The following is a 55,983-nucleotide window of genomic DNA, read 5'->3' on the forward strand; positions in this document are numbered from 1 at the left end:
TCAGACGGTTCGCCGACCTCGGCCTCGGTCACGTTGTTGCTGGTCATCGATGCATCTTCCATGATCGGGAGTTACACCGAACGTTTTACAGTCCCGTTACAGAGTGCCTTTTTTGCCCGCAGGCATCGCCCGCCACACCAACCCCGCCTGTGCCGCACTCCAAGAATTGCCCGATAGGCGGGCGGATCGGGCGAGAGAGACCTCTCGGGGCCATATGCGCGTGCTGCACGAGTCCGCCCACGGTCACGCCGGACTGCGATGTCGGCACGACCGCATCGCCCTCCGAGGGAGGCGGCGCCCGCAGGCTCCGGGCACGGCGGCCGGTCCGTGAGACGGCCGGCGGCATCCCTTCCCGGCCGCCGTGTTCACGCCCCCCGGCTCGTCTCAGCGGAGTGAGCGAAAGGTCGTCCGGATCTCATCAGTGAGGACCGCGGGCTGCTCGAGGGCTGCGAAATGCCCGCCGTGGTCCAGTTGGCGGTAGTGGAGGACGTTGGTGTACCGCCGTTCGATCCACCGCTGGGAAGCCTGGATGGCCTCACCGGGGAAAATGCTGAATCCGGCCGGCACCTGGTTCGGCTCGGACGGGGTGGGCGCCTCTTGCCGTGCTTCCCAGTACAGGCGTGCCGAGGATGCACCGGCATTGGGCAGCCAATACATCATGATGTCGTCCAGAATGTCGTCGCGGTCGATGACCGATTCGGGATCGGCGTCGCTGTCCGTGACGTCCTGGAAGAGCGTGTAGATCCATGCGGCCAGCCCGGCAGGCGAGTCGGCGAGCGAGTAGCCGATGGTCTGCGGCCGGGTGGACTGCTCCTTGAAGTAGCCGTCGAGCAGTGTCCGGTAGTTCCGCGCTGCGGCCAGCATGCGCTGCTCGTCCGGTGTCGCCTCGCTGATCTCCTGGGCGGTGGGGAAGACCATCGGCAAGTTGACATGCATGCCGAGGAAACCCTCGGGTGCCTTGCGGCTGATCGCTTCCACGACGGCCGACCCCCAGTCGCCCCCCTGTGCGACCCACTCGCCGTAGCCGAGACGGTCCATGAGCGTGACCCAGGCGTCGGCGATTCGGGGGACTCCCCAGCCAGGCGCGGTGGGCTTGTCGGAGAAGCCGAAGCCGGGCATCGAGGGAATGACGACATGGAAGGCGTCCTCGGCCCGGCCGCCGTGCGCGACGGGATTGGTCAGCGGCCCGATCAGGTGGCGGAATTCGAGGATCGAGCCAGGCCAGCCATGGCAGAGCAGGAGCGGGAGCGCCGAGGGTTCGGGCGAGCGCGCGTGCAGAAAGTGCACGCCCACGCCGTCGAGGCAGGTACGGAACGACCCGACGTCGTTGATCTCCTTCTCGCAACGCCGCCAGTCATAGTCGGTGGCCCAGTGGTCGCACAGCGCGCGGATCTGCTCCAGCCGCGGGCCCTGGCCCGGGCCGGTTTCCCGGTCCGGCCAGCGCGTATCGGCGAGGCGGCGGACAAGACGGTCGAGTTCCCGGGCGTCCACTGCAACGCGGAAGGGCTCGACACTCGCGGGCTGGGGTGACATGCGGCATCTCCTTGGATGGGGGCGGACACCACCGTAACGCCTAAGTGGAATTCGGATTCAACTTGAGAAGAGTTTTTCCACTTGTTACGGTGTGCACATGGCAGAACGTCCCCTGCGCCGCGACGCGGAGCGCAACCGCCGGCTCCTGCTGGAAACAGCGCACGCCCTGATGGTGCGTGACGGACTGGAGGTGTCGTACGAGGAGATCGCCACCGCGGCCGGCACCGGCATGGGCACCGTCTACCGTCGGTTCCCCGATCGGCAGGAGCTCGTGGACATCTTGTTCGCCGAGCACATCGAGGCCGTCGTCGAGCTTGCCCGGCAGGCGTGTCAGTCCGACGACCCCTGGACCGGACTCACCTGGTTCATGGAGCGGCAGCTCGAACTGGAGGCAGGCAACCGTGGCCTCGGCCAGCTGTTGCGCGGCGGTCATCAGTCGTCCGAACTCGTGAGCCGGGGGCGTGCCCAGATCACGCCACTCGCGGCAGATCTGCTCGAGCGGGCGATCCGGGCCGGCCGGCTACCGGCCACGGTCACGCCCGCCGACTTGGTCACGGTCCACCTCATGGTCGGTTCGGTGATGGATACCGCCCGAGGCATCGACCCGGATCTGTGGCGACGCGCCCTGACCGTGGCACTCGCCGGGCTCCAGCACGCCGAGCTGCCCGCCAGGCAACCGGACGAAGAACTCATCGATCGCCTTTACGGCGTCCCCGCCACACCGCGAGAGAAGAAGGTCGCCGATGAACCTGCCGAATGACCTGGTCGATGTCCTGCACACACCGGCCCTCTGCTTCCTGACCACCCTCATGCCCGACGGATCCCCGCAGATCACCCAGACGCGGGTCGACACCGATGACGACGACATCCTCATCAACACGGTGACCACACACCAGAAGACGAAGAACATCGCCCGCGACCCGCGCGTCGCCGTCGCCATCGCCGACCCGGCCGCGCCGGCCCGCTACTGGGCGGCCCGTGGCACCGTCGCATCGGCCACGACGCAGGACGCCGAGGAGCACATCGACAAACTGGCGCACAAGTATCTGGGCCGCCCCTACCCGCAGTTCGGCGCCCAGCAGCAGGAACGCGTGCTGCTGACGATCAGCGTCGACACGTTGCACACCCCTCGCCGCTGACCAGCGGCACGGCGCCCGACCCCAGAGCTCCCACCTGGCTCTCATGGTCGCGCAAGGGCCCCTCAAGCCTGTCGACCGGACGCCGCCGACGCTGGGGGGCTTTGCCTTCACCGGAGGAACCTCTCCAGTCTCCCGAACTACGAACTGCACACGCTTCTCGGGACGCAGGTCCTCCGCTACCCCTACCGCTCAAACTGAGCGCCTGGGAGAGGTCACCGGGACCGGGTAGGCAGGTAGGCGCATGTAGGGCGGAGAACGCCTGGGTTGCGGCTCGGCCACGGACCGTTCGAAAGTATCGGTTCCAGGCGATCGTCAAGCCATGCCCGAACTCACCGACCATCAGTCCTCCGGCGCGGAGCGTGCCCTCACCGCAGGTTGTCTCCTGCTTCTCGTGCTGATCGCGGACGTGGCGGCCGCGCTGTTGGTGGTCATCGTGCTCGCCGTCCGCGGGCTGGGCCGGGTGGATGCCGGCGCCGGACAGGCAACGGCCGGCGTGCCGCCCCCGGGTTGGGAGCCGGTGCTGGGCTTCGGTGGTCTGGCCCTGGCGGTCGGCGTGACGGCCGTCGTGTTGCTGTGGATCGGCAACCGGGTCGTGGGGGCGGTGCAGTTGATGCTCTGCGTTTTCCTGGCGGTCTACACGCTGGGGTGCTGGCTCTGACCCAACCTGACCGTATCGTACGTGCGTTGTTGCCGCGGCGGCCCGGGATCCGGGCCGGGGATCGTGGTCGGGCAGTGTCGTCGGTCCTGTGGGTCCTGTGGGTCCTGAGGGTGCTGCGGGTCATGCGGCCCGGCGGCCGGCGGCCCGCAGCGGCGTGTGACACGTCGGCGGTCGCAGCCCGGCGCCCTTGCGCTTGCGTACGGTGTGTGCATGCGCGGCGCCCCCGTCGGGTTCCGCGAGTTTTCGCACGGACCCTTCGATTCGCCGGGCGACCCGGTGTCCGGCCCCGTACGGGGCCGGGTCCGGCCGACGTGGCCGGTGTGGCTGACCTCGGGTTTCCCGCGGTGGGGTGGTGAGCCGGCCGGGGGTGCGGAACGTTGGACCGGGGGCCTTGCGAAGGTGTCATTTCGGAGGGCGGACCGGCCTGTCGCGATTGCCACGCGCAGAGCCGGGCTGAGACGCTAGGCCGGACTGGCCGGTCAACTCCATTGCTGTGGACGCGGGTTGCGGGCCGAGGCGGCCCCTTGAGGCGGCCTCTGGCCCGGTTCCGTGGAGCCGGTCATGCTGGAGCCGATGGGGGCGCCCAGCGCCGTAACCTTTCTGCTTGTGACGAACGGAGTGCAGCTGTGCATCCTGACCTGGCGGCGGATCTGGCGCGTCTCCCCTCGCTTCTGCAGTCCGTGAGAGAGCATGCGACAGCCTTCCTCGACGGGGTGGAGGAGCGGGAGGTCGTTCCGCCGTTCGAGGGTTCGCGGGCGGCCGGTCTTCCTGAGCGGGGGAGTGGTCTGCGCGCCGCGCTCGGGGACTTCGCGGAGCGCTGGGAGCCCGGCCTGTCGGCGAGCGCGGGTCCGCGGTACTGGGGTTTCGTCACCGGCGGTGTGACTCCCGCCGCCCTCGCGGGGGACTGGCTGACGGCCGCGGCGGACCAGAACTCCTTCTCCTCGCTCGACGGCGCCGGGCAGGAACTGGAACGCGAGACGGTCGCCTGGCTCCGCGATCTGTTCGGGCTGTCCCGCGAGCAGGAAGGGACCTTGGTCAGCGGGGCGACGATGTCCAACATGGTCGGTCTCGCCGTGGCCCGGGAATGGCTGGGGGAGCGGCTCGGCGTCTCTCCCGCCGAAGAGGGGGCGGCCGCGCTGGGAGCGGTGCGGGTGCTGTCCGGAAGCCCTCATTCGAGTGTGCCCAAGAGCCTGTCGATGCTGGGCCTGGGCAGGAGGTCGCTGGTCCTCGTCCCCACCCTGGCCGGGAGGGAGGCGGTGGACCCCGTCGCGCTGGAGGCGGCCCTCGAACAGGCCGACGGCCCGTGTGTCGTCGTGGCGAACGCGGGTACGGTCAACTCGGGCGACTTCGACGACCTCCGCGCCATCGTGCGGCTGCGCGACCGCTACGACTTCTGGCTCCACGTGGACGCCGCTTTCGGAGGGTTCGCCGCGCTCTCCCCCGCGTCGGCGTACCTGGTGGACGGCATGGACGAGGCCGACTCGGTCTGCGTGGACCTCCACAAGTGGCTGAACGTGCCCTACGACAGCGCGGTGCAGTTCACCCGCCGTCAGGATTTGCAGATCCGTGTCTTCCGCAATGCCGCGGTCTACCTCGGTCCCGATGCGGCCGCTCGCCCCGATGCCGCGGGGGGCGGGGTCGACCGTGTGCACCGGACGCCGGAGAATTCCCAGCGGCTGCGTGCGCTGGCGGCGTGGTTCACGCTCCGTGCCTACGGGCGGGAGGGGCACCGGGAGATCGTCGAACGGTGCATGGCGTGCGCCCGCTCCCTGGCCGCGTCCATCGACGCCGCTCCGGGTCTGCGGATGCTGGCTCCGGTGCGGCTCAACGTCGTGTGCTTCACTCTTGCCGAGAACCCCACCCCCGCGCGGCTGGCCGCACTCTCCGGGAAAGCGGCCGGTCGGGTGTTTCTCACCCCGACCGTGTACGCGGGTGTTCCGGCGCTGCGCGCGGCGTTCGGCAATTGGCGGACCACCGAAGCCGATGTCCGTATCGCATTCGAAACTTTGTGCGAGAGCGTACCTCCGGATTCCCTGGAGTCCCCGGGGGCGTGACGCGCGCCGTGTGCCGGGGCCTTGGGTGACGCGGCAGGTCACCCGGCCTCCGGCCGGACGTGACGCTCCCCATGGCACCGCGTTTTCCGCTGTCGTGGGAGCACCCTCGACCGAACGCTGTTCACAACCGCTACGATATTCGAACGGTACTTTTCCAGGAGTGCGCACAACTAGAGTCATGTGTGAACGAGGTTCATGATCTGGCTAGGCGTGTTCGGCTGTGACTTCCAAGGGGAAAATCCATGGTTCAAGCGGTGCACCGAGCGGTCCAGGTACTCAAGGAATTGGCGACGGGGACCCAACGGCTCGGAGTCAGTGAGCTGGCGATACGGCTCAACGTGGCCAAGCCCACCGCCCATGCCTTGCTGCGCACACTGGAGTCGGAGGGTCTGGTCACGCAGGACGTGGAGACCAGCAAGTACCAGCTGGGGCCCGGGCTCGTCACGCTGGGCAACGCCTACCTGGACTCCCACAAGCTGCGGATCAGGGCCGTCACCTGGGCGGACATCCTCGCCACCCGCACGGGATCCGCGGTCTGGGTGGGGGTCATGGTGGACCGGCAGGTCCTCGTGATCCACCACGCTCCCCGCCCCGGCGCCACGGTGCAGACACTGGATACCGGAGCCAGCCTCCCATGGAACACCTGCGCCTTGGGCAAGGCGATCGTGGCGTTCCTGCCGCCCGGGCAGCGCACCGCACTGCTGGGCACGGAGCTGACCCGGGTGACCGGCGCCAGCATCGACGACCCGAAGGTCCTGGACGAGCAACTGCGAGGCGTACGCGAGATCGGGTACGCGCTGGACAACCAGGAGTCCACGCTCGGAGACGCCTCGGTCGCGGCGCCCGTCTTCGACCACACCGGACAGGTGGCCGGCGCCGTCGCGCTGGTCGGTCCGGTCGAGCGCTTCCTGGACGAGTCCGCACACCACGAAGGGGCCATCGCGACGCGGGAGATCGCCCGCAGCCTCTCTCGGGACCTCGGCGCTCCCCGCAACGCCGGACTGAGCGCCGAACGTCTCCTCACACCGTGATCCGCCCGGTGGCGGCGGCGGGACCCTTCGCCGACGCCGCGGTGGAGGAGGCGGAGTTATGGCTGCTGGAGCCGCACACGGCGAGCGGACCCGACCTCGATCCCACCCTCCTGGGCGAGGAGGAACGCCGGAACCTGCGTCGGATCGGCGACCCCGGAACCGGCGTGCGGTACGCCGCGGCACACATCTGGCTGCGCCGGCTGCTGGGGGAGCGGCTCGGCGTCCCGGCGGCGGACGTCCGGTTCGCCCGCGAACCCCGCCCGGGAGGGAGTGGGTCGCAGGAGGGCCGGCCGGTCGTCCTCGACCCGGCCGGGCGGACCCACTTCTCCCTCTCGTACGGCGGCGACTCGGTGCTCATCGGGATCGCCGCCCGGCCCCTGGGAGTGGACATCGAGCCCGTGCCCGAGGCCGCCAGAGCGCGGGCCCTCGCCCGTGTGCTGCATCCGGCGGAGGCGGCGGAGGTCGCCGCCGACCATGACGCGGCACTGACGTTCGCCCGCATCTGGACGCGGAAGGAGGCGTACCTCAAGGGCATCGGCACGGGGCTCGGCCGCGCGCTGGACGCCGACTACCTCGGCCTGCGGGACCGCACGGCCTCGCCGCGGGGCTGGGCCCTGGCCAACGTGGAAGTGGCCCGGGGCCACGCGGCGGCCGTCGCCGTCCGGACGGAGCGTCAGGCGTCCGTGCCGCCCATCCGGTGTCTGCCCGGAGTGTGGCCGTAGGCGTGGCGGAAGACATCGATGAAGGCACTGGCGGAGGACCAGCCGCACCGGTGCGCCACCGTGGTCACCGGGACGCCCTCGGCCAGCAGCACCAACGCCTGGTAGAGGCGTAGCTGGGTGCGCCACTGAGGGAACGTCATGCCGAGGTCGGAGGTGAACAGGCGGGACAGCGTACGGGTGCTGACGCCGGCCTCCTTGCTGAGCGCCGCCAGCGTGCGCTGTTCACCGGGGTTCGCCCGCAGGATGTCGCAGATCTCCTTGAGGCGGCTGTCGGTGGGGGTCGGGAGGTGCAGCGCCTGCTGCGCGGACGCCGCCAGCCGGTCCAGCAGCACGGCCCGCAATCGGCGCCGCTCGGCACTGTCGTCGTCCGGATCGCGGGTGTAGGCGAGGATCAGCTCCCGCAGGAGGGGCTTGACCGTCAGCACGGTCGGCGCGTCCAGCCCCAGCGGGTTGTCCGTCGCGGGCAGTCCGACCAGACGCAGGTCGAGCGCCCCATGGGCGTGGTGCGCGTGGACGGTGCCCGCCGGCACCCAGATCGCCCGGGTCGCGGGCGCGATCCACGTCCCTATGTCCGTCGTGATGGCCAGGACGCCGCGCGCGGCGTAGATGATCTGGTGGTCGTCATGGCGATGGGCATCGATGTCCGTCCCCGCCGCCAGCCACTGGGTGCGCGTCGGAGCGATCGACTCATGGCGGATATCCTTCATTACTTGTCCTTTTATCGGAAGCGCGCCCGTGAGTCCAGGGCGACGATGGTCCGGTGGCAAAGAACCGAGCAATCACCCTGCTGTCCGTCGGACACGCCTGCGTCGATGTCTACCAGGGCGCCGTGGCCGCCCTGGTCCCGTACTTCGTGGCCGAGCGCGCATACACCTATGCGGCGGCCTCGGGCATCGTGCTCGCCGCATCGCTTCTCTCCTCGGTGGCGCAGCCCCTGTTCGGTGTGCTCACCGACCGGCGTGCGATGCCGTGGCTGCTCCCCGTGAGCACGATCGTCGGGGGGCTGGGCATCGCGCTGAGCGGACTGAGCGGTTCCTACGCCCTGACCCTCGTGTTCGTCGCCGTGGGCGGCGTCGGTGTCGCCGCCTACCATCCGGAATCGGCCCGCGTGGCGCGCATCGCGAGCAAGGGCAGCAACACGGCCATGGGCTGGTTCTCCCTGGGCGGCAACCTGGGCTTCGCGTTCGCCCCGGTCCTGATCGCCGTGGTCGTGGGAACCGGCGGCCTGCGGCTTTCGCCGCTGCTCATCTTCCCCGCCCTGATCGGCAGCGCCCTGTGCCTTCCCGTGCTGCGCGGGATCGAGCGCACGGCCGCCGGGTCCAGCGCCCCGGCGCAGGCCCCCGCCCGGCGCGACGACTGGCCGTCCTTCACGAAACTGGCTCTCGCGGTGATCTGCCGGTCGATCGTCTTCATCGGCCTGAGCACCTTCGTCGCGTTCTACGTACGGGCGCGCACCGGCGGCGGCATGGCGGCCGGGACGGCCGCACTCGTCGTGCTCTATCTCGGCGGCGCGGTCGGCACCGTCCTCGGCGGCAAACTGGCGGACCGCTGGGACCGCGTCACCGTGGTGCGTCAGTCGTACCTCCTGACCGTCCTCGCCGTGGCGGGACTCGTGTTCGTACCGGGCCCCGCCGTCTACCTGTTCGTGGCGCTGACCTCGGCCGGGCTCTACATCCCCTTCTCGCTCCAGGTCACGCTCGGCCAGGACTACCTGCCCAACCGCGTCGGCACCGCCAGCGGCATCACGCTCGGGCTGACGATCAGCATCGGCGGCCTGTTCAGCCCCCTGATCGGACGCCTGGCCGACGTCACGTCCCTGCAGACCGCCCTCATGCCCCTGATCGCCCTCCCGGCGCTGGCCTGGCTGCTGTGCTGGACCCTCGTCGAGCCGGCCGTGCCCGGCCGGCCGGCCGCGACGACCGACTCTCCTACCCCTGAGGAGGTGAAGAGCTGATGTCTTCCTCGCGCTCTTCCGCAAGAGATCTCGCACCGGCACGGAAGCCCCCGTACACAGACCGCGACGCGAGCCCGGCGCGGGAGGTGTGCCCGCTGCGCAACCGGGGGTGCGCGGCCACGCTGACCCAGCCCTGCTGGCGGCTGGAGTCCACCCACCTGACCTCGCAGGGCGAGATCGAGTACTGCCGGTGCTCCTGCGGGGCGAGGGTCATCCTCCACAACGGCGAGTTATCGGCGTTCATCGGCAAGGAGGGGGAGTCGTGAAGGGGCGGGCAACGCCTCGCGGAACTGCTCCACCACCTCCGCGAGCCCCTGGGAGCTCGGCGGCAGGATGCGCAGTGTTCCGCTGCTGACATCCAGGTGCGTGTCCAGCAGGAAGAAGCTCTGCACCACATGGCGGGCCCCCAACGAGTGGGCCACCGGCCGCAGTGCGTAATCGAGAGCCAGCACGTGTGCCGCACTGCCGCCGGTGGCCAGGGGCAGTACCGCCTTTCCCGAGAAGCCGAACTGCGGGAGCAGGTCCAGAAAGGTCTTCAACAGGCCGGAGAAGCTGGCCTTGTACGTGGGAGTGGCCAGGACGATCCCGTCCGCCTGGGCCACCTGGTCCACCGCGGCGGAAACCGCCGGGTGCGCGACGTCCGCGCTGAGCAGGGGTGCGGCCGGCAGGGTGCGCACCTTCAGGTGTTCGGTATGCCACGCGTACGTGTTCAGTTGTTCCGCCACGAGTTCACCGAGGCGTTCCGTCCTGGAGGTGGACGAGGGGCTTGCGGAGATCACCAGAATCTTGGTCACAGTCAGTCCTTCGATGTCAGGGGGCCAGTAGTTCTGGCACCGGGTCACGGTGGTCGTCCCGCCGCGAAGAGGCCGGGGAGGCGTGGTCCACGGGAGGGTCCTGCTCGTCGCCGCTCCTCGCGGCGTCCGCGTCGGGCTGTTCGTGCTTCGCGCGGAGCCACCGGCAGATCTCCTTCACCGGGCTGCGGCACCCTCCGCAGCCCGTGGTGGCCCGAGTGGCTTCGGCGAGTTCGGACTCCTCGCGCGCACCCCGCAGCCAGGCGGTGGCGAGATCGTTCTTGGTGACGTTGCTGCAACGGCAGATGACCGTCTGCCCGGGCAGGGACCCCGGGTCCTGCGCGGGGCCGGCCACGGCCCGGCCCATCAGCAGGGAAAGACGGTCGTTGGGCGCCGCCTCCTCGGAGTCGTAGAGCTGGCTCACGGCCGCGACGGAGTCCGGGAGTCCCAGGAGTACGGCCCCGACGACGCGCGTGTCCAGCACCGACAACCGGGCGTACTGACCGCGCGCGGGATCCGTGAGGACGACCGTCTCGGCACCGGCGACTTCGCTCTCGCCCGCGCCGATGACGGCCAGGTCCACGCCACGCGCCTTGAGCCGGGTGATCGTACGGGTGCCGGCATACGGGCGCGGTTCACCGGCGAGCACCCCCGCGAGCACGTCCGCCTGCTCCCAGGCGGGGGCGATGAGCCCGCTGACCTCGCCGTGGGCCTCCGCGCAGTCGCCCAGGGCGTGGATACGGGGGTCGCTGGTGCGGAGGTACTCGTCCACGACGACACCGCGTTCGACCCGCAGCCCGGCATCGCGGGCCAGGGACGTCTCCGGCACGACACCCGCGCAGACGATCAGCAGCCCGGCCGCGACCGAGGAGCCGTCGCGCAGGGTGAGCCGGTCACCGGTCCAGGCGGTGGCCATGCGTCCGGCCAGGACGCGGACCGAAAGGCCGTCGAGGGCCGTCGCCAGCAGATCTCCTGCCGCGGGCCCCAGCTGACGGTCCATCGCATGCGGTCCGCCGTGCACGACATCGACGTCGTACCCCCGCTCGCTCAGGGCACGCGCCACCTCCAGGCCCAGCACTCCGCCACCCAGGACGGCGACGCTGCCCCGCACCGGCAACCGGTCCTCGACGAGCCGGCAGTCGGCCAGGGTACGCAGAGCGACCACGCCCTTGGCGGGCCGCCCGTCCTCCTCCGTCAGCCCTTGCACCGGAGGCAGGAAGCACGCCGCGCCGGTCGCCAGAACCAGGTCGTCGTAGGGGAGGACCATGCCCTCGCCGGTACGCACCTCCTGCCTGCGCCGGTCGATGGACTCCACCCGCACCCCGGTGAGGACGCGGACGCTGCCTTCGGGATGCCGTGCGAGGTAGGTCGCCTCCGCGGCCAGCCGGCCCGCCAGGACCGAGGCCAACAGCACCCGGTTGTAAGCCGGTTCGCTCTCCGCGCCCAGAATGGTGACGTCGGTGCCGGGAGCGCGCGCACAGAGCAGTTCGGCCAGACGGTGTCCGGCCGGCCCGTTTCCGATGATGACGACGCGGCGGCTCACAGCTGACCGCCCACCGCGACGCCGGGTTCCTCGTCCACGGGCTCCAGACGCGCTGCGCACACCTTGAACTCCGGCATCCCCGACGTGGGGTCCAGGGCCGGGTTGGTGATCGAGTTGGCTCGTCCGGCGTCGGGAAAGTGAAAGGGCAGGAAAACCGTGTCGGTGCGCAGGGAGGCCACCGTGCGTACCCGGGCGACGGTCGCACCCCGGCGGGAGACGACGCGGGCGAGGTGACCGTCGTGGACCTTGGCCCGCAGCGCGGTCTCCGGATGGACCTCGACGAAGGCATCGCCCGCGGCGGCCACCAGTTCGGGAACGCGCCGGGTCTGGGCGCCGCTCTGGTAGTGCGCCAGCACCCTGCCGGTGGTGGCGTGCAGGGGGTACGCGGCGTCCGGGAGCTCCGCGGCGTCACGATGTGTCACCGCGACGAACCGGGCACGCCCGTCGTCGTGGGCGAAGCGGTCCAGGAACAGCCGCGGGGTGGACTCGCCCTCGCTGCGGCTGGGCCAGTGCACGGGAGCGTCGAGGCCGTCGAAGTCGATGCCGCTGTAGTCCGCGACACCGCCGGCCGACGCGCGCCTCAGCTCGGCGAAGACCTCGCGGGGCTCGGCGGGGAACCGCTCGGGGGGCTGCCCCAGGCGGACGGCGAGTTCGCGCAGCACCCACAGGTCGCTGCGGACCTCGGCCGGCGGGTCGAGAGCACGGCGCCGGCGGAGCACCCGCCCCTCCAGGTTGGTCATCGTGCCGTCCTCCTCGGCCCACTGCGTGACCGGCAGCACGGCATCCGCCATCCGGGCTGTTTCCGACGGGACGAAGTCGGCCACCACCAGCAGGTCCAGGGCGGCCAGGCGCGCGGTGATCCGCCGAGCGTCGGGAGCGGAGACGACCGGGTTCGAACCGAACACCAGCAGGGCCCGGGGCCCGCCGGGGCGGCCGAGGGAGTCCAGCAGCTCGTAACCGCTGGGACCCGCACCCGGAAGCTCGTCCGGATCCACGCCCCACACCCCGGCCACGTGAGCGCGGGCCGCCGGGTCCGTGATCTTGCGGTATCCGGGCAGCTGATCCGCCTTCTGCCCGTGCTCCCGCCCGCCCTGCCCGTTGCCCTGCCCCGTGAGGCAGCCGTAGCCGGAGCCTTCCCGGCCCGGCATCCCCAGGGCCAGCGCCAGGTTGATGTAGGCCGCTACGGTGTCCGTTCCCTTGGAGTGCTGTTCCGCACCCCTTCCGGTGAGTACGTAGCGGCGTCCGGCCGCGGCGAGCATCCTCACGGCGACGTACTGGTCCGCCACGGGAACGCCCGTGACCCGCTCGACCCGCTCCGGCCACCACTCGGCGGCCCGGCGCCACGCTTCCTCGAAACCGGTCGTGCGGCGGGCGACGTAGGAGCGGTCCACGTGGCCGTCCGTCACGGCGGCGTGCAGAAGTCCCAGTGCCAGAGCCAGATCGGTGCCCGGCATCGGACGCAGATGCAGGGCCGCGCGCTCGGCCGTGGCCGAGCACCGGGGGTCTATCACGATGAGATCGGCCCGCTCCAGATGCTGCATCAGCGGCGGCATCGTCTCGGCCACGTTGGCACCGGCGAGCAGGACCACGTCCGCCGCCGCCAGATCGGTGACCGGGAAGGGCAGACCTCGGTCCGTGCCGAAGGCGGCGGTGCCGGCCGCGGCGGCCGAGGACATGCAGAAGCGGCCGTTGTAGTCGATCTGCGACGTGCCCAGTGCGACTCTGGCGAACTTGCCCAGCAGGTAGGCTTTCTCGTTGGTCAGCCCGCCGCCGCCGAAGACGGCGACCGCATCCGGCCCCGACTCGTCGATGATCCGGCGCAGCCGGGTGGCGGTGTCGTCCAGCGCGGTCGGCCACGAGACCCGCCGATGGGCGGCCCGCGAGCCGTCGCGCAGCAGGGGCGAGGTCAACCGGTCGGACGCGGAGAGCAGTTGAGGGGCCGTCCAGCCCTTGGCGCACAGACGGCCCGCGTTGACCGGGAAGTCCTCGTCCGGCTGGACCGTGACCCCCTCACGGGACGAGACCTCGATTGTGGTCCCGCACTGGAGGGCGCAGTAGGGGCAGTGTGTCCTGACCATCCTCAGTTTCCTCACAATGGTGGTCAGCCCCGGCCGGCGTGCCGGCCGGGGCGGAGGGCACGGGCGGGGGGGGGGGGGGGGCGCGGGCCCCCCCCCCCCCCCCCACGGGGGGGCCCCCCCCCGCCGGGGGGGGGGGGGGGGGGGGGGGCCGGGGGGGGGGGGGCGGCGTGCCCGCGCGCCCCCCCCCCGCCCACTTGCTAGGCCGGCCAGCCGAAGGCGCTGATGGTGTCGCGGGCACGGCGGGGCTCCGGGTCGTTGAAGACGAAGCACCGGGTGTTGTTGACGCTGCCGCCCTCGGCCTGCGCCGTGGAGAAGATCAGGACCGGTCGCGGAGCACCGTCCTTCGTCACGAAGTTCGCGCGGAAGTTGATGATCGGCGAATCCTCGTCCCAGCGAGACAGGAAGTCCTCGACCAGGCCCTGGTCCTCGTAGATCTTGCGGATGTGCTGCCCGACGTACTCGTCGGGGGTGTCGGTGTACTCCACCAGGGCGACGTCGGCCGGGTTGGCGTGCATGACCCCGCCGTTGACGCCGATCAGGTGGATCGCGACCGGCGCCACCTCGTAGAACTCGCGCATGACCGCGGCCTTGTCGGCGGTGGGAGCGAGCGCCGGGTGCTCGGCGTCGTCGACGGAGCGGATCCAGGCGGCGGCGTCGGACGCGGCCGTGTTCTCCGCGGCCGTGTTCGACACCGGGAGGCGCTCGCCCAGCTCCGGCCGGCTCACCCAGTGGATGCGGACCTGGCCGCCGGACTCCACCCGCACGGCGTTGACCCGGGCGGAACGCTCCTGGCCGTCCGTGCTGCGGTAGACGACCGCGACGTTCTCCAGCCGGCGCTCCTTCTTGAGCGTGGCCAGCAGGTCCTTGAGACCGTCGGTCGCGCCGGCGACCTTGATCCGCTCGCCGAGGTGACTCGCCTCCCCGCCCATCAGCAGGGACAGCGCCTTGTTGTGCAGGATGACGGACCCGTCCCCGTCGGTCACCGCGATCGCGACCGAACTGTTGCCGATGACGTCGATGAGCTGGTCGGTGGCAGGCATCTTGGTGATGGTCATTTTTCACTCCTGAGTTGTTTGGGGCTCTGATTCATGTGATCCACGAGTTCTTTTATCGTGGAAGCCAGAAGGTCTTTCCCGGCGAGATAGTAATCGTGTCCACCGTCGAATGTGGACGTTCCGAAGAAAGGGCCTGTGACGAATTTTTTCCATTCGGCCATATCTTCGGCGCGGACGAATTTGTCATCTCTGCCGCACAGCAGCGCCAGGGGAGCGTCAACCGTTTTCCGTGCGACCTGGTATTCCCGCCGCATCCGGAGGTCGGTCGTCAGGTGAACGCCTTCCGCGTCCCCCTTCTCGTCCGTGAGGCGGCGTTCTGCCCGCACGGCGGAGAAGGCGGTGGCGATCAGGTCCCGGGGCACGTGCCCCGGCTCCCGGGCGCCGGATATCAGGAGGCCGGCGACCTCGCACACCGGGTCCTCCTCGAACCGGCCCGCCATTTCGTAGGCGAACAGTGTTCCCAGGCTGTGGCCGAACAGATAGAGGCGACGTCCCGCCAGGTCGCGGGAGAGGTCCGCGGTCCACCGGTCCACTGCCTGCCGCACCGTGCCGGCCGGCTGCTCGTCGGCCAGTCGTCCGCGGCCCGGTATCTCGCAGTGCACCGCGAGGAGATCGGGGGGCAGCCGCCCGCCCACGGGCAGGTACGGAGAGGTGACGCTGCCCGCCGGGGGCAGGAAGACCACCGCGTCCCCGGCCCGTTCCACGTCGCCCTGCAGGACGATGGATCTCTCGTGCGTCATGTCGAACCCGCTCCTTCCGCTGCCGCTACGGACGGAGAAAGTTCTCCTCGATGCCCTTCAGGGTGCGGAAGGCGTCGAGGTCGATCTCGGCCGATTCGAGCATGGCTCCGCGCAGTTCCTCGACGTGCAGAACCAGCTCCACGAACTGCAGGGAGTTGATGATGCGGGTGTCGATGATGTCGGTCTCGGCGCTCAGTTCGGTGACGTCGGGATTGCGGCTGAGGACCCACTCGCGCACGTCCTTCCAGGTGGCAGTCATGACCACTCCCTCATGCCGTGGCGGTTCACCGGCTCGCGCCGGCGGGCAGCTGAGAGGCGAAGGCGTTGAAGGCGGCCACCCTGTCGGCCACTTCCGACACCAGGGCGAGGTCGCCCGGCCCCACCGGGCCGCGGCGGTGTGCCGGGCCCCGCACGATGACGAGGCGCCCGCCCGGGACCCCGCGGAACTCCAGCGCGAGAGCGACGGCGGAACCGATCCCCCACTCCCGCAGCCGCTCCAGCAGCGCCGGATCGGTCTGTGCGGCGAATCCCTCGTGATCGCTGACCACGAGCTGGGGCCGGCCCTCGGCCTCCGCCAGCGCGCGGACCTCCGAGAGGGCCGCGGCGAACTCGTCCGGCGCCTGGACGACGGGCTCGTCGTGCACGGCCGGCGCCTCCAGCGATATGGCGGAGGCGAAGAACGGCACACACGCCTTGGCCGCGGCCGGCACGACGTCCGCCGGTGCGACGGTGCTGCGGATCGTGGAACTGATGTGGGCGAGGAATCCCAGCGATTCCTCGGCGGTCTTGCGTCCCGAGATATACCGCAGGGCGGTGGTCCAGTTCTCGGCAGGCTTTTCCTGGCTCTTTTCGGGCATGGTTGTCCCTTGAGTGGAATGAGAAAGGTGATTGCAGGAGGCCGAATTGCGGCGGTGCGGCGAATTCGGCGGCCGTGCGAAATAGCGGGAGATGAGGACTCCGGCCGATTAATTCGACCCTAACAGTGAAGCGATATTCGCACAACGGTATGGAGAAGGTCAGCCGAAATTGACCTCGGGGTCGAGCAGGCAGAGCTGACCATCGGCCATGTGCAGCCTGTCGTTGCTGTAGTTCAGGGCCGCCGAACGCAGATCGCGCAGCGCCTTTTCCAGGCCGGTCGGCGAGTCCTTGAGATAGCCGTGACGCAGGCCGACGGCATCGATCAGATCGTTCACCGCGGCATAGCATTCCTCGGCGGCCGTGATCTTCAGGGAATTCAGCAGCAGCTGGCTGCGGGGCGCGGACAGGTCCGCCTCCGTCCGGACCAGGTGCTGCGTGCGCCGCAGGAGGGCGTGGACGGTGTCCAGCCGCTGCCGGGCCCGCGACAGCCTGGTCAGCAGCAGCTCCGAGCCGAGGTCGAACCGATTGCGGCCGGCCGGGTCGCGCATCATGCGCACCACCCTGGAGAGTGCGCCCGCCGCGGTACCCAGCCACGCCGCGGACCAGCCCAGATGGGCCAGCGGCCCGAACACCGACTGGGCGATCCGGTGGAAGCCGCCGTGCTCACCGAGCACCTGGTGAGCGGGGATCGTTCCCGTCAGCCTCAGCGGCAGACTGTGGCTCGAACGCATGCCCATCGGGTTCCACTCGCCCGACGCCCGCACCTCCAGCTGATCACGGTGCGCGTACACGAGCGAGACATGATGGTCGGCCGTGGCGGACGGGCTGAGCATGGTGATCAGGAAACCGTCCGCCTGGGTTCCGCCCGTCACGATCGGCGCGGTCCTGTCGATCTCCAGCGTCCCGCCGACGGCCGGCATCTGGGCGTAGGACTTGAAGAGGTGACCGCCCTTCCCGGGCTCGGTCGTCACCGACGCCAGGTACAGCTCGCCGGCGCCGAGCTTGGGCAGCAGCTCCTCACGCAGCGGCGACCGGGCGTGCGCCACGATCGCCTGCGACTGCTGACAGTGCATCGCGAAGATCATGGCCATCGACATGTCGGTACGGCCGAGAGCGAGAGTGACGTCGACCAGATCGGCGACGCTCCCGCCGAGCCCTCCCTCCGCTCGGGGCACGAGCAGCCCGAGCAGTCCCGTACGGCGCATCTGCGCCAGCGCCTCCTCGGGGAAGGCCGCCTCGCGTTCGGTGCGGGGCAGGTGCTCCTCGGCGGCCAGCGCCACGGCGGCGACCCGCTCCTGAAGGCTCATGCCCGCCGCGGGCGGAGCCTGAGGGGTCTCGGGTCCGGCGTGCGTGGCCTCGGTCGTCCGTCCGGTCATGATGTCTCTTCCCCGGAAGTCGTACCGGCTGCCCTGAGCGCCCGGTGATCGATCTTCCCGTTCTGGGTGAGGGGCAGGGCATCCCACCTGTGCCAGCGCCGAGGCACCATGGCAGGGGGCAGGACCGCGTCGAGGGACTTCTGGAGCTCCTCGGGTGAGACCGGTGTGCGTACGGAGTAGTGGCCGACGAGTTCACTGTGGTCGCCGTCTCCCGAGACGACCACCGCGCACCGTTCGACACCGGGATGCCGGCTGAGTACGGCTTCGATCTCGTCGAGTTCCATACGCACGCCGGCGACCTTGACCTGACGGTCGCTCCGGCCGGAGTAGTGGACGAGACCGGCGTCGAAGCTGGCGAGGTCGCCGGTTCGGTAGAGCCTGCCGGTCGGCGACAGCGGGTCGAACGGATCGCGGAAGAACGCCCGCCCGGTGACCTCGGGGTCGTTGAGATAACCGAGACCCACACAGACGCCGCCGACGAACAGCTCACCCGTCTCACCGGGCCCGGCCGCCCGCCAGGAGGAGTCCTGCTCCTGCACGAGCAGATACAGAGAGGCGTTGTCCACGGGCGAGCCGACGGGAATCCGGCCCCGCGCGAGATCGGCCTGTGTCACCACGTGGTGGGTGATGTCGTCGGAGCACTCCGTGGGGCCGTACGCGTTGACGACCATGACACCGGGGAGCGCGTCCAGGACGCGGGCGGCGAGCCCGGGGTGCAGTTCCTCACCGGTGGACAGGAGCCTGCGCAGCGACCCGAGCGTAGCTCCACCGGTTCGCTTGACCTCGTCGACCAGCCAGCCCACCACGGTCGGAACCAGTTCCACGACACTGACCTCGGCGGCGTCCAGCGCACCGATGAGCCAGCGCGGCAGGCGCAGGGCGGAGTCCCTGATCACCACGGTGCGCCCGCCGATCAGGAGCGGGCACAGCATCTGCCAGATCGAGATGTCGAACACCAGCGGCGCCGTGAAGGCCACCGCGTCGTCCGGGCTCAGGGACAGGTCGTGCACCTTGGCCCAGAGGTGGTTGAGCATGCCCTGGTGCTCGACGGTCGCTCCCTTGGGATGCCCAGTGGTCCCCGAGGTGAAGATCGTGTAGCGCGTCTCGTACGAGCGGTCGGACCCGCTCCGCTCGGGTAAGGCGTGGCCATGGCGCTCGGTCGGCAGCACCAGGAGCCCGACGTTCTCCGCCGCCGCGGCCGAACGGGCCGCGTTGGCCGCCTCCTCGGCTCCCGTGTAGTCGAGCAGCAGCCGTGCCGCGGCCCGGCCGAGGACGTCGCGCACACGAACCGCAGGCCACGCGGGGTCGACGGGAAGGTACGAGGCGCCGATGCTCTCCAGGGCCAGGAAGACCACGGGGGTCTCCAGGCTCCGTGTGCCGACCGCTGCCACGACGTCGCCGGCCCCGACCCCGCGGGCGAGCAGCAGGCCGCGGACCGCCCCCACGTCCTCGACCAGGGTGCGGTAGGTGAGGGCGCGCTCGCCGTCGACCACGGCGGTGCGTCCCGGGTCCGTCTCGGCGTGGCGGATGACGTGATCGAGGAGCGCCGTGCCGGTGTCCAGGGAGCGGGAGCGGCGCAGCGCCAGGCTGTTGGCCCGGTCCACCGTGCCGGCCGCCAGGGGAAGGTCGGCCCACACCCGCCCCGGCGCGGCGGAGCCCTGTGCCGCGGTCACCGGGCACCGCCCTCGGTGCGGGGGGCGGCATGGCGGGCCAGGTCGTGGAAGAAGCCGTCGACGGCCGTGACCTCACCGGCTTCCCCGGCACGACGGAACACGTGCTCCCCGACGGCCATGTCCAGCACGCCCAGGCCGAACGGGGAGAAGACCACGGTGCGGTCCGCCGGAACGGCGAGCCGTCCTGTGAGTACGTCGAAGAGGGTGCCGGCGAGGAAGTCCCGGCCGCCGGTGCTCTGTTCGGCCAGGTGGACCGAGGTGCCGGCCTTGAGCACGTGCTCGACGTCGTCCACGACGTTGAAGCTGTCGAGGATGACCTCGGTGCTCAGGTCGCGCAGCGAGACGTGCAGTACGAGCGGATGGTGATCGAACCAGGCCGGGTCCGTCACGTGCGGTTCCGCCGCCGTGGTGGCGAGGACGACCACGTCGCTGGCCCGGATGAGCTCCTCGGAACTTCCGTACACCCGGACCGACGCGTCCCCGGGGGACTCCCGCAGATGCCCGGCGAAGTCCAGCGCGTACCGCTCGGACAGGTCGTACACGCCGAGTTCCTCGGGCTTCCAGCCGAGCGTGGACAGGTACTGGTGCAGATAGCGGGCGATCAGCCCGGTACCGAGGAACCCGATCCGTCGCGGTCGCGGACGGTCCGCGAGCAGCGCGCGAGCAGCCACCGCGGCGGACGCGGCCGTGCGCACCGCGCTGATGATGGAGCTCTCCAGGCACGCGTAGGGGTACCCGGTGGCCGGATCGTTGAGGATCAGTACGGCGGAGGCCCGCGGAATGCCCCGCTCCAGGTTGGAGGGGAAGCTGGAGATCCACTTGATGCCGTCCACCGGCCGCTCGCCGCCGACCGACGCCGGCAGCGCGATGATGCGGGCGGAGGGGCGGTCGGGGAAGCGCAGGAAATAGGAGGGCGGATTGACGGTCTGCGCCTCACCGTGCAGGCGGTACGCCTGCTCGACCAGGTCGATGATCTCGGGCTGGCGCCCGTCGAGCACCCGGTGCACGGCTATGCCCGGCACCACGCCGAACCGGGGGATGCCCACTTGCTCGTTCATATGCTCTCCAGAAGTTCGCGGATGTCGACCTGGCCGTAGTGGTCACTGACCCAGGCGTCGTTGTAGATGGTGTTGATGTAGCGCTCGCCCAGGTCGGGGGCGATCGCGACGGCACTGCCGGCGGGGTACTGGGCGAGCCACTGGGAGGCGGCGGAGACCACGGTTCCCGAGGAGCCGCCGAGCAGGATGCCCCGGGCCGCCAGCTGCCGGCAGGTGTGGATCGTGTCGATCTCGTGGACCCGCATCACCTCGTCGATCAGGCCCTCCGTGAGCGACGGATCGATCAGCGGCATGGGCGCGCCCGCGCCGAGCCCGGGGATGTGGCGTGGTCCCGGTGTTCCGGCGAAGCTGACGGAACCGACGCTGTCGACGGCGATGATGCGCACGTGGGGCCGGTGGACACGGAAGTACCGCGCGCAGCCCATGAGCGTGCCCCCGGTGCCCGCGCCGACGAACAGGGTGTCGAGATCGGGGAAGTCCTTGGCGATCAGCGCGGCGGTCGTCTCGTAGTGGGACATCCAGTTGGCCGGGTTCTCGTACTGGTTGAGCCACAGGTAGCCCGGGTCCTCGGCGCACCGTTGCCGTACGTAGGACCGTCGTGCCGCCAGGAACCCGCCCGAGGCGTCGGGCTCGTCGAGGACCACGACCTCGGTCCCCAGAGCCCGCATGAGAGCGACGGTCGCCGGATTGCAGTTGATGTCGGTCACACAGACGAACTTCAGCGCCTTCGACGCGGCTATCACCGACAGGGCCACGCCGAGGTTCCCGGAGGAGGACTCGATGAGCGTGGAGTCCGGCCCCAGTGTGCCGTTGTGCTGTGCGGCCTCGACCATCCAGGCGGCCGGCTGCATCTTGATCGATCCGGCGAAGTTGAAGCCCTCGCACTTGAGGACGAGCGGGATGCCGAGACTGGTGCGCAGATCGAGGTACACGTCACTGTCCAGCAGGTCGTGGGCTGCTGAGATAACAGGCATGCGTCCAGTTCACTTCCTTTCATGTGATGAAAACCGATCGGTGTGCGGGGCTCAGCGGACGCGTGACGGATGCTTCGGCAGGGCGTCCAGCTCCTGCGGTCGCCGGCGCTCGCCGCGCATGAACGCGGTTCGGACGACGACCATGCACAGCGCGTAGTAGGCGAGGAAGGCGACGAAGGCGGGAGTGCCGCTGCTGTCCGGGCCGCTGTACGAGGCGCGGAAGACGAGGTTGATCGCGACTCCGCCCAGGGCTCCCACCGCTCCGGCGATGCCGAGCACGGCGCCGCTCAGCCTCCTGGAGCGTTCGAACTCGACCCGTGCGTCGTGGCCCGCGGCGACCGCCTCTTCGGCGTTCTTGGCGAACAGGGCCGGGATCAGCTTGAAGGTGGACCCGCTGCCGATGCCGCTGAGCACGAACAGGGCGGTGAATCCCGCGACGAACAGGGAGAACGTCTTCGTGTACGAGGCGAGGATCAGGAGCACCGTCCCCCCGGCCATCCCCATGAAGGTCACCAGTGTGATCCGGGCGCCGCCCCACCGGTCGGCCATCCGGCCTCCCAGGGGCCGGGCCACCGAACCCAGCAGGGGACCGAGGAAGGTGAAGGACGCCGCTTCGAGGGGCGTGGAGCCGAACTGGCTCTGCAGCACCAGGCCGAAGGCGAAGCCGTACCCGATGAACGACCCGAACGTCCCGACGTAGAGCAGTGAGATCCACCAGGTGCCGCGGTGACGGACGGCCTCCAGCTGTGTGCCCGGCGCGGCGCGTACCGCGTCGACGTTGTCCATGAGCAGGGCAGCCAGAAGGGAGACCAGCGCGATCAGGGGGAGGTAGGCGGCGGCGACGTAGGAGGGGTGGGTGTCGCCGGCGGTGGCGATGACCAGCAGCCCCAGCAGCTGGATGACGGCGACGCCCAGGTTGCCGCCCCCGGCGTTGAGGCCCAGGGCCCAGCCCTGGTGCCGCTGCGGGAAGAAGGTGGTGATGTTGGTCATGGAGGAGGCGAAGTTGCCGCCCCCCACCCCTGCCGAGGCGGCGATGACCACGAACACCCACAGGGGGGTGCCGGGCTGCTGGACGAAGTGGACGGCGGACCCCGTCGGCACGAGGAGGAGCAGTGAGGCGAACACGGTCCAGTTGCGTCCGCCGAAGCGGGTCACGGCGTAGCTGTAGGGCAGCCGTAACAGGGCGCCGACGAGGGTGGGCGTGATCACCAGCAGGAACTTCTCACCGGGCGCGAAGCCGAGCCCGATGTCCGGTGACATGAACAACACCAGGACCGACCACATGCTCCAGACCGAGAAGCCGATGTGCTCGGTCAGGACGGACAGCCACAGGTTGCGGCGGGCGATGCGTCTGCCGGAACGGTCCCAGAAGTCCTCGTCCTCGGGGTTCCAGCCTTCGATCCACCGGCCCCGGGCGGACTGTCTGCGCGACATGAGTCTTCTCTTTCTGGTCTTGGAGAGACGGCCGGTTGGCTGTGCGGAAATCTGCTGACGTGCAGGCGAGGCGGTGCTTTCTGGCCAAGCTCACGTCGGAGGACCGGGAAGCGGCGACGCGCACGGTCCGTGGGCCCTCCCGAGGCGGTCGGAGCGAACCGTCCGGAGGGGCGAGAGGTTCTTTCGGGGCAACGCGGAAGACCTGGCTTCGCGACGCCGACTGGTCATGGCGGGGCTCTCCTTGTGCTGGAACAGGACTGCGGCGGAGGTGGTCGTCGCTTCGGGGCCCGGCTGTGGGGCGGAAGCGGCTCGCCGGGCGGGAGCTGACCCGTGCGGTGGCTGAGACACGGTCGGTCAGCGGGAGAGGGCCTGTGCCTGTGGCATGTGGCCCATGAAGAATGTGGCGCCGGCGACTTGGCTTCCGCAGCGTAAGACAACCGAACACTGTTCAGCAATAGGAAATGGTAGATCGAATCAAGTCAGGCGCTGGCCCACCAAGGTCGTCCTTGACGCCATGCTGTGCGTACGTTTTGATGAACACCGTTCACCACTACCGAACTTACGCCACCTTTGTTCGAGAGCCTCTCGTCCCCAGTGACCCCCAGCTCAGCGCGCTACGACGGCCCACGAGGAGAGAACAGCCAGTGAACGTCACACTCGCCCGGGAGTGGATGAGCAGTGCCAACAAGCTCATCAGCCGGCAACGCGACCACCTGACGGAGCTGGACGCCGCCATCGGGGACGCGGACCACGGCGTCAACCTCAGCCGCGGCTTCGCCCGAGCCCACACCGTCATCAGGCAGGGGCTGCACCTCAGTGGCACGCCCGCCAGCATCCTTTCCTCAACAGGCCGACTGTTCATGTCGGAGATAGGGGGTGCCGCAGGCCCTCTCTACGGCAGCGCCCTGTTCGCCACAGGCTCAGCATTACCAGACACCGACACGGTGAACCCCGATGAGTTCGCTGCCGCGCTGCAAGCGGGGCTCGACCGCATCCAGGTACTGGGCGCCGCCACGCCGGGGGACAAGACCATGGTCGACGCCTACGCACCGGCCGTGGCCGCCTTCCGCCACGCCGCCGCCGCCGGCTTCGGCCCGGCCAGCCAGGCCGCCGCGAGCGCGGCCGAGGCGGGCATGCGCGCCACCGTCCCCCTCCAGGCAGCCAAGGGCCGCGCTTCCTATCTCGGGCTGCGAAGCATCGGCCACCAGGACCCGGGCGCCACCTCGACCGCCCTCGTCTTCCGGGCGCTGGCCGACACCTTTCGAGCGGCAGAACAGTCCTGGTCCGTCCGACTGCTCCAAGCCGTGCCCCATCTGGCCGGCGCACAGGAGGTGAGCTGAATGACATCCCTCTCCGGCACCGCCCGGCGCACCGTCGGGGACCCGGCCCGCGGACCGGGCGAAAGGCAGGGCCTGCGACTGTCCCCGCTGCGCGGCCTTCGCTACGTCCCGGACGCGGTCGGCGACCTGGCGGCCGTGACCTCACCGCCCTACGACGTCGTCACACGGCCGGACGGCCTGCGACACCTGGAGTCGGCGGACCCGAACAACATCGTGCGGCTCATCCTTCCGCAGGCCGAAAGCCCCGCCGAGCGCCACGAACTGGCCGCCGAGACCCTGCGCGACTGGCTCGCCGCCGGCGTCCTCGCCCCCGACCCGCGGCCGGCGCTCTACGTGTACGAGCAATCCTCCGGAGACCTCCTCCAGCGCGGCGTCATCGGCGCGCTCGCGCTCTCCGGCCCGGCCGAAGGCGTGGTGCTGCCCCACGAAGAGGTCATGCCGCACGTCGTCGAGGACCGCGCCGCCCTGATGCGCGCCACGGCCGCCAACCTGGAACCCCTGCTCCTCACCTACCGCGGCACCACGGGGACGGCGGGCGCCGCGGCCGTGATCGAGCGCACGGCCGCGACACGCCCCCTCCTGGCCACCACCACGGAAGACGGCTTCCACCACCGGCTGTGGGCGATCACCGACCCCGGCGAACTCGCCGAAGTCATCGACGATCTGGCGGGCCACCAGGCCCTCATAGCGGACGGCCACCACCGCTGGGCCACCTACCTGCGCCTCCAGCAGGAGCACGCCGCCCCCGGCCCGTGGGACCACGGACTCGTGCTCCTGGTGGACACGGCACGTCACCCGCTCAAGGTCCGCGCCATCCACCGCCTCCTGCACCGGATGCCGGTCTCCGTCGCACTGACGAAGGCAAGCCCCTTCTTCCGCGTGCGGCGCCTCCGGACCTCCCTGACCGGCGCCCTTCAGGCACTCGGCGAGGCGAAGACCGCCGGAAACGCCTTCCTCCTCGCCGGTGACGGGGACTTCCACCTTCTCGACAGACCCGATCCGGCGCTCCTGTCCCGCACGGTCAGGCGGGACCGCCCCGAAACGTGGCGCACTCTGGACGCCGCGGTCCTGCACGAGACCCTCCTCGCCCACGTATGGGGAATCCCGGACACCCCGCGGGACACCGCGTACGTGCACGACACGGAAGAAGTGGTGCGACAGGCCGAACTCCACCGGGCCACCGCCGTCATCCTGCATCCCGTGCGCGAGGAACTCGTCCGCACGCTCGCCCGCGAGGGAGTCATGATGCCGCGGAAGACGACGTCCTTCGGGCCGAAGCCCGCCTCGGGCCTGCTCCTTCGCAGCCTGGAGGTGGACTGACCCGGTACGGGGCGTTCACCGGCCTCGCCCTCCGCCGACGCTAAGGGTGTCCCGCAACCCCTGGCGGGCGCACGACGACGGCTACGGCACCTCGCCGCGTTGTCGGAACATCCACAGACATCCGGCATGCGGACGCCCCTCCGCCTTGCGACGCACCGCATCCGACGCCGCGCGCCGATCCACCAGGGATCGCGGGACAACCCTTAGGCGAGGTCCAGCAGTTGCTCGTAGAAGCCACCGAATTCGCGTTGCCGGTCCACGAAATGCAACTCCAGGATCCAGTGACAGGTCCGCCCCCTGCGGTCGGTCCGGCGAAGGGGACTGGTGTTGTCCGGGGTGATGTAGGAGTTCGTCCTCGCACCGTCGTTCAGCTCGTGCGGGAACTCACCGACGAGATGACCGGTGTGCCAGGTGCCGATCTCCCAGCCCGCCTCCTTCGCCAACCGCTCGACGGCGACGAAGAGCTGCCGGCCGGTGATGTCCGGATCCGCCGCGAACACCGCGCGCCCCGCGTCGAAGACCTGCGGCAGGTCCCGCAACAGCCGGAGCTTGTCCGGGTCGTCGCCGAGAACGTACGTGCGGCCGAAGTCCGCCTCGTACTCCTCGAAGATCGGGCCGAAGTCGACGAAGGCGACATCGTCGTCGCTGATGACGCGATCCGGTGGATTGTCCTGGTAGGGGCGCAGGGTGTTCACGCCGGAACGGACGATGCGCTTGTGCCAGTGCTTGGTGGTGCCGAACATCGCGTTGGCGAGATCCCGGATCTGATCGCTCGCCGCCCGCTCCCCGACGCCCGGAGCGACCAGGCCGCGTGCCTCCACCTCGGCGAAGAGGGCCATGGCCTTCTCCTGCGCCGCTGTCAGCCCCGCGACCCGCTCGGCCTCTTCCCGTTCGGAAAGCTCGGACCCCATACTCCGCCCCCTGTATCGCTCGAACCCTTCGCGCCTCTGCCCGTGCGGCAGCGAGACCGACTCGTCAGGCCGGAGGCGGAGCGACGTCCGCACCACCTCCGCCGCGACGCCGGAACGGCGCGACCGCCATCGTAGGAGGTCATGCACCGTGGCCGCGACGATTGCGGCGGCCTGGCTCAAATTGTGTCGGCAGGGCGTGGCGGGGGGCCGTTTTCCATGGCCCCCGTGCCGTTCCGGGGCCCGTCAGCTCTGTGCGGAGGCGTCGCCCGTCGGCCCGGAGCCCTCGGCGGCGCCCGCCCTCTCGCGCATCTTGCGTACCAGCTCCGCCTTCTGGTCGGCCGCCCCCCGGCGGTCGAGGTTGCGGTGCGGACCGTTGTTCTGCCGTTCGGCGCGGGACAGCTTCTTGCGCTGGCCGCCGCCCATGCCCACGGGGTTGTTGATGTTCTTGCTCACGGTCACGGGTTCTCCCGGTAATGATGTGGAGTGATCTACGGATGTGTCGGTGGGGGACGGGCGGCGACGTCGAAGGACGTCAGCAGAGGCCCATCACGCTCTCACTCGTAAATCGGCGTCTGGAAGAACATGACAAAGACGTTACCCGGTTCTCCGGACCCCGCACGCCAGCCCGGTCGCCGCCCCGGCCTCGCCCGGACTTCCCACGAGTATCGCCGCCCGGGACGCGCCGGACTCCCACGACCGGTCGGCTTCCCTCCGGCCTCCGGCCCCCGGCCCCGTGGGCCTCGCCCACCGCCGCCGCCCGGCCGCGCCGACGGGCGGGCTGGACGGCCCTTCGGGTGACGGCGACCCGTCGATGCCGGGCCCCGGCCGTGCCGCTGCCATCTCCCGGGCCCGGTCACCGTGCCGACGGACCCTTCTCCGCGCTAACGTGCCCTCAGTTTGATCCGCAGCGGCATGAGGAGATCCGAGGACCGCATATGACAGAGCAGCCACGTGAGCAATGGGCCACCCGCACCGGCTTTCTGCTGGCCGCCATCGGTTCGGCCGTCGGGCTGGGCAATATCTGGCGGTTCCCCGCCATCGCCTACGAGAACGGCGGCGGCGCCTTCCTGCTGCCCTACCTCATCGCACTCCTCACAGCGGGCATCCCGCTGCTGATCATGGAGTACACCATCGGGCGCAAGTACCGCCTGTCGCCCCCGGCCGCGCTGCGCAGGATGGCACGGCCGGCGGAGGTCATCGGATGGTGGCAGGTCGTGATCTCGTTCGTGATCGCGACCTACTACGCCGTCATCATCGCCTGGGCCGTGCGCTACGTGGGCTTCTCCGTGGGCCAGCAGTGGGGTGACGACCCGGAGGCGTTCCTCTTCGGCGACTTCCTGCGGGCGCCGGAGACCCCCAGCTTCCTCGACGGCTTCGTGCCGGGGGTGTTCTGGCCCCTCATCGCCGTGTGGGTGGTCGTACTGGCCATCCTGGCGTTCGGTATCCGGCGGGGCATCGAGCGCGCCAACAAGGTGTTCATCCCCCTGCTCTTCGTCCTGTTCGCGGCGCTGGTGGTCCGCGCGCTCACGCTGGACGGGGCCGCGCTCGGACTCGACGCCCTCTTCACGCCGAACTGGTCGGAACTCGGCAACGGCAGCGTCTGGGTCGCCGCCTACGGACAGATCTTCTTCTCGCTGTCCATCGGCTTCGGCATCATGGTCACGTACGCCTCGTACCTGGGGCGCCGGGCCGACCTGACGGGCTCCGCGATGGTGGCGGGCTTCGCCAACAGCTCCTTCGAGATCCTCGCGGGCATCGGGGTCTTCGCGACCCTCGGCTACCTGGCGACCGCTTCGGGGGTCGGCGTCGACGAGGTCGCCGGCGCGGGCATCGGGCTGGCGTTCGTCGCCTTCCCCGCGGTGATCTCGGAGATGCCGCTCGGCGGCCTCTTCGGCGTGCTGTTCTTCGGCTCCCTGGTGATCGCGGGACTCTCCTCGCTGATCTCCATCGTGCAGGTGGTCGTCTCAGCCGTGCAGGACCGGACCGGGATGCGCCGCATGCCGGCGGTCCTGGGCATCGGCGGACTGGTCGCGCTGGTGTCGATCCTGATCTTCCCCAGCGAGTCCGGCATCTATCTGCTCGACGCGTCCGACCACTTCATCAACCAGTACGGCATCGCGCTGGCCGCCCTCGTCGGGCTGATCGTCATCGTCTGGGTGCTGCGGCAGCTCCCCGGCCTCCAGCGGAACGCCGACGCCACGTCCGCCATCCGGCTCGGCCACTGGTGGCGTATCTGCCTCGGCGTCATCACGCCGGTGGTGCTGGGCTGGATGATGGTCGACAGCCTGCGGGCCGAGTTCCAGGAGAACTACGAGGGTTACTCGACCGGGTTCCTGCTCTCCGCGGGCTGGAGCGTCGCCATCGGAGCCCTGCTGGTCGGAGTGATCCTCGCGCTGATGCCGTGGCCGGCCGGTGGCGAGGACATCGACCTGGACACGGAGTCGCCAGCCGACCGGAAGGACCGCTGATGTCCACCAGCGCCATCGTCATGATGATCATCGCCATTCTCATCGTCTGGGGCGGGCTGGTCACCGCCATCCTCCGGCTGAGGAAGCACCCCGATCCTCCGGAGCGGACGTCGCCCGACGCCCACCCGGCCGAGTGACCGGGTCCCGGCGGTAGCGTCGTCCTACTCGTCCTACTCGTCCGCGACCGCGTGCCGGACCGGGTGCGTACCGGGTCCGGCGGAGTTGGGGCCGGGCACCTTCGGAGCTTCGCGCCCGGAGGTGCCCGCCAGGCCCGCCACCTCGGCCCGCAGAGCGACGACCTCCGCGGTCAGCGCTTCCAGGAGGGCCGTCTGCTTCCTTCCCTCGGCGTTGTCCCGTTCGAATCGCGAGATGAACCAGGCCGCGATGTTCGCCGTCACGACACCGAGCAGTGCGATGCCGGAGAGCATCAGCCCCACCGCGAGCAGCCGGCCGAGTCCGGTGGTGGGCGCCAGGTCCCCGTACCCCACCGTCGTCATGGTGGTGAACGACCACCACACCGCGTCCCCGATCGTGCGGATGTTGCCGCTCGGCGCCTCCCGCTCGACCTGGAGCACCGCGAGCGAGCCGAACATCATGAGGCCGACGACGGTGCCGGCGACGTAGACGGTCATCGTGATCTGCGGCGCGTGCCTGGCCCGTCGGCCCACCAGCAGCAGTGTGGACACCAGTCGCAGCAGGCGCAGCGGCTGCACCAGCGGCAGGACCACGGCCAGCAGGTCCAGCGGGTGCCCCCGGACGAACGCCCATCTCCGGGGCGCGAGCAGCAGCCGCGTCACGTAGTCCCCGGCGAACGCCGCCCACACCGCCCACTCCGCCGCCCGGCACGCCGTGTGCGTCCAGGCCGGGGCGTCCGGGGCGAGGATGGGGACGGTGTAGGCGAGGGCGAACAGTACGGCCAGCACCAGCAGAGGGGTACGTGTGCGCTGTTCCCACTGGTCCAGCGGGAGGGGATGTTTCATACGGGCATGGTAGGAACCGGGTGGGGGACGCCTCCCGAAGGGGGCGTCCGGCCGCGGGGGAGGCCCCGCCCACCGGCCCGCCCCGGCGCGGGTCAGGCGGTGTAGCCGCCGTCGACCGAGGGTGGCTGCCCCGGGCACGGACGTCCGCTCGGTCGCCGCCTTCTACGCGACCGTCCTGCACGGTCTCTCGGTCGAGGCCCGCGACGGCGTGCCCTGGAGCAGCTCCGCTCCACCGTGGGCCACGCCGTGGCCCTGTGGGACTCCCTGGTGGGGCGGCCGGCCTCCCGGGCGCCGGCGGGGTGACACCGGCCCGCCGGAGAGGCGCTGGCTACCATCCTCTGTGACCGAAACGACCGAACCGCCCGCACGCCGCAACCGCATACTCGCCGACCTCACGCCGCTGCGGCTCTCGCCCGACTACCGGCGGCTCTGGTTCGGGAACACCGTTTCGTGGATCGGCCAGGGCATGACGGCGCTGGCGGTCTCGCTCCAGGTCTACGAGATCACCGGGTCGGCGTTCTCCGTGGGGCTCATCGGGTTCTGCTCGCTCGTGCCGCTCGTCGTCTTCGGCCTCTACGGCGGGGCCGTCGCCGACAGCGTGGACCGGCGCAAGCTCGGCCTGTTCAGCGCCCTCGGATCGTTCGCCCTCTCCGTCGTCCTGGTGGCGGCGACGGTCGCGGGCATCGAGCGGGTCGGGCTGCTGTACGCGGTCGTCGCCCTCCAGGCCGTCTGCTTCGCCCTCAACGCCCCGGCCCGCTCCTCGATGATCGCCCGGCTGCTGCCGGCCGAACAGCTGCCCGCCGCCAACGCGCTGAACTCCATGACCAGCACCACGGGCGCGCTCGTCGGGCCGATGCTGGGCGGTCTGATCGTCGGCTGGTGGGGCTACCGCGCCGCGTACTCCGTCGACGTCGCCACCTTCGCGGTCTCCCTGTACACCATGTGGCGGCTGCCCTCGATGCTGCCCGACCGGCGCGAGGGCGATACGGGCAAGCGGGCCTCGGTACGGGACGGGCTGCGGTTCCTCGGGACCCGGCCCAACCTGCGGATGACCTTCTTCACCGACCTGTGCGCGATGGTGCTCGCCCACCCCCGCGCCCTCTTCCCGGTCGTCGCCGTCCTCTGGTACGGGGGCGACGCGCGGACCACGGGGCTGCTCGTCGCCGCCCCGGCCTTCGGCATGCTGCTCGCCGGGGTGTTCTCCGGCTGGCTCGGCCGGATCCGGCGGCACGGACTCGCGGTCCTGCTGGCAGTCGGCTCCTGGGGCGCCGCCATCGCCGTCTTCGGGCTCACCCGGAACCTCTGGCTCGGGCTGCTGTTCCTGGCGCTCGCCGGGTGCGCGGACACCATCTCCATGGTCTTCCGCAACACGATGCTCCAGGCGGCCGCGCCCGACGAGATGCGCGGCCGGCTCCAGGGCGTCTTCATCGTCGTCGTGGCGGGCGGCCCCCGGCTCGGGGACTTCCTGGCGGGCACCGTCGCCGACCTCGCCGCCCCCACCGTCGCCGTCACCGGCGGCGGCGTCCTGTGCGTCGTCGGCGTGACCCTGCTCGCGCTGAAGTGGCGTGCCTTCGCCCGCTACGACGCGCACGACCCGCAGCCGTGACCGTGTCCGGCGTTCCCCCGGCCGTGACCCGCGGCTCGGACCGGGCCGGCCCCGGCCTCCCGCTCAGCCGACGATCGAGCGGGCGAAGCCCAGGTCCAGGAGGTCCTGCGGGCGCAGTCGCAACTGGTCGGCGGTGGCACCGCTCTCCGACGGCGGCCGCTTGAGGATCGCGGCGGCCAGTTCCGGGGCGATGACGGAGAAGTAACTGTCCGCCGTGACATGGGTGTTGTCCGGCGCCGCGAGCGCCAGCGCCCCGCCCGAGCCGCCCTCGCCGATTACCAGCGTCGTCACCGGCACCCGGGCCGCCGCGATGGCCGCGAAGGTGTCCGCGATGGCGGCGCCCGCGCCCGACCGCTCCGCCTCGGCGTCGTTCGCCGCGCCCGGGGTGTCGACCAGGGTGAGGACGGGGACGCCGAGCCGGTCCGCCAGCCGGACGGTCCGGGCCGCCGTACGGTATCCGGCGGGGCGGGTCGGCGTCCCGCACTGGGCGACGTACGCGACGGGCAGCCCGTCCGGGCGCAGCCCGAAACCGCACAGCAGTCCCGGGTCCGTGCCCCCGCACCGGTCCCCGTGGAGGGGGAGCCGCAGGGCGAAGTAGTCGGCCAGGTACGCCCGCGCGCGGGGCCGCCGGGAACCGCGCGCCCGTGCCACCGCCTCCCGTCCGGTCTCCGGAAGCCGGGCCGCCGACAGCGCGCGCGGCACCGGGGCGGCGGGGAGCGCACCGTGCGGGCCCAGCGCGCGCAGCCAGTGCGTCACCGCGGCGGCCAGCTCCCCGGGCGGGACGACCGCGTCCACCTGGCCCGCCGTGAACTGCCCCTCGGCGCTGTACGCGTGCGGGTCCGCGTCCGGCGGCCGCACCCGGGACCCGGCGAAGCCGATCTGCGCGCCCGGCAGCGCCAGCACCACATCGGCGCCCGCCCCCACCGTGGCCCAGCCGCCGCCGGTCGTCGGGTCGCGGACCACCGCGATCTGCGGGAGCCCTGCCGCGCGCAGCCGGGCCGAGGCGGCGGCCACCCGCTGGAGCTGGGTGAGCGCGACCATGCCCTCCTGCATCCGGCTGCCGCCCGTGGTGACGAGCGCGAGCAGCGGCAGCCGCCGGGTCAGGGCCAGCTCGTAGGCGGCGGCCAGGCGGTCGCCCGTCAGCCGTCCCAGCGAACCGCCGAGGAAACCGAATTCGAAGGAGAGCAGCACGCACGCGCGGTCGCCGACCGCCCCGGTGCCGTACACCACGGACTCCTCCTCGCCGGTCCGCGCCGCCGCCCGCTCCCGCGCCGCGTCGTACCCCGCCCAGCCGAGCGGCCCGTCCGGTGGCAGCGGGTGCGGCGGCGGGCGGTGCTCGGCGAAGCCGTCCGCGCCGGTGAGCAGCGCGATCATCTCCCGGGCCGTGGCCCGGGCGGGGGAGTCAGCGGACATGGAGCGACCTCTTCATGATCTTGCCCAGATCGTTGCGGGGCAGGGCGTCCAGATAGCGCACGGTGCGCGGGCGCTTGTGCGGGGCCAGCTGGGCCGCCACGTGGTCCGCCAGCTCCTCGGCGGACGGCGGGGAGCCCGGGTCCGCCGCGACGACCCAGGCCACGACCCGTTCGCCGAGGTCGGGGTCCTCCTCGCCGGTCACGGCCGCCTCCCGGACCCCGGGGTGGGCGAGCAGCGCGTTCTCGATCTCGCCCGCGCCGATCTTGTAACCGCCGCTCTTGATCAGGTCGGTGGCCCTGCGCCCGACGAGGGTGACGTAGCCGTCCGCGTCCACCGTGCCGACGTCCCCCGTACGGAACCAGCCGTCCGCCGTGTGCGCGGCGGCGGTGGCGTCGGGCCGGTTGAGGTAGCCGGTGAAGAGGTTCGGGCCCCGCACCTGGATCTCGCCGATCGCCCCGGCGGCGTCCAGCACCGTGCCGTCCTCCTCCACCAGCCGCAGCTCCACCCCGGCGAGCGGCGGGCCCACAGTCCCCGGGCGCGGCGCGCCGTCCGCCCGGATCCCCGTGTTCATCAGGGTCTCCGTCATCCCGTACCGCTCGATCACCCGCCGCCCGGTCGCCGTCGCGATGCGTTCGTGGTCGTGCGCGGGCAGCGCGGCCGAACCGGAGACCAGCAGCCGGGCCCCGGCCAGCGCCCCGGCCAGCGCGTCCCGTTCGGCGCCGCTCGCCGGGGAGCCGCGCTCCGCCCCGCCCGCCGGGCCGTCCAGCGCCTCCGCCAGCCGGTGGTACATCGTCGGCACCCCGAAGAGCATGGTGCCGCCGGAGTCCAGCTCACGGGTCACACCGGCGGGCGAGAACGTCCCCAGGTGGCGCAGGGAGCCGCCCCGCCGCAGGGGGCCGAGGACGCCCAGGATCAGCCCGTGGACGTGGAACAGCGGCAGCGCGTGGACCAGGACGTCGTCGCCGGTCCACCCCCAGGCGTCCTCCAGCGCGTCCAGCGACGCGGCGATGGCCCGGCGCGGCAGAACGGCGCCCTTGGGCGGTCCGGTGGTGCCGGAGGTGTAGACGATGAGGGCGGGGTCCTCGGGGCCGGTCCCGCCCGCCGTGTGCTCTTCCGCGGCTTCGGCGTCCGCGCGCGCGTCGACCGTCACACGCCGCGGCTTCTCCAGCGCGGGCGGCAGCTCGACGTCCGGCCCCGCCAGCACGGCCGTTGGCTCGCTGTCCGCCAGGATGTGCGCCAACTCGCGTTCGCCGGTACGGGGGTTGACCGGCACGGCCGGTACCCCGGCCCGCAGCGCCGCCACCACCGCGATCACCGTCTCCGGTGTCGGGGTGGCCCAGACGGCGATCCGGCCCCCGCCCGCGAGGCGGGCGGCGAGCGCGGCGGAGGCGTCGGCCAGCCGGCCGTAGGTCAGGGTGAGGTCACCGAAGCGGACGGCCTCCCGGGAGGCTGCCGGGCCGGTGGGGGACTGGAGCGCGGGAAGAAGGAGGGTCACGCCGGGCAGCCTAGGGCGTCGGGGCGGACGTCGGCGGGGGTACGGATGCCGATGAGGGCAGCGTCACCTTCGGCCGGCCGGGGGCCGCACGCGGACGGGCCGCCTTCCGGCCGGAGCGCGGCCGTCCGCACGCCCCGCGGTGGTCACCCGTCGCGCCGGGCGGTCCGCATCCGCCCGTACGCGTACACGCATCCCGCCAGCGCCAGGTCCGACAGCAGCATGAAGCCGATCGCGTACGAGTCCTTGGCGCTGTAGATCGCGCCCATCACCATCGGCGGCACGAAGCCGCCGAGCCCGCCCATCGCGCCGACGATGCCCGTCACACTGCCCACCTGCGGCTGCGGCGTCACCTGCGAGACCAGGGCGAACACGCTGCCGCTCGCGGTGCCGAGCCCGGCCGCCATGGCGAGCAGCGCGATCGTCCCGACTGGGTCCAACGGCGGCTCGAATGCCTGCACGACCGCCATCAGCGCGGCCAGCAGCAGGGCCACCGAGGTCACCAGCGCCGGGTGGGCGCGGTCCGAGAGCCAGCCGCCGACCGGCCGGAAGACGACCGTGACCAGGGCGAACCCGGCGGCCTTGGTGCCCGCCTCGGTCGGTGACATCTCGTACCAGGTCTTCAGGTACGTCGGCAGATAGACCCCGAAGGCCACGATGCCGCCGAAGCCGATCGCGTACAGCGCCGACAGCTCCCAGGTCACCCGCAGCTTCCCGGCCACGGCGAGACGCCGCGTCAGCGTGTCCGTGGGGACCTTCCGGCCGGGGTGGTCGCTGACCAGCACGGCCGCCAGCAGCGCGTACAGCACCAGCGCGCCCGCGACCACGAGGAAGGGCAGGTTGTCGCCGTGCTTCGCGATGCGCGGCGTGAAGTAGCCCGACAGCGCCACCCCGCCCATGCCCATCCCGAACACACCCAGCGCGAAACCCCGCCTGGCGGGCGGGAACCAGGAGTTGACCAGCGGAACGCCGATCGCGAACGTCGTGCCGCCGAGACCGAGCAGGAACCCGACCGCGATCATCGCCCCGTAGGAGTTCTTGGCCGGGATGAGCAACAGCACCGGCACGACGGTCAGCGCCGAGACCAGCGGGAACATCACCTTCGCGCCGTACTTGTCGGTCAGCGCCCCCACCGGGATCCGGCCGATCGACCCGACGAGCACCGGCACGGCCACCAGGAACGACTGCTGGAACGAGCTGAGACCGAGCCGGTCCTTGTACTCCCCGGACATCGGCGCGATCAGGTTCCAGGCCCAGAAGGTCAGCGCGAAGCCGACCGTCGCCATGACGAGGTTGCGGTACGCGGCCGGGGACGGCGCGGCAGCCGCCGGTGAGGGCGGCTCGGGGGACTGCTTCGCGGAGGTGTCCACGCAGCCAAGTCAAGGGCGTGGGGCACCGGGCGGCCCGTCGGACTGCGCCGGCCGGGGGACAACGGGCGCGCACGGGCTCCCCCAGCCGATATCGCCGCAAGCTGGGACAATCGCGGTATGGATCGGCTGGACAGGGAAATCCTCGGCATTCTCCAGGAGGACGCCCGGATCTCGTACCGGGACCTGGGCGTACGTGTGGGGCTCAGCGCCAACGCGGCGGGCGACCGGGTCCGCCGGATGCGCCGGGACGGGGTCATCCGCGGCTTCACCGTCATCGTCGACCCGGCCGCCGACACCCGTTCGGGCCTGGTCGTCTTCATCGATGTGACGCTGCGCCTCGACACGACGAACGAGGAGTTCGAACGCTCGGTGCTCATGCTGCCCGGGATCACGGAGGTGGTGCACGTGACGGGCGGCCACGACTACCTCGTCCGGGCCACCGCCGCCGACCCGGGCGCCCTGGACACCCTGCTGCGCCGGCTGAAACGGGAGGCGGGCATCGCCCACTCCAACACCCGGATCGCTCTGCGGGCGGCGCCGAAGCACTGACCGCGCCGCGGTGACCCGCACCTGGCCGGGGTCTGCCGGCCGGCACGGACCGCGCGGCGCACGACGTCAGGCCGGGGCCTGCCACGTCACGGTCGTCGGCCGGCCGCCGTCCTCGCCGCGCCCGTCGTCCGCGACCACCAGCCGCACGCCGCCGCGCCCGTCCGGCAGCCGGACCGTGGCGTCCACCTCCACCTCGATGGCACTGACCCCGGGCCTGCGGTGCGCGGCGGCCAGCGCCCCGCGCAGGGCGGCCAGCAGCTCCCGGCCCGTCTCCTCGCCCACCAGTGTGTCCACCGCTCCCGTGAACCGCACCGACGGCGGGAACCCCAACAGGGCCGCCGCGCCCCGGGTCTCCCGCAGTACCCGGCCCCGGAAGGTGCTCGGGGCGGCGGCGGGCGGCTGCTGGAGGGCGAAGATCGCGGTGCGGACCTCCTGGATGGTGGAGTCCAGCTCGTCCACCGCCCGGCCCAGCAGTTCACCGGCCCCGGCCTCCTGGCCGCCGCCGGCCTCCTGCGGCCCGGCCCTGCGGCGGGTCGACTCCAGCATCATCTCGGTGGCGAAGAGCCGCTGGACCACCAGATCGTGCAGGTCCCGGGCGATCCGGTCGCGGTCCTCGTACACCGCGAGCTGTTCCCGGTCGGCCTGCGCGTCCGCCAGCACCAGGGCCAGCGCCGCCTGCGAGGCGAACTGGGTCGCCAGCAGCCGGTCCAGGTCCGTGTAGGGCCGCTCGCCGCGCCGCCGGGGCAGGGCCAGGGTGCCGATGAGCCGCCCGCCGCTCTGCAACGGCAGCATCATGCTCGGCCCGAACCGGGAACGCACCCCGGTGGTCATCCGGGGGTCGGTGGCCGAGTCGTCGACGAAGACCGGTTCGCCGCCGAGCAGTTGGGCCAGCACCGGGGAGCCGGGCTCGATCACCGTGCCGACGATGCCCGCCGGATCGTCCAGGGTGGAGGCGGTGACGATCTCCATCCCGCCCTCCTCCGTCGGCTGGAGGATCACCCCGGCCGAAGCGCCCGCCAGCACCCTGGCCTGTTCGGCCACCGTCATCAGGGCGTCGGCCGCGTCGGTACGGGTCAGCAGGGCCGTGGTGACGGCCGCCGCCCCCGCGATCCAGCGCTCGCGCTGCCGGGCCGTCCCGTACAGGCGGGCGTTGCCGATCGCGACGCCCGCCTGGGCGGCGAGCGCCCGCAGCAGGCCCCGGTCGGTGTCGGTGAACGGCCCCGACGGCTTCCCGGCGAGGCAGAGATGCCCGAACACCTCGGAGTGGACCCGGATCGGGGCCCGGAGGAGGCTCCGCACCGGCGGACGGTCCGGCGCGGCGGCGCCGCTACGCGGGCCGGCGCCCGGGTCGTCGGGGTGCGGCGGGCGCGAGTTCCCGGCCACGGCGTCCGGCTCCCCGGAGAGGCCGTCCGGGAGGAGGTCCAGGTGCTGCCGCTCCGCCTCCGTCATCCCGGCCGTGTACAGCTCACCGATCCGGTCCCGGTCCGGGTCCAGCACCCCGAGCGCACCGTGGCGGGCCCCGGTGAGCGCGATGGCGGTGTCCACGATCCGCTGGAGGGTGGAGCCCAGCTCCAGGTCGCTGCCGACGTCGAGGATCGCCTCCAGAAGCAGCGGCAGCCGCCCGGCGGCGGCCGGGCCGGGCTCCACGGGCCCCGTCATCCGTTCCGTCCGCTCCGTCCGCGCGGTTCGTCCCGCCACCCGGTCCGTGTCGACGAGGTCCTCACCCTGCCAGCGGGTTGAGGACCATCGGCTGGATCTTGCCGTCCAGCATCGCGCCCAGGCCCAGCACCGAGCAGACGTCGGGGCGCTCCGCGATGTGCACCGGCATCCCCGTCGCGTCGCGCAGCATCTGGTCGAGCCCCGGGAGCAGCGCGCTGCCGCCCACCATCATGATCCCGCGGTCCGCGAGGTCGGCCACCAGGTCCGGCGGGCACTCGCGGAGCACCTTGCCGACCCCGTCGAGCACCGCGGTGAGCGGGGTGTGGATGGCCTGCCGCACGGCGGCGGTGTCGACCTGCACCGAGCGGGCCAGGCCGGTCGCCACGTCGCGGCCGTGGATCTCGGTGAGGGCGGGGCCGGTGAGCTGGAGGCCGTTGCCGTGCAGCGCCAGTTGGAGCGGGCGCACGGACTGGCTCGGGAGCAGCAGCTCGTGGCGCTGGCGCAGATGCTGGATGATCGCCTCGTCGATCGCGTTGCCGCCCACCGGGATGCGTACGGCGGTCACGATCGAGCCGAGCGAGAGCACCGCGATCTGAGTGGTGGCGGCCCCGCACACCATGATCATGGTGGCGGTCGGCTGCTCGACCGGCAGCCCGCAGCCCACGGCCGCCGCGATCAGGGTGTCCACCAGCTCGACCCGGCGGGCGCCGAGCCCGACCAGGGTCTCCACCGTCGCGCGCTGGGCCAGCGGATCGGCCTCGTGCGGGGTGCAGGCGGCGGCGCGCAGCCGGGGCTTGCGGCGCAACTGGCGGCGGAGCTTGTCGCCCAGCAGGTGGCGCAGCATCCGCTGGGCCATCTCGATGTCGACGACGGTGCCGCCGGAGACCGGGCGGGCCACCCGGATGTAGTCGGGGGTGCGGCCGGTCATCTGCTCGGCGAGCGCGCCGACGGCGATGAGGGAGCCGGTACGGGTGTTGACGGCGGCGACGCTCGGTTCGTCGACGACGAGCCCGAGTCCCTTGACGTACACCCGGGTCCTCGCGGCCCCGAGGTCGACGGCGACATGGCAACGCTGCAACTGCTCAAGGCTGACGGTCACGGCGAGTTCTCCCGAGAGCGCGGATGGAGGGCACCGGCGGCAGCCGGTCTCTCCTTGCATGCTCGCGCTCTCCCGCCCGTCGCGCGCGCTGAGCTGCGCCGTAAGAGGGGCCGGAGCTGACGGCTCCTCAGTTCACCGGGCCGGAAGCAGCCGCTGGAACAGGCCCCAGGTGAACTCGGCGACGCATTCCCGGCCGGTCGCCGGGTCGGTGACGGCCAGTGCCCAGCGGGTCGGGGCGCTGCCCTCCATCGGCCGGGCCGGAGGGAAGGCGCGGGCGGCCTCGTCGACGGTGCACGACCACGGGAGCAGCGCGTCCGGCGTGGTCAGCTCGGGCCCGGCGACGCCCGGGGCCCGCACCAGCCAGGCGTTCCACACGGCCCCGCCGGGTCCGGCCGTCACCTCGAAGCGCAGGTCCGGCCAGAGTGGCACCGGCCACAGCAGCGCCTCGCACTCCAGGTCTCCGACCCGGCGGGGCAGGGTCATTTCCGGTTCGCCGAGCACCGAGCGGTAGCGCCGCAGCTCTCCCCGCCCCCGGGGCGCGCGCACCATGGCCTGCCAGCGGCGGTTGGCCTCCCGCTGGTCGGCGAGGGAGGCGCTCAGTTCGTGCCGGGCCTCCTCGGCCAGGCCGGGCTGGTGATCGGCCATCCGGCGCAGCAGGACGAGCTGGAACTGAAGAGGGCCGAAGGGGGCGGGGGCGGTCATGCCGCCCATCCTCCCGCGTGTCAGGCGTATCGGACCGGCCGTCCGCCGCATCCGGGCTTCGTCACAAGATCCTCACCTGTGCGGCTTCCCCGGTTGTTCGGTGCACGCCTACTCTGCGGGCGCCATGGATTACTGCCACCCGTGCCGACGGCATCTCAACGGAGCCCTGGCCTGCGCCGGGTGCGGAACGCCCGCCGAGGCGCTGGGCCACTACGCCGCCGACGGAGCCGACGCCCGCCCCCACGCCCACCCCGGCACCGTCCCCGACCTGCACCCGGTTCCTGTGGTGGTGCACATAGCGCTCGGCCCCGCACCCCGTCCGCAGGCCGGGAGTGATCCGCCGGAAGCCCCCGCGGGACAGCCCCTAGCCCAGCATCCGGCGCAGCAGGTCCCGCAGGACCGTGCGCTCGGCCTCGGAGAGCCCGGCCAGCGGCTCCCGGGCGAAGTCCAGCGCATCCCGCAGCTCACGGGCCGTGCGCCTGCCCCGCTCCGTGGCGGCGGCCAGCTTCACCCGCCGGTCCGCCGGATCGGGCCTGCGCTCGACCAGCTCCCGGACCTCCAGCCGGTCGATGATCCCGGTGACGTTCGACGGCTCGCACTTCAGGCTGAGGGCGATCTTCCGCATCGGCAGGGGGGCGAGCGAGAGCAGCCCGAGCACCCGCGCCTGCGCCCCGGTGAGGGAGTGCTCGGCGGCAGCCCGGTCGTACTCCTCGTGGTAGCGCGCCACGACGGTGCCGATGAGCTCGACGACCTCGAAGGTCAGGGGGTCTGTGCGAGTGGCCATGAGTGACAGGGTACCGATTTGCTTGACATCATGAAATATTCAGGCGCATGGTTGTTTCACATCATGAAGCTTTTCGCGCCACCGGGCGCGGAAGCCCGCCCCCGTAGGACATCGAGGAGAACCCGAGCCCATGTCTGCAACACTTCCCACGTCAAGCCGTGAATGGCACCTCGTCGCCCGCCCGCACGGCTGGCCCAAGGCCGAGGACGTCGCGCTGCGTGAGGCCGCGGTCGCAGCTCCGGCCGAAGGCCGCGTCCTCGTCCGCAACAAGTACTTCTCCGTCGACCCGTACATGCGCGGCCGGATGAACGACGTGAAGTCCTACACCCCGCCCTTCCAGCTCGACCACCCCATGGAGGGCGGCGCGGTCGGCGAGGTCATCGCGTCGAACGCCGAAGGGTTCGCCGTCGGCGACCACGTCCTGCACGGTCTGGGCTGGCGCGAGATCGCCGACGTGCCCGCCAAGCGCGCAGTCAAGGTCGACCCGGACCTCGCCCCGCTCTCCGCCTACCTCGGCGTGCTCGGCATGACCGGACTCACCGCCTACGCGGGCCTGTTCGAGGTGGCCTCCTTCAAGGAGGGCGACGCGGTCTTCGTCTCCGGCGCGGCCGGCGCCGTCGGCAGCCAGGTCGGCCAGATGGCGAAGCTCAAGGGCGCCTCGCGGGTCATCGGCTCCGCCGGCTCCGACGAGAAGGTCAAGCTCCTCACCGAGGAGTACGGTTTCGACGCCGCGTTCAACTACAAGAACGGGCCCGTCCGCGACCAGCTCAAGGAAGCCGCCCCCGACGGCATCGACGTCTACTTCGACAACGTCGGCGGCGAGCACCTCGAAGCCGCGATCTCCTCGTTCAACGTGCACGGCCGCGCCACCATCTGCGGCATGATCGCGCAGTACAACGCGACCGAGCCGACCCCCGGCCCGAGCAACATGGCGCTGATCATCGGCAAGCGGCTGCGCCTGACGGGCATGCTCGTCGGCGACCACGCCGACCTCCAGCCGCAGTTCGTCCGGGAGGTCGCCGGCTGGCTGGCCTCGGGCGAGCTGAAGTACCAGGAGACGACGGTCGAGGGCATCGAGAAGGGGTACGACGCGTTCATCGGTCTGCTGCGCGGTGAGAACACCGGGAAGATGATCGTTTCCCTGGTCTGACCCGGCCCCGGCCCGGGGCCGACCCGCCCCCCGCCGCTCCCGGTCACCCGTTAGGCTCATCCCCAGGCCGTCGCGATCGTGGGCGCGAGTCGCGGCGCACCAACAGGAGGAATCCTCACACCATGACCATTCAGCAGATAGACGTCGCCTACACCGCCGTCGCCACCGCCGAGAACGGCCGCGACGGCCGGGTCTCCTCCGACGACGGTCAGCTCGACGTCGTCGTCAACCCGCCGAAGGCCCTGGGCGGCAGCGGCGCGGGCACCAACCCCGAGCAGCTCTTCGCGGCCGGCTACAGCGCCTGCTTCCAGGGCGCGCTGGGCGTCGTCGCCCGCCAGGAGAAGGCCGACGTCTCCGGCTCGACGGTGACCGCCTCGGTGTCCATCGGCAAGACCGAGGCCGGCGGCTTCGGCCTGGAGGTCGCGATCAGCGCCTCCATCCCGAACGTCGACGCCGCCACCGCGCAGGCGCTCATCGAGAAGGCCCACCAGGTCTGCCCGTACTCGAACGCCACCCGCGGCAACATCAAGGTCGAGCTGTCGGCCGCCTGACCGAAGCGCCGCCGCCGTCGACGGCGGCACGACGAGGACCGCACCCCCGGGTGCGGTCCTCGTCGCCTTCCGCACGCCAGTACGCTGACGCCCATGAGTGATCTCGGGGCGGGTTTCGGCTACTTGATGAAGGGGCAGCGCTGGGTTGCCCACCACGGGCGATGGTTCGGATTCGGGCTGCTGCCCGGACTCGTCACCCTCGTCCTGTACGCCGGAGCCCTGATCGGACTCGGTTACGGAGCCGACGACCTCGTCGGCTGGGCCACCCCGTTCGCCGATGACTGGTCCTCACCCTGGCAGGGCCTTCTGCGCACCGGGCTGACCGCGCTCGTCTTCGTCCTCGGCCTGTTCCTCGCGGTCATCACCTTCACCGCCGTCACGCTCCTGGTCGGCCAGCCGTTCTACGAATCGCTCTCCGAGGAGGTCGACCGCAGCGAGGGCGGCGAGGTCCCCGAGTCCGGACTGCCGCTCTGGCAGGACCTGTGGATCTCCGCCCGCGACTCCGTGCGCATCCTGCTGCGCGTCGCCCTGTACGGGATCGTCCTCTTCGCCTGCGGCTTCATCCCCGTGGTCGGGCAGACCGTGGTCCCCGCGATCGGCTTCTGCGTCTCCGGCTACTTCCTGGCCGAGGAGCTGACCGCCGTCGCGCTCCAGCGCCGGGGCATGGTCCTGGGGGACCGCCTCGTCCTGCTGCGCGGCCGCCGGACGCTGGTGCTCGGCTTCGGGGTCCCGCTGACCCTGGCCTTCCTCGTCCCGTTCGTCGCGGTGTTCCTGATGCCCGGAGCCGTCGCCGGAGCCACCCTCCTCGCCCGCGACCTGGTGGACCCGGACCCGGCGGCGGACCCGGACCCCGGGCCCGGGGCCTCCGACAGCGGCGGCACACCGGCCCCGCGGGCCTGGTCCGCGTGACCGGACCGCCGGCGGCCGCCTCCCGCCGGCCCACAGCGGAGTGCGCGCGCCCTCCCGGCCCGCGCCGGCCGTGACGCCGGGCCTGAAGAGAGGGAGCGACGGCCCTCAGGCGGGAGGCTCTGCCGCCGTGACGTTGCGGTAGGCGATCTCCGCCAGCCGGGCCTGGCCGTCGCGGCTCGGGTGGAACCAGTCCCACGGGCTGAGCTGGGTCCCGGTGAAGCGGAAGTCGAACACCGCCCCGCCGTCGTAACGGCAGAGCCGGTCCTGCGCGCACACGTCCCGCAGCACCCCGTTGTACGCCACCACCCGCTCGCGCACCGCGTCCCGCCGGGCCACGGCCGCCGGGCCCATGTCGTCCGCGTCGGCCAGCATCGACCGGCAGATGCCGAGCTGCCAGATCTTCTTGCCCAGTTCGTTCACCCGCCCCGTCGACCAGAGCCGCTTCAGGTCCGGCACGCTGGAGACGTACACCTGCGCCTTCGGCGCCCCGGACCGCAGCTGACGCATCGACGCCTCGAACGACGCCCGGAAGTCCGCCACCGGCGTCATCAGCCGCACGGAGTCCCGGCACGCGTCGTTCGCACCCGTCATCACCGTCACCAACTCCGGCCGCTCCTTCGCCGCCAGCGCCATCTGCTCGGGCAACTGCACCATCCGCGACCCCGAGACCGCGTGGTTCCAGCTGCGGTCCGCCGCCTTCCCCGGGCCCAGCAGCCGGACCGCGAGACTGCGCACCGCGTCGTCCGTACCGGTCGCCCAGGACACCTCGGGGCAGTCGGCCAGCACCGAGCACGCGTCGAAGCCCCGGGTGATGGAGTCCCCGACGGCCGCGACCGACCGGGGCCGGGGATTCCAGCCCGGGGCGGGGGAGGGGGACGGCGAGGCGCTCCGCGTGGCGGCGGGCGCGTTCCGCGACACGCCACCCTCCGCGCCGCCGCCGCAACCGGCCAGCGCGGCGACGCCGACGCAGGAGAGCGCCGTCAGCACGGCGGCAGAGCTACGCGTTCGTGGGCGTTTCGCACGCTCCGGCATCAGTCGGATCCCCTCCGGTCAACCTCTGGCTCAGCCCCTCCCCGACGATGAGGGGGGCGGGTCCTATGCCGCTGGACATGCCCCCGGCAAGCACACGATCCCCAGGTCGGAGCTCTGCGCGCCCTGCCGGGTGAAAGCCGGCGAATCAGGGGCCCGAGACCGACGGTACGTCACACGGACGGCCCCGGCGCACGGTAGCTTTTCCCCGTCGAACCAGTGGTGTCCCGCCCGCCCGCGTACCCCGGGGCGGCTCCGGTACATTACGTCACGTCACATACTGTCCCTTTTCAGGAGATTAACTCCCGATGCTGTTTACTGATGACAACCTCGGGAGCCGGCCGGAAAGAGGCGGTACGGGCGCGAGGCCGCTGGGGAAGGCGCACCTCGTCCCACACGGGAGGTTCCGGTGACCACACGTGGAGTCCTGTACGTTCACTCCGCACCGCGCGCGCTGTGCCCACACGTCGAGTGGGCGGTGGCGGGCGTCCTCGGTGTGCGGGTCCAGCTGGACTGGATCAGACAGCCGGCCGCGCCCGGCACCTGGCGGTCCGAATTCTCCTGGAAGGGCCGCGCCGGCACCGCCTCGCAGCTCGCCTCCGCGCTGCGCGGCTGGGACCTCCTGCGCTTCGAGGTGACCGCCGAGCCGTGCCCCACCGCCGAGGGCGAGCGCTACAGCTCCACCCCCGGCCTCGGCATCTTCCACGCCGTCACCGGCATGCACGGCGACATCCTGGTCCCCGAGGACCGGCTGCGGGCCGCACTGGCCCGCTCGGTGCGCGGCGAGAGCGACCTGGAGACGGAGATCGCCTCGCTCCTGGGCAAGCCCTGGGACGACGAGCTGGAGTCCTTCCGCCACGCGGGCGAGGGCGCCCCGGTCCGCTGGCTCCACCAGGTCGTCTAGGGCGTGTCCGGCAAATCTCGACCGGGTCCGCGACGCTGTCCCGCCAGGGATTACGGGACAGCCCTCGGGACCAGGACCTCTTCGCCCGGATCGAGCAGAGCTCGCGGGTCACGACGAAGCCCGCCTCCCGGGACCCGGGAGGCGGGCTTCTCACATCCGGCGTCAGGCGGGCGCCCGCCCCGTCACACGGACCGGAACGCCAGCACCACGTTGTGGCCGCCGAACCCGAACGAGTTGTTGATCGCCGCGATCGGACCCTCGGGCAGCACCCGCGGCTCATCCCGCACGACGTCCGCGTCGATCGCCTCGTCGAGCTCGCCGATGTTGATGGTCGGCGGAGCGATGCGGTGGTGCAGCGCCAGAACCGTCGCCACGGTCTCGATGCCGCCCGCGCCACCCAGCAGGTGACCCGTCATCGACTTCGTCGCCGAGATCGCGACATGGTCGAGGTCGTCGCCCAGCACCAGGCGCAGCGCCTTGATCTCGGCGAGGTCGCCCTGCGGAGTCGACGTGGCGTGCGCGTTGAGGTGGACCACCTCGGACGGCTTGAGGTCGCTGGAGTCCAGCAGGTTCCGCATCGCGGCGGCGATGCCCCGCCCGGTGGGCTCGGGCTGCGCGATGTGATGGGCGTCGGCCGACAGGCCCTGGCCCAGCACCTCGCAGTAGACCCGCGCGCCCCGCTTGGCGGCGTGCTCGGCGGACTCCAGGACGACGACGCCCGCACCCTCGCCGAGGACGAAGCCGTCCCGGCCGGTGTCGTACGGCCGCGAGGCTTTCTCGGGCTCGTCGTTGTTCTTGGACATCGCCATCATGTTGGCGAACGCGGCGATCGGCAGCGGGTGGATCGCCGCCTCCGTGCCACCGGCGACGACCACGTCGGCACGGCCGGTACGGATCATCTCCACGGCGTACCCGATCGCCTCCGCGCCCGAGGCGCAGGCGGAGACGGGCGTGTGGACACCGGCCTGGGCGTTGACCTCCAGGCCGACGTTGGCCGCCGGGCCGTTGGGCATGAGCATGGGAACGGTGTGCGGGGAGACGCGGCGTACGCCCTTCTCCTTCAGCACGTCGTACTGGTCGAGCAGGGTGGTCACGCCGCCGATGCCGGAGGCGATGACCGAGCCCAGGCGCTCGGGGGCGACGGTCTCGTCCTCGCCGGCCTTGGCGGTGAAGCCCGCGTCCGCCCACGCCTCACGGGCCGCGATCAGCGCGAACTGCGCCGAGCGGTCCAGCTTGCGGGCCAGCGGGCGGGGCAGGACGTCGCCCGGGTCGACCGCCGCGAGCGCGGCGATCCGGACGGGCAGTTCGGCGAAGCGCTCGCCTTCGAGAGGCTTGACGCCGGACCGGCCGGCCATCAGACCTTCCCAGGTCGATGCGGAGTCGCCACCCAGCGGAGTGGTTGCGCCGATACCGGTGACGACCACGGTGCGATTGGTCGAGTTCACTGGAAAATCTTCTCCACGTGTAGAGGGTCGTGAATCAGCGGCGCCACCGCCGGGTGGCGACACAGCCGGGCTGGGATCAGCCCTGGTGCTTCAGGATGTACTCGGCGGCGTCGCCGACCGTCTTGAGGTTCTTGACGTCCTCGTCGGGGATCTTGACGTCGAAGCGCTCCTCGGCGGCGACGACGACCTCGACCATGGACAGCGAGTCGACGTCCAGGTCGTCGGTGAAGGACTTGTCCAGCTGGACGTCCTCGACCGGGATACCGGCGATCTCGTTGACGATCTCGGCGAGACCGGTGACGATCTCTTCCTGCGTGGCGGCCATCTTGGCGCTCCTTCGGTGGGTTTCTTCAGGGTTCGTAGCTACGGACCAAAAGGTCCGGTGTGCCTAGGGGAGGGTAACGACCGTCGCGGCGTAGACGAGACCCGCCCCGAAGCCGATGACGAGCGCGGTGTCGCCGCTCTTCGCCTGACCGGTCGCCAGGAGCCGCTCCATGGCGAGCGGAATCGAGGCGGCGGACGTGTTGCCGGTGGACTCGATGTCACGGGCGACCGTGACGTGCTCCGGCAGCTTCAGGGTCTTCACCATCGAGTCGATGATCCGCATGTTGGCCTGGTGCGGGATGAAGACGTCCAGGTCTTCCGGGGCGATCCCGGCCGCGTCCAGCGCCTGCTGGGCGACCTTGGCCATCTCGTAGACGGCCCAGCGGAAGACCGCCTGGCCCTCCTGCGTGATGGCCGGGAACTTGATCTCGCCCTTGGAGTCGAGCGGCAGCCGGGAGACGTCGCCGATGTGCAGGTCGTTCCAGGACACCGTCTGCTTGATGGTCTCGGACTTGTCGCCCTCGGAGCCCCACACCGTCGGCCCGATGGCCGGTTCCTGGGAGGGGCCGACGACGACCGCGCCCGCGCCGTCACCGAACAGGAAGGCCGTCGCGCGGTCCTCCAGGTCGGTCAGGTCGCTGAGCCGCTCCACGCCGATCACGAGGACGTACTCCGCCGAGCCCTCGACGATCATGCCCTTGGCGAGGGTGAGGCCGTAACCGAAGCCCGCGCAGCCGGCCGAGATGTCGAAGGCGGCGGGCTTGCCCGCGCCGATCCTGTGGGCGATCTCGGTGGCGACGGCCGGGGTCTGCTTGAAGTGCGAGACGGTCGAGACGACGACCGCGCCGATCTGCTCCGGATCGATGCCCGCGTCGGCGATGGCCTTGCCGGACGCCTCGATCGACATCGCGGCCACGGTCTCCTGGTCGGAGGCCCAGTGGCGGGTGACGATGCCGGAGCGGGAGCGGATCCACTCGTCGGACGAGTCGATCGTTTCGAGGATCACCTCGTTCGGCACGACCCGGGTCGGGCGGTAGCCGCCGACCCCGAGGATCCGTGCGTACGGGGCGCCCTTGCTGGGCCTGATCTTCGACATGCTCGCTCCTTAGGCGCCCGCGTGCTCGGAAATGAGCGCGCGGGCCGCGTCGAGGTCGTCGGGGGTCTTGAGCGCCAGCGTCTTCACGCCGGGCAGCGCGCGCTTGGCGAGCCCGGTCAGCGTGCCGCCGGGGCTGAGCTCGACGAGCGCGGTGACGCCCAGCGACTGGAAGGTCTCCATGCACAGGTCCCAGCGGACCGGGTTGGCGACCTGTCCGACCAGCCGGGCGATGACCTCGGTGCCGGTGGCCACGGTGTGGCCGTCGGCGTTCGAAACGTAACGCACGACCGGGTCGGAGACCGTGAGGTCGCCGACCGCCGCGCGCAGCTTCTCCACGGCCGGAGCCATGTGGTGCGTGTGGAAGGCGCCGGCCACCTTGAGGGCGACGACCCGGCGCACGCCCTCGGGCTTGTCGGCCTCCAGGGCCGCGATCTGGGCGGCGGTGCCCGCGGCGACGATCTGACCGCCGCCGTTGACGTTGGCCGGGGTCAGCCCGAGCCTCTCCAGGTGCGGGACCGTCACCTCGGGGTCGCCGCCGAGCAGGGCCGCCATCCCGGTCTCGGTGGCCGCGGCGGCCTCGGCCATGCCGAGCCCCCGGGTGCGGACGAAGCGCAGCGCGGCCTCGTCCTCGATGACACCGGCGAGCGCGGCGGCGGTGATCTCACCGACGCTGTGGCCCGCGACGACGTCGGGCGAGGCGGCGTCCAGGGCGGTCGCCGAGAGCAGTCCGGCGGCCACCAGGAGCGGCTGTGCCACGGCGGTGTCGCGGATCTCGTCCGCGTCGGCGCGCGTGCCGTAGTGGGCAAGGTCGAGCCCGATGGCGTCGGACCAGGCCGCGATGAGGTCGGCGGCACCGGGGAGGTCGAGCCAGGGAGTCAGGAAGCCGGGCGTCTGAGCGCCTTGGCCGGGAGCGACGAGTACGAGCACCCTCACACTCTCTCTTGCGGACGGCTCCGTACGCCCGTGGGGACAGGGACGAAGAACCGTCGGGGGAATTGTTGAAGTCCGACAAAAGTCTAGGACTGAGGATCCGCCGCGGCCAAGCGCCCCAGGATCAGGGCGATCCGCAGTGTGAACGCGGAGCGCACATCGGAGGGTGACCAGCCGGTGACGTCCGTCACACGTCGCAGCCGGTAGCGCACGGTGTTGGGGTGCACGAAAAGCATCCGGGCGGCGCCTTCGAGACTGCTCGCCTGCTCCAGATAGACACTCAGCGTTTCCAGCAGAGCCGAGCCGGCCTCTTCCAGCGGTCTGTAGATCTCCTCCACCAACTGGTCCCGCGCGGCCGGGTCTCCGGCCATCGCGCGCTCCGGGAGGAGATCGTCCGCCAGGACCGGGCGCGGTGCGTCCTGCCATGCCAGGCACGCCTTCAGCCCGGCCGCCGCCGCCTGCGCGGACCGGGTGGCGGCCAGCAGGTCCGGCACCACGGGCCCCGCGACGACCGGCCCGGCCGCGTACGGCCCGATCAGGCCCTTCGCGACCTGGAGCGGGTTGTCGCTGCCGCCCGCGATGACGACGAGGCGGTTGCCCAGAACACCGGTGAGGACCTGGAGCTTGGCGTGCCGGGCGGCACGCCGGATCGCCTCCACGGTGAGCTCGCTGTCCCCGTCGGGCGCGGTGCCGAGGATGACGCACACGTGCTCGGGCGAGTTCCAGCCGAGTGCGGCGGCCCGGGACACGGCACCCTCGTCGGCCTCGCCGGAGAGCACCGCGTTCACCACGAGGGATTCCAGCCGGGCGTCCCAGGCGCCCCGGGCCTCGGCGGCCTGGGCGTAGACCTGGGCGGTGGCGAAGGCGATCTCGCGCGCGTAGACGAGCAGCGCCTCCCGCAGCAGCGACTCGTCGCCCGGGGCGGCCACCTCCTCGATCGCGGACTCCATGACCTCGATCGTGGTGCGCACCATCTCCACGGTCTGCCGCAGAGTGATCGCCCGGGTCAGTTCGCGCGGCGCGGTGCCGAACACGTCGGTCGAGATCGCCTGTGGGGTCTCGGGATGCCGGAACCACTCGGTGAACGCGGCGATGCCGGCCTGGGCGACCAGACCGATCCAGGACCGGTTCTCCGGCGGCATCGCCCGGTACCACGGCAGCGATTCGTCCATGCGGGCAATCGCGTTCGCGGCCAGCCGGCCGGAGGACTGCTCCAGCCGTTTCAGGGTCGCGGCATGCAGGTGGGCGTCGTGGGCGGGGGGCTGCTCAGGATCGGGTCGGGGCACGAGGACAAGACTGCCTTATCGGGCCGGTGCTCCGGTGGGCCGGGGCGACGGTGCCCCGTACCGGTGGGTAGGCGAACATCTGCCGGACGGCGCCTCCATACGCGTACCCCGCGGGCTACCGTGGCCGGGTGATATCCGTGCACCGGTCCGAGGACCGCTATCGGGGCGGGGACGAGGCCGCCGGGATCGTCACCCGGCACGCCCTCTCCTTCGGCCCCTTCTACGACCCGGACAACCTCCGCTTCGGCCCGGTCCTGGCCTGCAACGAGGAACACCTCGCCCCGGGCGCCGGTTTCGAGGAGCACCCGCACAGCCATACGGAGATCGTCACCTGGGTCGTCGAGGGCGAGCTGACCCACCGCGACTCGGCCGGCCACTCCACCGTCGTCCACGCCGGGGACCTGGCCCATCTGAGCGCCGCCTCCGGCGTCCGCCATGTCGAACGCAACGACGGCACGGGACCGCTGGCCTTCCTCCAGATATGGCTGGCCCCCCTGGAGCCGGGCGGCGAACCCTCGTACACGGTCGTCCCCGGCATCGCCGACACCACCCCGTACGCCCTGCCGGGCGCGGGCGCGATGCTCCATGCCCGCCGGCTGGCCGGGAACGAACGCACGGCGCTCCCGGACGCGGCGCGCCTCTACATCCACGTCGTGCGGGGGAGGGCGGCTTTCGGCGGCGAGGAGCTGGGCCCGGGTGACGCGGCCCGGATCACCGGCGCCGAGGGCCTGGAGGCGGTCGCGACGACGGGGCCGGCCGAGCTGCTGGTGTGGGAGCTGGCGGGCTGAGCCCCGGCCTGAGCGCTATCCGGACAGCCGGGCCCGCCACAGGTCGCGGAGCAGCGCGATCTCGGCCATGTGGTGGATGAGCTCCAGATTGGCGTTGGCCAGGACGCTGATGTACGCGTCGTCGGGGTCGGAGCCGTACGGATACCGCGAGAGGCCGACCGTGTCGAGCTGTTCCTCGGTGAGTGTGTCCAGGCCCGCGCGGTGGCGGTCGAGCGTCTCCCGGAACCGGTCGAGCGCGAGCGAGGCGGACGGCGTGAAGTCGACCAGCAGATGCGGATCGCGCCGCCGCTCGCCGAAGGTCCACTCCCAGCGGCCCGCGAAGTCGGAGTGCAGATGCCCCAGCCGCCACGCGATGGTGGTGATCGGTACGACGTCGGGCTCCGGCTCACCGTCGAACGCCAGGACCTCCTCGACCCGCTCGACGCTCACGCTCCAGTCCTCGGCTATCTTCGCGACGGACATGCCGTCCGCCGCCTGCCGCGCGACCTCCGCGTACTCGCTCGCCGGGATCTCCGGCGCCCCCTTGTCGAGCACCCACGCGCCCGGCCCGTACGCCCGGGGCGTCACCGCCTCCTCCCGGCGCCGGATCGACCAGCTGCCGGGCGCCGGCTCCCACAGGTACTCCTCGTCCCCGAGCCCCTTCAGCCGGACCTGGGCCATCTCCCGCGCCTGGTCGAACTGCTCGATCAGGACGCTCAGCCGGTCGGTGCGCGGATGCTGGCTGTTCATGGGCGGCTCCCTCTCCGTCGCGCCCCGCGATCCACGGCGCACGGAGGGAAGTTAACGTCTCGCCGCACGGGGGGCGACCGAATTCCCGGGCGGAGGCGGCCGGTCGGCGAGGTGGGCCGGCCGGATGCGCGGCCAGGTGTGCCGTCAGGCCCCGGGGCGATTCTCGTGTTCGTCCGCGATGCGGTCCAGCTCGCGCATCGCCTGGGTGTGCCCACTCATCCGCCGGCTCACATGGCCGGTCGTGAACAGCGCGGTCCCCACGAGGGACACGGGAAGGGAGAGCCCCAAAATGGCCAGGGCCTCGGGCCAGTCGCGTTCGTCCGCGCAGTAATCGCCGCTCCACCGGCCCTCGTTGGCCGTGCCGCCCTCGGTGAACAACCGCGACGCGCACTCGTCGGTGTGGCCGCCGCGGGTTTCGACCGAGTAGCTCGTCAGCAGCAGAATGGCGCACCAGCCCCACAGGAAGGCCGCCAGGAGCAACAGGCCGGTCCCGCAGTCGCGTATGCGGGTGGACCGCTCCCTGAATTCGATGTCGTACTCGCGTGATCGCATGGCGCACGAATCTAGCAGCGCGTGCACTCGGCCAGTCCGTCCGATTCAGCCCGTCCGGTTCAGTCCTTCCGTGCGCGGACGGCCAGGACGGCGACCAGCAGCGGCGGCACGAGCAGGAGCGAGAAGGTCATCGCGTAGCCGCCCAGCCGGCTGGTTCCGGCGGCCGGCCCCGCGTTGAGAGCGGCGGTGGCGAACGCCAGGACGACGACCTGCCCGAGGTTCATGTTGGTCTGCATGGCGCTGGTGGTGTGGCCCAGCCGGTCCGGTGCGCTGTGCGAGAGGGAGAGCACCGTGACACAGGGGTCGAGCATCCCCATCCCGATCGCCGCCAGCGGCATGGCCGCCATGGCGAGCAGGGGGGACGCCCCTGAGAAGCTGCCCGCGACGGCGAAGGCGACGGAAGCAGCCATGATCAGGGCGCCCGCCGTGACGAGCCGATGCCGGGCGACGTCCTGGAGGAGCTTCCCCTGCACCCACGACGCGACCGCCCAGAGCACGGCGGAGGCGGTGAAGGCCACGCCGACCGTCACCGCCGCCACCCGCCGCTCGGTGATCAGCATCAACGGCACCAGCGCCTCGACGGTGAAGTACGTGCCGGAGGTCAGCCCGCGCAACAGCACCGCGGTGGGCAGACCTCGGGCACTGCGCCAGGTGCCCTTCGGCAGCAGGCGGGGCGCGAAGACCACCAGAAGCGCGACGCCGGCGACGACGAACAGCAGGTGGCGCGCATCCCACCCCGAGACGCCGTACTGACCGAGCGCCGCGCCCAGACTGAGCATCGCCGCGATCACCAGCGGTGGCCGGGAGGCGCGTGCCTCGGCGGGCGGGAGGCCGTCGGGCAGGGCGTCGGCCCGGTCGCCGCCCCCGCCCGCGTCCCGGTCGTTCGCGGGGGCCCGGCGGAGTACCACCACCAGGGCGATCGCGGGCAGCGCGGTCAGCACGGCCAGACCGAAGAAGACCGTCCGCCAGGACCACGCCTCGGCCACCACACCGGCGACCGGCGGCCCGACCAGGGACGGGATGATCCAGCTCGCGCTCATCATCGCGAGCATCCGGGGCCGCAGGTACTCCGGATACGACTGGCCGATGGCGGTCGTCACCGACACGGCCACCATCCCGGCCGCCAGGCCGTCGACGAAACGGCCGATCACCAACTGCCAGATCGAGACGCTCGACGCCGACACCAGCAGCGTCACCACGGAGAGGACCATGCCCAGGGCCAGCGGACGCCGAGCGCCGGAGTGGTCCGCCCAGTGCCCGCCCAGCACGCCGCCGAGCAGACTCGCGGCCACGAAGCTGCCCGCCACCATGGGGAACAGGGACACCCCGTCCAGATCCTCGGCAGCGGTCGGCAGCGTGGGCACCACGGCCAACGCGGCGAAGCCGGTCAGGAACATCACCGTGGCGAAGGTCAGCGTGGCCGGGGCGTACTGCCGGGAGAAGAGGCCCGGCAGGGTGTCGCTCGGTGCGTCGCTCGGCGGTGGACGGAGGGCGTGTTCCGCGGTCATCGGTTCCCGTTGCGTCGGTTCGGCGAGGTCGTCGTGGGACCGCGGGGCGGGCACCGCACCGCCGCCCCAACGGCGAGCTCGACGCCGCGAGACTTGGTCCAGACCACCTGGGGTCCAGCGGGAAGCTATGTCACGGCCCGACCCCGGGCAACCGAATTTATGGGCCAACTCGGCACCTCGCGCGGTGAGTCGGCGCGGCCCGGCCGGCGGCTACGCGGGCTGCCCGGGCCCGACGCGCGGGAGCGGCTGCCCGGGACATCCGACGAGGGACGCTCGCGGCCGGATGGCCGAGAGCGCCCCGGTCGCTCGGCTCCAAGGGCTGCCCCCAAAGGGCTGTCCCACGATTCCCGGCGGGCGCGACGACAGCTACGGCACCTCTCCGCGTCGTCGGAACGCCCCGAATACATCCCGTACGCGGACGTCCCTCCGCCGCAGGGCTGATGCGTTCTCATATGGCGAGATTGAGCATGGCGGTGGCGTGCTCGGAGCGTGACCTGTAGTGATCAGCTGCGGCGGCGATGTTGGTCCAGCCGGTTTGCCGCATCAGGCCGATGGCCAGGTTGCGCATGGTGGCCATGGCGCGCGGTGCGGTGCCGGTTCGCACCCGTGAGGCGTCCTCGCCGTAGGTCACGTCCCTGACGTGGTGCAGTGCCTCGACCGACCAGTGGTTCTGGATCAGTTCCGAGAGTTGAGAAGGGCCCGCTTGGTCCGGGGCCAGGCTGGTGACGGCGTAGACGGCCGTCGTCTGGACAGCGCCGGTCCTGCGATTGGTGCGGCGGCGCTTGATCTCGATGGCCTGGACGGCGTGGGGGAAGAACAAGCCGGGTTGGACGGTGCAGACCTTCAGGCGATGGACCTCGCGGCGGCCGTGGCCGGTGGCTGTGGTGCGAAATTGCAGCGGGGTCTCGCGCCAGGGAAGCTTCTTGAGCTGCTTGCGGAGTTTCTTCTGGTTGCCCTTGACGGCCAAGAGGTAGTGGCCGCCAGCGGCGATGACGTGCTGGGCGTGGGCGCGCTGGGTGTGCAGGGCATCGGCGGTGACGACCATGCCGCGCAGGTCGATCCGGTCCAGCAGCGGGGCGAAGGCGGGGATCTCGTTGCTCTTCGCCTGAATCTGGCGCTGGGAGATCACGGTCTGAGAGGCGTGCAGGGTGGCAGCGAGCAGGTAGACGGCCCTGCCGGCGCCGGTGCGTGAGCCGCGCACAGCTTTGCCATCGACCGCGAGTCCGCGCAGGGTCTCGCCGGGCTCCTCGACGGGGTCGGTGGCGTAGCGGCCGAGCCAGGCGCCGATGGCGTCGTCCAGGGCGTCGCCGTTAAGGCGGCCCAACAGGCGCCCCAGGGTGGTGGTGTTCGGCGTGGTTGAGGTGAACCCAAGACATTCGCGCAGTTCAGGGCTGCTGCCGGTGCCGAATCTGGCGATGGCGGTCACCGATTTTGCGCCGCCGAGAACGGCGACCAGGCACAGCGCGAGCAAGGAGCCGATTCGGTATCGACGGCCTTGGACACGACGTGGATCGGGTACCTCGTCCAGTATCTGGGCCAGCGTGCGCAGGTCGGCTGGAGGGCATGGGGAGTCGACATCTTCGCGGTGGCATGAGAGGGCGTCGATTAGGGAGGATGACACGCGAACGCGACCCCTGTTCGTGATCTATGGCTTCGACAGCCTTGATCCTCAGGGGTCGCGTTTCACTGCCTCCACGGGGCCATCCGGTCGCTGCTCGATCTATCGGGGTGAACCGCTCGTCACGTCGCCTGAGAACGTGTCCGCCCTGGCTGCGTGCCCCGCAGTGAACCGCTCGACGGCTTCCCAGAGCTCCCCTTCGCGTTGCGGGTCGTAGGACTCCTTCGATGAGCGGTCCGCACGGCTGCGGTCGACGTAGGAGCCGGTCGGCGCCTGGGTCGTGCCGAGGACGACGTCGGCGAGGTAGCGGCCCGCGGCACTGCGACTGGTGGCGAACGGGGTGAGGGTCATCACCGGCATGATGCGGCGCATCGCGAACCGGGAGACGGGTCCTGCGTTGCGGGCGAGGCCGGTGTTGGGGACGAACCCCGGGTTGTAGGCGACGGCGTCGATCCCGGTCGGCAGTCGGCGCGCGTACTCGTGAACCAGGTAGATCGCGGCCAGCTTGCTCGTCGAGTACGCGGTACGCCCGCCGGCCGCGGTGTCCGGCTTGGTGAAGGCGCCCGTGCGGGCCAGGACGCCTGGGGATTTCCAGGCCGGGCCGGGCACCATGCCCATGTTGTGCTTGAAGTCGCCGAAGTGGGTGTCACTGGCGGTGATCACGATCCGGGCGGGAGCGGTGAAGTGGTCCTGGAACAGTCGGACGAACAGGTGGTTGGCGAGGACGTTGACGGCGAAGGTGGCCTCGAACCCGTCGGGTCCCTCAGTCAGCGCGTTCGTGTACTGCATGCCGGCGTTGC

54 protein-coding genes (1 of these 54 only partly in view) are annotated in these 55,983 nt (G+C 71.5%); 19 read left to right on the top strand and 35 right to left on the bottom strand.

What is annotated here, in order from left to right:
- Window positions 1-384: 384 nt before the first annotated feature.
- Window positions 385-1,533: an epoxide hydrolase family protein gene (locus tag ACIQMU_RS15870; protein WP_402689029.1), complete on the bottom strand. Its 1,149-nt coding sequence runs from the start codon at window positions 1,531-1,533 to the stop codon at window positions 385-387.
- A gap of 97 nt (window positions 1,534-1,630) precedes the next feature.
- Between ACIQMU_RS15870 and ACIQMU_RS15875 the strand changes: the two genes are divergently transcribed.
- The 6 genes from ACIQMU_RS15875 (at window position 1,631) to ACIQMU_RS15900 (ending at window position 7,137) form a co-directional block, all read left to right on the top strand.
- Window positions 1,631-2,293, top strand: coding sequence for a TetR/AcrR family transcriptional regulator (locus ACIQMU_RS15875; RefSeq protein ID WP_352244047.1), 663 nt, complete (start codon window positions 1,631-1,633; stop codon window positions 2,291-2,293).
- On the top strand, window positions 2,277-2,672 hold the full coding sequence (locus tag ACIQMU_RS15880) for a TIGR03618 family F420-dependent PPOX class oxidoreductase (protein WP_402689030.1): 396 nt from the start codon (window positions 2,277-2,279) through the stop codon (window positions 2,670-2,672). The genes ACIQMU_RS15875 and ACIQMU_RS15880 overlap by 17 nt, the downstream gene beginning before the upstream one ends.
- A gap of 319 nt (window positions 2,673-2,991) precedes the next feature.
- Entirely contained in the window at window positions 2,992-3,330 is a 339-nt protein-coding gene (locus ACIQMU_RS15885) for an inner-membrane translocator (protein ID WP_402689031.1), read from the top strand.
- A gap of 626 nt (window positions 3,331-3,956) precedes the next feature.
- Complete coding sequence (locus ACIQMU_RS15890) at window positions 3,957-5,384, top strand: pyridoxal-dependent decarboxylase (RefSeq protein ID WP_352244051.1); 1,428 nt, start codon at window positions 3,957-3,959, stop codon at window positions 5,382-5,384.
- Window positions 5,385-5,626: 242 nt separating this feature from the next.
- Window positions 5,627-6,415, top strand: a complete 789-nt coding sequence (locus tag ACIQMU_RS15895) for an IclR family transcriptional regulator (protein ID WP_352244052.1) — start codon at window positions 5,627-5,629, stop codon at window positions 6,413-6,415.
- On the top strand, window positions 6,412-7,137 hold the full coding sequence (locus ACIQMU_RS15900; protein WP_402689032.1) for a 4'-phosphopantetheinyl transferase family protein: 726 nt from the start codon (window positions 6,412-6,414) through the stop codon (window positions 7,135-7,137). The genes ACIQMU_RS15895 and ACIQMU_RS15900 overlap by 4 nt, the downstream gene beginning before the upstream one ends.
- Here the strand turns inward: ACIQMU_RS15900 and ACIQMU_RS15905 are convergent.
- A complete protein-coding gene (locus ACIQMU_RS15905) occupies window positions 7,089-7,844 on the bottom strand; it encodes a helix-turn-helix transcriptional regulator (RefSeq protein WP_352244054.1) in 756 nt (251 codons plus the stop codon). The genes ACIQMU_RS15900 and ACIQMU_RS15905 overlap by 49 nt on opposite strands.
- A gap of 53 nt (window positions 7,845-7,897) precedes the next feature.
- Between ACIQMU_RS15905 and ACIQMU_RS15910 the strand changes: the two genes are divergently transcribed.
- Window positions 7,898-9,091: an MFS transporter gene (locus tag ACIQMU_RS15910; protein ID WP_352244055.1), complete on the top strand. Its 1,194-nt coding sequence runs from the start codon at window positions 7,898-7,900 to the stop codon at window positions 9,089-9,091.
- On the top strand, window positions 9,091-9,357 hold the full coding sequence (locus tag ACIQMU_RS15915; RefSeq protein WP_402689033.1) for a hypothetical protein: 267 nt from the start codon (window positions 9,091-9,093) through the stop codon (window positions 9,355-9,357). The genes ACIQMU_RS15910 and ACIQMU_RS15915 overlap by 1 nt, the downstream gene beginning before the upstream one ends.
- Here ACIQMU_RS15915 and ssuE read toward each other — a convergent pair.
- The 12 genes from ssuE to ACIQMU_RS15975 form a co-directional block, all read right to left on the bottom strand.
- The gene (ssuE, locus tag ACIQMU_RS15920; protein ID WP_352244057.1) at window positions 9,322-9,885 is read right to left on the bottom strand and encodes an NADPH-dependent FMN reductase; all 564 of its coding nucleotides are present in this window, start codon (window positions 9,883-9,885) and stop codon (window positions 9,322-9,324) included. The two genes, ACIQMU_RS15915 and ssuE, sit on opposite strands and share 36 nt — an antisense overlap.
- Before the next feature lie 16 nt (window positions 9,886-9,901).
- Window positions 9,902-11,425: an FAD-dependent oxidoreductase gene (locus ACIQMU_RS15925; protein ID WP_352244058.1), complete on the bottom strand. Its 1,524-nt coding sequence runs from the start codon at window positions 11,423-11,425 to the stop codon at window positions 9,902-9,904.
- Window positions 11,422-13,503 carry a molybdopterin oxidoreductase family protein gene (locus tag ACIQMU_RS15930; RefSeq protein WP_402689034.1) on the bottom strand — a complete coding sequence of 694 codons (2,082 nt, stop codon included), beginning with the start codon at window positions 13,501-13,503 and terminating at the stop codon, window positions 11,422-11,424. The genes ACIQMU_RS15925 and ACIQMU_RS15930 overlap by 4 nt, the downstream gene beginning before the upstream one ends.
- Window positions 13,504-13,700: 197 nt before the next feature.
- A complete protein-coding gene (locus ACIQMU_RS15935) occupies window positions 13,701-14,558 on the bottom strand; it encodes a PAS domain-containing protein (RefSeq protein ID WP_352243245.1) in 858 nt (285 codons plus the stop codon).
- Window positions 14,555-15,298, bottom strand: coding sequence for a thioesterase II family protein (locus ACIQMU_RS15940; protein ID WP_402689035.1), 744 nt, complete (start codon window positions 15,296-15,298; stop codon window positions 14,555-14,557). The genes ACIQMU_RS15935 and ACIQMU_RS15940 overlap by 4 nt, the downstream gene beginning before the upstream one ends.
- A 25-nt stretch (window positions 15,299-15,323) precedes the next feature.
- Window positions 15,324-15,557 carry an acyl carrier protein gene (locus tag ACIQMU_RS15945; protein ID WP_352243243.1) on the bottom strand — a complete coding sequence of 78 codons (234 nt, stop codon included), beginning with the start codon at window positions 15,555-15,557 and terminating at the stop codon, window positions 15,324-15,326.
- A gap of 25 nt (window positions 15,558-15,582) precedes the next feature.
- The gene (locus ACIQMU_RS15950) at window positions 15,583-16,155 is read right to left on the bottom strand and encodes a hypothetical protein (protein ID WP_352243242.1); all 573 of its coding nucleotides are present in this window, start codon (window positions 16,153-16,155) and stop codon (window positions 15,583-15,585) included.
- A gap of 159 nt (window positions 16,156-16,314) precedes the next feature.
- Window positions 16,315-17,532, bottom strand: coding sequence for an acyl-CoA dehydrogenase family protein (locus tag ACIQMU_RS15955; RefSeq protein ID WP_352243241.1), 1,218 nt, complete (start codon window positions 17,530-17,532; stop codon window positions 16,315-16,317).
- Entirely contained in the window at window positions 17,529-19,205 is a 1,677-nt protein-coding gene (locus ACIQMU_RS15960; protein WP_352243240.1) for an amino acid adenylation domain-containing protein, read from the bottom strand. Before ACIQMU_RS15960 ends, ACIQMU_RS15955 begins: the two co-directional genes overlap by 4 nt.
- Window positions 19,202-20,263, bottom strand: a complete 1,062-nt coding sequence (sbnB, locus tag ACIQMU_RS15965; protein ID WP_402689036.1) for a 2,3-diaminopropionate biosynthesis protein SbnB — start codon at window positions 20,261-20,263, stop codon at window positions 19,202-19,204. The genes ACIQMU_RS15960 and sbnB overlap by 4 nt, the downstream gene beginning before the upstream one ends.
- Complete coding sequence (gene sbnA / locus ACIQMU_RS15970) at window positions 20,260-21,237, bottom strand: 2,3-diaminopropionate biosynthesis protein SbnA (protein WP_352243238.1); 978 nt, start codon at window positions 21,235-21,237, stop codon at window positions 20,260-20,262. Before sbnA ends, sbnB begins: the two co-directional genes overlap by 4 nt.
- A gap of 51 nt (window positions 21,238-21,288) precedes the next feature.
- Entirely contained in the window at window positions 21,289-22,671 is a 1,383-nt protein-coding gene (locus ACIQMU_RS15975) for a nitrate/nitrite transporter (RefSeq protein ID WP_352243237.1), read from the bottom strand.
- A 671-nt stretch (window positions 22,672-23,342) separates the two neighbouring features.
- On the opposite strand from ACIQMU_RS15975, the gene dhaL reads away from it, so the two are divergent.
- Window positions 23,343-24,011: a dihydroxyacetone kinase subunit DhaL gene (gene dhaL / locus ACIQMU_RS15980; protein ID WP_402689120.1), complete on the top strand. Its 669-nt coding sequence runs from the start codon at window positions 23,343-23,345 to the stop codon at window positions 24,009-24,011.
- A complete protein-coding gene (locus ACIQMU_RS15985) occupies window positions 24,012-25,331 on the top strand; it encodes a DUF1015 domain-containing protein (RefSeq protein WP_352243235.1) in 1,320 nt (439 codons plus the stop codon).
- Between the two features lie 203 nt (window positions 25,332-25,534).
- On the opposite strand, the gene ACIQMU_RS15990 is transcribed toward ACIQMU_RS15985, so the two are convergent.
- Both ACIQMU_RS15990 and ACIQMU_RS15995 read right to left on the bottom strand, forming a co-directional pair.
- A complete protein-coding gene (locus ACIQMU_RS15990) occupies window positions 25,535-26,242 on the bottom strand; it encodes a M24 family metallopeptidase (RefSeq protein WP_352243234.1) in 708 nt (235 codons plus the stop codon).
- 243 nt (window positions 26,243-26,485) lie between these two features.
- A complete protein-coding gene (locus ACIQMU_RS15995) occupies window positions 26,486-26,701 on the bottom strand; it encodes a DUF6243 family protein (RefSeq protein ID WP_352243233.1) in 216 nt (71 codons plus the stop codon).
- 476 nt (window positions 26,702-27,177) lie between these two features.
- Here ACIQMU_RS15995 and ACIQMU_RS16000 point away from each other — a divergent pair, with 476 nt between their 5' ends.
- Window positions 27,178-28,710 carry a sodium-dependent transporter gene (locus tag ACIQMU_RS16000; protein ID WP_352243232.1) on the top strand — a complete coding sequence of 511 codons (1,533 nt, stop codon included), beginning with the start codon at window positions 27,178-27,180 and terminating at the stop codon, window positions 28,708-28,710.
- Entirely contained in the window at window positions 28,710-28,847 is a 138-nt protein-coding gene (locus tag ACIQMU_RS16005; RefSeq protein WP_352243231.1) for a methionine/alanine import family NSS transporter small subunit, read from the top strand. Before ACIQMU_RS16000 ends, ACIQMU_RS16005 begins: the two co-directional genes overlap by 1 nt.
- A 33-nt stretch (window positions 28,848-28,880) precedes the next feature.
- Here the strand turns inward: ACIQMU_RS16005 and ACIQMU_RS16010 are convergent, their stop codons facing one another.
- Window positions 28,881-29,690, bottom strand: coding sequence for an ion channel (locus ACIQMU_RS16010; RefSeq protein WP_352243230.1), 810 nt, complete (start codon window positions 29,688-29,690; stop codon window positions 28,881-28,883).
- 340 nt (window positions 29,691-30,030) lie between these two features.
- Here ACIQMU_RS16010 and ACIQMU_RS16015 point away from each other — a divergent pair, with 340 nt between their 5' ends.
- Window positions 30,031-31,296, top strand: coding sequence for an MFS transporter (locus tag ACIQMU_RS16015; RefSeq protein ID WP_402689037.1), 1,266 nt, complete (start codon window positions 30,031-30,033; stop codon window positions 31,294-31,296).
- A 63-nt stretch (window positions 31,297-31,359) separates the two neighbouring features.
- Here the strand turns inward: ACIQMU_RS16015 and ACIQMU_RS16020 are convergent, their stop codons facing one another.
- The 3 genes from ACIQMU_RS16020 to ACIQMU_RS16030 form a co-directional block, all read right to left on the bottom strand.
- Window positions 31,360-32,709: a carboxyl transferase domain-containing protein gene (locus ACIQMU_RS16020; RefSeq protein ID WP_352243228.1), complete on the bottom strand. Its 1,350-nt coding sequence runs from the start codon at window positions 32,707-32,709 to the stop codon at window positions 31,360-31,362.
- Window positions 32,699-34,204, bottom strand: coding sequence for an acyl-CoA synthetase (locus ACIQMU_RS16025; protein WP_352243227.1), 1,506 nt, complete (start codon window positions 34,202-34,204; stop codon window positions 32,699-32,701). The genes ACIQMU_RS16020 and ACIQMU_RS16025 overlap by 11 nt, the downstream gene beginning before the upstream one ends.
- Window positions 34,205-34,347: 143 nt before the next feature.
- Window positions 34,348-35,571 carry an MFS transporter gene (locus ACIQMU_RS16030; protein WP_352243226.1) on the bottom strand — a complete coding sequence of 408 codons (1,224 nt, stop codon included), beginning with the start codon at window positions 35,569-35,571 and terminating at the stop codon, window positions 34,348-34,350.
- A gap of 117 nt (window positions 35,572-35,688) precedes the next feature.
- Here ACIQMU_RS16030 and ACIQMU_RS16035 point away from each other — a divergent pair, with 117 nt between their 5' ends.
- Window positions 35,689-36,120, top strand: coding sequence for an Lrp/AsnC family transcriptional regulator (locus tag ACIQMU_RS16035; protein WP_030078115.1), 432 nt, complete (start codon window positions 35,689-35,691; stop codon window positions 36,118-36,120).
- Between the two features lie 66 nt (window positions 36,121-36,186).
- Here the strand turns inward: ACIQMU_RS16035 and ACIQMU_RS16040 are convergent, their stop codons facing one another.
- The 4 genes from ACIQMU_RS16040 to ACIQMU_RS16055 form a co-directional block, all read right to left on the bottom strand.
- Window positions 36,187-37,779: a GAF domain-containing protein gene (locus ACIQMU_RS16040; protein WP_352243225.1), complete on the bottom strand. Its 1,593-nt coding sequence runs from the start codon at window positions 37,777-37,779 to the stop codon at window positions 36,187-36,189.
- A gap of 61 nt (window positions 37,780-37,840) precedes the next feature.
- Window positions 37,841-38,878 carry a rod shape-determining protein gene (locus ACIQMU_RS16045; RefSeq protein ID WP_352243224.1) on the bottom strand — a complete coding sequence of 346 codons (1,038 nt, stop codon included), beginning with the start codon at window positions 38,876-38,878 and terminating at the stop codon, window positions 37,841-37,843.
- Window positions 38,879-39,010: 132 nt separating this feature from the next.
- The gene (locus tag ACIQMU_RS16050; RefSeq protein WP_352243223.1) at window positions 39,011-39,580 is read right to left on the bottom strand and encodes a hypothetical protein; all 570 of its coding nucleotides are present in this window, start codon (window positions 39,578-39,580) and stop codon (window positions 39,011-39,013) included.
- A 364-nt stretch (window positions 39,581-39,944) separates the two neighbouring features.
- The gene (locus ACIQMU_RS16055; protein ID WP_352243221.1) at window positions 39,945-40,364 is read right to left on the bottom strand and encodes a MarR family transcriptional regulator; all 420 of its coding nucleotides are present in this window, start codon (window positions 40,362-40,364) and stop codon (window positions 39,945-39,947) included.
- A 130-nt stretch (window positions 40,365-40,494) separates the two neighbouring features.
- Here ACIQMU_RS16055 and ACIQMU_RS16060 point away from each other — a divergent pair, with 130 nt between their 5' ends.
- The 3 genes from ACIQMU_RS16060 (at window position 40,495) to ACIQMU_RS16070 (ending at window position 42,974) form a co-directional block, all read left to right on the top strand.
- The gene (locus ACIQMU_RS16060) at window positions 40,495-41,514 is read left to right on the top strand and encodes an NADP-dependent oxidoreductase (protein WP_352243220.1); all 1,020 of its coding nucleotides are present in this window, start codon (window positions 40,495-40,497) and stop codon (window positions 41,512-41,514) included.
- A 122-nt stretch (window positions 41,515-41,636) separates the two neighbouring features.
- Window positions 41,637-42,065: an organic hydroperoxide resistance protein gene (locus ACIQMU_RS16065; RefSeq protein ID WP_352243218.1), complete on the top strand. Its 429-nt coding sequence runs from the start codon at window positions 41,637-41,639 to the stop codon at window positions 42,063-42,065.
- Between the two features lie 93 nt (window positions 42,066-42,158).
- A complete protein-coding gene (locus tag ACIQMU_RS16070; protein ID WP_352243217.1) occupies window positions 42,159-42,974 on the top strand; it encodes an EI24 domain-containing protein in 816 nt (271 codons plus the stop codon).
- Between the two features lie 105 nt (window positions 42,975-43,079).
- On the opposite strand, the gene ACIQMU_RS16075 is transcribed toward ACIQMU_RS16070, so the two are convergent.
- On the bottom strand, window positions 43,080-44,006 hold the full coding sequence (locus ACIQMU_RS16075) for an SGNH/GDSL hydrolase family protein (protein ID WP_352243215.1): 927 nt from the start codon (window positions 44,004-44,006) through the stop codon (window positions 43,080-43,082).
- A 406-nt stretch (window positions 44,007-44,412) separates the two neighbouring features.
- On the opposite strand from ACIQMU_RS16075, the gene ACIQMU_RS16080 reads away from it, so the two are divergent.
- Window positions 44,413-44,907: a DUF3145 domain-containing protein gene (locus ACIQMU_RS16080; protein WP_073741735.1), complete on the top strand. Its 495-nt coding sequence runs from the start codon at window positions 44,413-44,415 to the stop codon at window positions 44,905-44,907.
- Between the two features lie 182 nt (window positions 44,908-45,089).
- Here the strand turns inward: ACIQMU_RS16080 and fabF are convergent, their stop codons facing one another.
- The 5 genes from fabF to ACIQMU_RS16105 form a co-directional block, all read right to left on the bottom strand.
- The gene (gene fabF, locus ACIQMU_RS16085) at window positions 45,090-46,352 is read right to left on the bottom strand and encodes a beta-ketoacyl-ACP synthase II (RefSeq protein WP_352243214.1); all 1,263 of its coding nucleotides are present in this window, start codon (window positions 46,350-46,352) and stop codon (window positions 45,090-45,092) included.
- Between the two features lie 76 nt (window positions 46,353-46,428).
- Window positions 46,429-46,677 (bottom strand): acyl carrier protein, encoded by a 249-nt coding sequence (locus ACIQMU_RS16090; RefSeq protein WP_028439857.1) that lies wholly within the window; start codon window positions 46,675-46,677, stop codon window positions 46,429-46,431.
- 63 nt (window positions 46,678-46,740) lie between these two features.
- The gene (locus ACIQMU_RS16095) at window positions 46,741-47,772 is read right to left on the bottom strand and encodes a ketoacyl-ACP synthase III (RefSeq protein ID WP_402689038.1); all 1,032 of its coding nucleotides are present in this window, start codon (window positions 47,770-47,772) and stop codon (window positions 46,741-46,743) included.
- Between the two features lie 9 nt (window positions 47,773-47,781).
- Window positions 47,782-48,699 carry an ACP S-malonyltransferase gene (locus tag ACIQMU_RS16100; RefSeq protein WP_402689039.1) on the bottom strand — a complete coding sequence of 306 codons (918 nt, stop codon included), beginning with the start codon at window positions 48,697-48,699 and terminating at the stop codon, window positions 47,782-47,784.
- A gap of 89 nt (window positions 48,700-48,788) precedes the next feature.
- Window positions 48,789-49,988 (bottom strand): helix-turn-helix domain-containing protein, encoded by a 1,200-nt coding sequence (locus ACIQMU_RS16105; protein WP_352243211.1) that lies wholly within the window; start codon window positions 49,986-49,988, stop codon window positions 48,789-48,791.
- Between the two features lie 128 nt (window positions 49,989-50,116).
- Here ACIQMU_RS16105 and ACIQMU_RS16110 point away from each other — a divergent pair, with 128 nt between their 5' ends.
- Window positions 50,117-50,776: a pirin family protein gene (locus tag ACIQMU_RS16110; RefSeq protein WP_402689040.1), complete on the top strand. Its 660-nt coding sequence runs from the start codon at window positions 50,117-50,119 to the stop codon at window positions 50,774-50,776.
- Between the two features lie 15 nt (window positions 50,777-50,791).
- Here ACIQMU_RS16110 and ACIQMU_RS16115 read toward each other — a convergent pair whose 3' ends face one another.
- The 5 genes from ACIQMU_RS16115 to ACIQMU_RS16135 all read right to left on the bottom strand — a co-directional run.
- Window positions 50,792-51,505 (bottom strand): DinB family protein, encoded by a 714-nt coding sequence (locus ACIQMU_RS16115; protein ID WP_352243209.1) that lies wholly within the window; start codon window positions 51,503-51,505, stop codon window positions 50,792-50,794.
- A 144-nt stretch (window positions 51,506-51,649) separates the two neighbouring features.
- Complete coding sequence (locus tag ACIQMU_RS16120; protein WP_402689041.1) at window positions 51,650-52,057, bottom strand: hypothetical protein; 408 nt, start codon at window positions 52,055-52,057, stop codon at window positions 51,650-51,652.
- 59 nt (window positions 52,058-52,116) lie between these two features.
- The gene (locus ACIQMU_RS16125; protein ID WP_402689042.1) at window positions 52,117-53,565 is read right to left on the bottom strand and encodes an MFS transporter; all 1,449 of its coding nucleotides are present in this window, start codon (window positions 53,563-53,565) and stop codon (window positions 52,117-52,119) included.
- Between the two features lie 448 nt (window positions 53,566-54,013).
- A complete protein-coding gene (locus ACIQMU_RS16130; RefSeq protein ID WP_402689043.1) occupies window positions 54,014-55,186 on the bottom strand; it encodes an ISAs1 family transposase in 1,173 nt (390 codons plus the stop codon).
- A gap of 99 nt (window positions 55,187-55,285) precedes the next feature.
- Window positions 55,286-55,983, bottom strand: partial view of an SDR family NAD(P)-dependent oxidoreductase gene (locus ACIQMU_RS16135; protein ID WP_352243205.1) — the 3' portion only. It continues 271 nt past the right edge of the window; 698 of the gene's 969 nt are visible here — the last part of the coding sequence; its start codon lies beyond the right edge, outside the window; it ends in the stop codon at window positions 55,286-55,288.

It is taken from the genome of Streptomyces sp. NPDC091649, from assembly GCF_044756785.1.
GTDB lineage: Bacteria > Actinomycetota > Actinomycetes > Streptomycetales > Streptomycetaceae > Streptomyces.

Coding starts and splice junctions, on each gene's coding strand:
- ACIQMU_RS15870 (WP_402689029.1), bottom strand. CDS start 1,533: ATGTCACCCCAGCCCGCGAGTGTCGAGCCCTTCCGCGTTGCAGTGGAC.
- ACIQMU_RS15875 (WP_352244047.1), top strand. CDS start 1,631: ATGGCAGAACGTCCCCTGCGCCGCGACGCGGAGCGCAACCGCCGGCTC.
- ACIQMU_RS15880 (WP_402689030.1), top strand. CDS start 2,277: ATGAACCTGCCGAATGACCTGGTCGATGTCCTGCACACACCGGCCCTC.
- ACIQMU_RS15885 (WP_402689031.1), top strand. CDS start 2,992: ATGCCCGAACTCACCGACCATCAGTCCTCCGGCGCGGAGCGTGCCCTC.
- ACIQMU_RS15895 (WP_352244052.1), top strand. CDS start 5,627: ATGGTTCAAGCGGTGCACCGAGCGGTCCAGGTACTCAAGGAATTGGCG.
- ACIQMU_RS15905 (WP_352244054.1), bottom strand. CDS start 7,844: ATGAAGGATATCCGCCATGAGTCGATCGCTCCGACGCGCACCCAGTGG.
- ACIQMU_RS15915 (WP_402689033.1), top strand. CDS start 9,091: ATGTCTTCCTCGCGCTCTTCCGCAAGAGATCTCGCACCGGCACGGAAG.
- ACIQMU_RS15930 (WP_402689034.1), bottom strand. CDS start 13,503: ATGGTCAGGACACACTGCCCCTACTGCGCCCTCCAGTGCGGGACCACA.
- ACIQMU_RS15935 (WP_352243245.1), bottom strand. CDS start 14,558: ATGACCATCACCAAGATGCCTGCCACCGACCAGCTCATCGACGTCATC.
- ACIQMU_RS15940 (WP_402689035.1), bottom strand. CDS start 15,298: ATGACGCACGAGAGATCCATCGTCCTGCAGGGCGACGTGGAACGGGCC.
- ACIQMU_RS15945 (WP_352243243.1), bottom strand. CDS start 15,557: ATGACTGCCACCTGGAAGGACGTGCGCGAGTGGGTCCTCAGCCGCAAT.
- ACIQMU_RS15950 (WP_352243242.1), bottom strand. CDS start 16,155: ATGCCCGAAAAGAGCCAGGAAAAGCCTGCCGAGAACTGGACCACCGCC.
- ACIQMU_RS15955 (WP_352243241.1), bottom strand. CDS start 17,532: ATGACCGGACGGACGACCGAGGCCACGCACGCCGGACCCGAGACCCCT.
- sbnB (WP_402689036.1), bottom strand. CDS start 20,263: ATGAACGAGCAAGTGGGCATCCCCCGGTTCGGCGTGGTGCCGGGCATA.
- sbnA (WP_352243238.1), bottom strand. CDS start 21,237: ATGCCTGTTATCTCAGCAGCCCACGACCTGCTGGACAGTGACGTGTAC.
- ACIQMU_RS15975 (WP_352243237.1), bottom strand. CDS start 22,671: ATGTCGCGCAGACAGTCCGCCCGGGGCCGGTGGATCGAAGGCTGGAAC.
- dhaL (WP_402689120.1), top strand. CDS start 23,343: ATGAGCAGTGCCAACAAGCTCATCAGCCGGCAACGCGACCACCTGACG.
- ACIQMU_RS15985 (WP_352243235.1), top strand. CDS start 24,012: ATGACATCCCTCTCCGGCACCGCCCGGCGCACCGTCGGGGACCCGGCC.
- ACIQMU_RS15990 (WP_352243234.1), bottom strand. CDS start 26,242: ATGGGGTCCGAGCTTTCCGAACGGGAAGAGGCCGAGCGGGTCGCGGGG.
- ACIQMU_RS16000 (WP_352243232.1), top strand. CDS start 27,178: ATGACAGAGCAGCCACGTGAGCAATGGGCCACCCGCACCGGCTTTCTG.
- ACIQMU_RS16005 (WP_352243231.1), top strand. CDS start 28,710: ATGTCCACCAGCGCCATCGTCATGATGATCATCGCCATTCTCATCGTC.
- ACIQMU_RS16010 (WP_352243230.1), bottom strand. CDS start 29,690: ATGAAACATCCCCTCCCGCTGGACCAGTGGGAACAGCGCACACGTACC.
- ACIQMU_RS16020 (WP_352243228.1), bottom strand. CDS start 32,709: ATGTCCGCTGACTCCCCCGCCCGGGCCACGGCCCGGGAGATGATCGCG.
- ACIQMU_RS16035 (WP_030078115.1), top strand. CDS start 35,689: ATGGATCGGCTGGACAGGGAAATCCTCGGCATTCTCCAGGAGGACGCC.
- ACIQMU_RS16040 (WP_352243225.1), bottom strand. CDS start 37,779: ATGACGGGGCCCGTGGAGCCCGGCCCGGCCGCCGCCGGGCGGCTGCCG.
- ACIQMU_RS16050 (WP_352243223.1), bottom strand. CDS start 39,580: ATGACCGCCCCCGCCCCCTTCGGCCCTCTTCAGTTCCAGCTCGTCCTG.
- ACIQMU_RS16055 (WP_352243221.1), bottom strand. CDS start 40,364: ATGGCCACTCGCACAGACCCCCTGACCTTCGAGGTCGTCGAGCTCATC.
- ACIQMU_RS16060 (WP_352243220.1), top strand. CDS start 40,495: ATGTCTGCAACACTTCCCACGTCAAGCCGTGAATGGCACCTCGTCGCC.
- ACIQMU_RS16065 (WP_352243218.1), top strand. CDS start 41,637: ATGACCATTCAGCAGATAGACGTCGCCTACACCGCCGTCGCCACCGCC.
- ACIQMU_RS16070 (WP_352243217.1), top strand. CDS start 42,159: ATGAGTGATCTCGGGGCGGGTTTCGGCTACTTGATGAAGGGGCAGCGC.
- ACIQMU_RS16075 (WP_352243215.1), bottom strand. CDS start 44,006: ATGCCGGAGCGTGCGAAACGCCCACGAACGCGTAGCTCTGCCGCCGTG.
- ACIQMU_RS16090 (WP_028439857.1), bottom strand. CDS start 46,677: ATGGCCGCCACGCAGGAAGAGATCGTCACCGGTCTCGCCGAGATCGTC.
- ACIQMU_RS16095 (WP_402689038.1), bottom strand. CDS start 47,772: ATGTCGAAGATCAGGCCCAGCAAGGGCGCCCCGTACGCACGGATCCTC.
- ACIQMU_RS16115 (WP_352243209.1), bottom strand. CDS start 51,505: ATGAACAGCCAGCATCCGCGCACCGACCGGCTGAGCGTCCTGATCGAG.
- ACIQMU_RS16120 (WP_402689041.1), bottom strand. CDS start 52,057: ATGCGATCACGCGAGTACGACATCGAATTCAGGGAGCGGTCCACCCGC.
- ACIQMU_RS16125 (WP_402689042.1), bottom strand. CDS start 53,565: ATGACCGCGGAACACGCCCTCCGTCCACCGCCGAGCGACGCACCGAGC.